General features: G+C 71.7%; 53 protein-coding genes (2 of these 53 running past the window's edge). 31 read left to right on the top strand and 22 right to left on the bottom strand.

What is annotated here, in order from left to right; translation table 11 throughout:
• From IE97_RS0107710 to sucD, 5 genes are all read left to right on the top strand, one after another.
• Positions 1-137, top strand: the end of a protein-coding gene (locus IE97_RS0107710; protein WP_037834785.1) for a DUF5682 family protein. 2,284 nt of this gene lie to the left of the window's left edge; only the last 137 of its 2,421 coding nucleotides appear in the window; its start codon lies off the left edge, out of view; its stop codon occupies positions 135-137.
• 139 nt (positions 138-276) lie between these two features.
• The gene (locus IE97_RS0107705) at positions 277-1,455 is read left to right on the top strand and encodes a VWA domain-containing protein (RefSeq protein ID WP_030233505.1); all 1,179 of its coding nucleotides are present in this window, start codon (positions 277-279) and stop codon (positions 1,453-1,455) included.
• Between the two features lie 176 nt (positions 1,456-1,631).
• Positions 1,632-2,801, top strand: coding sequence for a hypothetical protein (locus IE97_RS0107700; protein WP_158708254.1), 1,170 nt, complete (start codon positions 1,632-1,634; stop codon positions 2,799-2,801).
• Between the two features lie 507 nt (positions 2,802-3,308).
• Positions 3,309-4,490: an ADP-forming succinate--CoA ligase subunit beta gene (gene sucC, locus IE97_RS0107695; protein ID WP_030233496.1), complete on the top strand. Its 1,182-nt coding sequence runs from the start codon at positions 3,309-3,311 to the stop codon at positions 4,488-4,490.
• 21 nt (positions 4,491-4,511) lie between these two features.
• Entirely contained in the window at positions 4,512-5,396 is an 885-nt protein-coding gene (gene sucD / locus IE97_RS0107690; protein ID WP_030233492.1) for a succinate--CoA ligase subunit alpha, read from the top strand.
• 94 nt (positions 5,397-5,490) lie between these two features.
• On the opposite strand, the gene IE97_RS0107685 is transcribed toward sucD, so the two are convergent.
• A complete protein-coding gene (locus IE97_RS0107685) occupies positions 5,491-6,618 on the bottom strand; it encodes a helix-turn-helix domain-containing protein (protein WP_030233489.1) in 1,128 nt (375 codons plus the stop codon).
• Positions 6,619-6,714: 96 nt separating this feature from the next.
• On the opposite strand from IE97_RS0107685, the gene IE97_RS38270 reads away from it, so the two are divergent.
• Complete coding sequence (locus IE97_RS38270; protein WP_030233484.1) at positions 6,715-8,484, top strand: DUF6350 family protein; 1,770 nt, start codon at positions 6,715-6,717, stop codon at positions 8,482-8,484.
• Between the two features lie 17 nt (positions 8,485-8,501).
• Here IE97_RS38270 and IE97_RS0107675 read toward each other — a convergent pair whose 3' ends face one another.
• Complete coding sequence (locus IE97_RS0107675) at positions 8,502-9,269, bottom strand: hypothetical protein (protein WP_030233480.1); 768 nt, start codon at positions 9,267-9,269, stop codon at positions 8,502-8,504.
• A 321-nt stretch (positions 9,270-9,590) separates the two neighbouring features.
• Here IE97_RS0107675 and purN point away from each other — a divergent pair, with 321 nt between their 5' ends.
• Together purN and purH are read left to right on the top strand one after the other, a co-directional pair.
• Complete coding sequence (gene purN / locus IE97_RS0107670) at positions 9,591-10,229, top strand: phosphoribosylglycinamide formyltransferase (RefSeq protein ID WP_030233476.1); 639 nt, start codon at positions 9,591-9,593, stop codon at positions 10,227-10,229.
• Positions 10,226-11,812: a bifunctional phosphoribosylaminoimidazolecarboxamide formyltransferase/IMP cyclohydrolase gene (gene purH / locus IE97_RS0107665; protein ID WP_030233473.1), complete on the top strand. Its 1,587-nt coding sequence runs from the start codon at positions 10,226-10,228 to the stop codon at positions 11,810-11,812. The genes purN and purH overlap by 4 nt, the downstream gene beginning before the upstream one ends.
• Before the next feature lie 148 nt (positions 11,813-11,960).
• On the opposite strand, the gene IE97_RS0107660 is transcribed toward purH, so the two are convergent.
• Positions 11,961-12,686, bottom strand: a complete 726-nt coding sequence (locus tag IE97_RS0107660; protein ID WP_030233470.1) for an RDD family protein — start codon at positions 12,684-12,686, stop codon at positions 11,961-11,963.
• 263 nt (positions 12,687-12,949) lie between these two features.
• Between IE97_RS0107660 and IE97_RS0107655 the strand changes: the two genes are divergently transcribed.
• The 9 genes from IE97_RS0107655 (at position 12,950) to IE97_RS0107615 (ending at position 24,951) form a co-directional block, all read left to right on the top strand.
• Positions 12,950-13,804 (top strand): bifunctional methylenetetrahydrofolate dehydrogenase/methenyltetrahydrofolate cyclohydrolase, encoded by an 855-nt coding sequence (locus IE97_RS0107655; protein WP_030233466.1) that lies wholly within the window; start codon positions 12,950-12,952, stop codon positions 13,802-13,804.
• Positions 13,794-14,528 carry a DUF3017 domain-containing protein gene (locus IE97_RS42815; RefSeq protein ID WP_078603124.1) on the top strand — a complete coding sequence of 245 codons (735 nt, stop codon included), beginning with the start codon at positions 13,794-13,796 and terminating at the stop codon, positions 14,526-14,528. The genes IE97_RS0107655 and IE97_RS42815 overlap by 11 nt, the downstream gene beginning before the upstream one ends.
• A gap of 386 nt (positions 14,529-14,914) precedes the next feature.
• On the top strand, positions 14,915-16,195 hold the full coding sequence (locus IE97_RS0107645) for a helix-turn-helix domain-containing protein (protein WP_234310447.1): 1,281 nt from the start codon (positions 14,915-14,917) through the stop codon (positions 16,193-16,195).
• 339 nt (positions 16,196-16,534) lie between these two features.
• Positions 16,535-17,524 (top strand): malate dehydrogenase, encoded by a 990-nt coding sequence (locus IE97_RS0107640; RefSeq protein ID WP_030233453.1) that lies wholly within the window; start codon positions 16,535-16,537, stop codon positions 17,522-17,524.
• A gap of 265 nt (positions 17,525-17,789) precedes the next feature.
• Positions 17,790-19,310: an aldehyde dehydrogenase family protein gene (locus tag IE97_RS0107635; protein WP_030233449.1), complete on the top strand. Its 1,521-nt coding sequence runs from the start codon at positions 17,790-17,792 to the stop codon at positions 19,308-19,310.
• 95 nt (positions 19,311-19,405) lie between these two features.
• On the top strand, positions 19,406-20,938 hold the full coding sequence (locus IE97_RS0107630; RefSeq protein ID WP_030233446.1) for a GMC family oxidoreductase: 1,533 nt from the start codon (positions 19,406-19,408) through the stop codon (positions 20,936-20,938).
• Between the two features lie 32 nt (positions 20,939-20,970).
• On the top strand, positions 20,971-22,044 hold the full coding sequence (locus IE97_RS0107625; RefSeq protein ID WP_051704894.1) for a quaternary amine ABC transporter ATP-binding protein: 1,074 nt from the start codon (positions 20,971-20,973) through the stop codon (positions 22,042-22,044).
• Positions 22,044-23,993: an ABC transporter permease gene (locus IE97_RS0107620; protein WP_030233440.1), complete on the top strand. Its 1,950-nt coding sequence runs from the start codon at positions 22,044-22,046 to the stop codon at positions 23,991-23,993. Before IE97_RS0107625 ends, IE97_RS0107620 begins: the two co-directional genes overlap by 1 nt.
• A gap of 1 nt (position 23,994) precedes the next feature.
• Entirely contained in the window at positions 23,995-24,951 is a 957-nt protein-coding gene (locus IE97_RS0107615) for an ABC transporter substrate-binding protein (protein WP_030233437.1), read from the top strand.
• Positions 24,952-24,957: 6 nt separating this feature from the next.
• On the opposite strand, the gene IE97_RS0107610 is transcribed toward IE97_RS0107615, so the two are convergent.
• Genes IE97_RS0107610 through IE97_RS0107600 form a run of 3 tightly spaced genes read right to left on the bottom strand, consistent with a single transcriptional unit; the run spans position 24,958 to position 26,635 of the window.
• Complete coding sequence (locus tag IE97_RS0107610) at positions 24,958-25,677, bottom strand: isocitrate lyase/PEP mutase family protein (RefSeq protein ID WP_030233433.1); 720 nt, start codon at positions 25,675-25,677, stop codon at positions 24,958-24,960.
• Complete coding sequence (locus IE97_RS0107605; RefSeq protein ID WP_030233430.1) at positions 25,674-26,120, bottom strand: carboxymuconolactone decarboxylase family protein; 447 nt, start codon at positions 26,118-26,120, stop codon at positions 25,674-25,676. Before IE97_RS0107605 ends, IE97_RS0107610 begins: the two co-directional genes overlap by 4 nt.
• Positions 26,117-26,635 carry a carboxymuconolactone decarboxylase family protein gene (locus tag IE97_RS0107600; protein WP_030233428.1) on the bottom strand — a complete coding sequence of 173 codons (519 nt, stop codon included), beginning with the start codon at positions 26,633-26,635 and terminating at the stop codon, positions 26,117-26,119. Before IE97_RS0107600 ends, IE97_RS0107605 begins: the two co-directional genes overlap by 4 nt.
• 47 nt (positions 26,636-26,682) lie before the next feature.
• Here IE97_RS0107600 and IE97_RS0107595 point away from each other — a divergent pair, with 47 nt between their 5' ends.
• Together IE97_RS0107595 and IE97_RS0107590 are read left to right on the top strand one after the other, a co-directional pair.
• A complete protein-coding gene (locus tag IE97_RS0107595; protein WP_030233426.1) occupies positions 26,683-28,071 on the top strand; it encodes a PLP-dependent aminotransferase family protein in 1,389 nt (462 codons plus the stop codon).
• A gap of 48 nt (positions 28,072-28,119) precedes the next feature.
• Positions 28,120-28,587, top strand: coding sequence for a carboxymuconolactone decarboxylase family protein (locus IE97_RS0107590; protein ID WP_030233424.1), 468 nt, complete (start codon positions 28,120-28,122; stop codon positions 28,585-28,587).
• Positions 28,588-28,642: 55 nt separating this feature from the next.
• Here the strand turns inward: IE97_RS0107590 and IE97_RS0107585 are convergent, their stop codons facing one another.
• Genes IE97_RS0107585 through IE97_RS0107565 form a run of 5 tightly spaced genes read right to left on the bottom strand, consistent with a single transcriptional unit; the run spans position 28,643 to position 36,169 of the window.
• Complete coding sequence (locus IE97_RS0107585) at positions 28,643-29,821, bottom strand: FAD-dependent monooxygenase (protein WP_030233421.1); 1,179 nt, start codon at positions 29,819-29,821, stop codon at positions 28,643-28,645.
• Positions 29,818-31,395, bottom strand: coding sequence for a class I adenylate-forming enzyme family protein (locus IE97_RS0107580; protein WP_030894725.1), 1,578 nt, complete (start codon positions 31,393-31,395; stop codon positions 29,818-29,820). Before IE97_RS0107580 ends, IE97_RS0107585 begins: the two co-directional genes overlap by 4 nt.
• A gap of 23 nt (positions 31,396-31,418) precedes the next feature.
• Positions 31,419-32,942 carry an AMP-binding protein gene (locus tag IE97_RS0107575; RefSeq protein WP_030233416.1) on the bottom strand — a complete coding sequence of 508 codons (1,524 nt, stop codon included), beginning with the start codon at positions 32,940-32,942 and terminating at the stop codon, positions 31,419-31,421.
• Positions 32,939-35,560, bottom strand: a complete 2,622-nt coding sequence (gene pabB, locus IE97_RS42810; protein WP_234310448.1) for an aminodeoxychorismate synthase component I — start codon at positions 35,558-35,560, stop codon at positions 32,939-32,941. Before pabB ends, IE97_RS0107575 begins: the two co-directional genes overlap by 4 nt.
• A gap of 30 nt (positions 35,561-35,590) precedes the next feature.
• Positions 35,591-36,169: an antibiotic biosynthesis monooxygenase gene (locus tag IE97_RS0107565; protein ID WP_030233411.1), complete on the bottom strand. Its 579-nt coding sequence runs from the start codon at positions 36,167-36,169 to the stop codon at positions 35,591-35,593.
• 329 nt (positions 36,170-36,498) lie between these two features.
• Here IE97_RS0107565 and IE97_RS0107560 point away from each other — a divergent pair, with 329 nt between their 5' ends.
• The 3 genes from IE97_RS0107560 (at position 36,499) to IE97_RS0107550 (ending at position 39,721) form a co-directional block, all read left to right on the top strand.
• Positions 36,499-36,849, top strand: coding sequence for a hypothetical protein (locus IE97_RS0107560; protein WP_030233408.1), 351 nt, complete (start codon positions 36,499-36,501; stop codon positions 36,847-36,849).
• Between the two features lie 15 nt (positions 36,850-36,864).
• Positions 36,865-38,040, top strand: coding sequence for a glutathionylspermidine synthase family protein (locus tag IE97_RS0107555; protein ID WP_030233406.1), 1,176 nt, complete (start codon positions 36,865-36,867; stop codon positions 38,038-38,040).
• Between the two features lie 232 nt (positions 38,041-38,272).
• The gene (locus IE97_RS0107550; RefSeq protein WP_030233403.1) at positions 38,273-39,721 is read left to right on the top strand and encodes a glycine hydroxymethyltransferase; all 1,449 of its coding nucleotides are present in this window, start codon (positions 38,273-38,275) and stop codon (positions 39,719-39,721) included.
• Positions 39,722-39,956: 235 nt separating this feature from the next.
• On the opposite strand, the gene IE97_RS0107545 is transcribed toward IE97_RS0107550, so the two are convergent.
• Both IE97_RS0107545 and IE97_RS0107540 read right to left on the bottom strand, forming a co-directional pair.
• Positions 39,957-40,316: a hypothetical protein gene (locus IE97_RS0107545; RefSeq protein ID WP_051704872.1), complete on the bottom strand. Its 360-nt coding sequence runs from the start codon at positions 40,314-40,316 to the stop codon at positions 39,957-39,959.
• Complete coding sequence (locus IE97_RS0107540) at positions 40,313-40,999, bottom strand: RNA polymerase sigma factor (RefSeq protein ID WP_234310450.1); 687 nt, start codon at positions 40,997-40,999, stop codon at positions 40,313-40,315. Before IE97_RS0107540 ends, IE97_RS0107545 begins: the two co-directional genes overlap by 4 nt.
• 89 nt (positions 41,000-41,088) lie before the next feature.
• Between IE97_RS0107540 and trpS the strand changes: the two genes are divergently transcribed.
• On the top strand, positions 41,089-42,102 hold the full coding sequence (gene trpS / locus IE97_RS0107535) for a tryptophan--tRNA ligase (RefSeq protein ID WP_030233386.1): 1,014 nt from the start codon (positions 41,089-41,091) through the stop codon (positions 42,100-42,102).
• Positions 42,103-42,244: 142 nt separating this feature from the next.
• The gene (locus IE97_RS0107530; protein WP_030233382.1) at positions 42,245-42,823 is read left to right on the top strand and encodes a 2'-5' RNA ligase family protein; all 579 of its coding nucleotides are present in this window, start codon (positions 42,245-42,247) and stop codon (positions 42,821-42,823) included.
• Positions 42,824-43,313: 490 nt separating this feature from the next.
• Here the strand turns inward: IE97_RS0107530 and IE97_RS0107525 are convergent, their stop codons facing one another.
• Entirely contained in the window at positions 43,314-44,069 is a 756-nt protein-coding gene (locus IE97_RS0107525; protein WP_030233379.1) for a decaprenylphospho-beta-D-erythro-pentofuranosid-2-ulose 2-reductase, read from the bottom strand.
• Between the two features lie 19 nt (positions 44,070-44,088).
• Positions 44,089-45,471 (bottom strand): FAD-binding oxidoreductase, encoded by a 1,383-nt coding sequence (locus tag IE97_RS0107520; RefSeq protein WP_030233376.1) that lies wholly within the window; start codon positions 45,469-45,471, stop codon positions 44,089-44,091.
• Between the two features lie 133 nt (positions 45,472-45,604).
• Here IE97_RS0107520 and IE97_RS0107515 point away from each other — a divergent pair, with 133 nt between their 5' ends.
• Genes IE97_RS0107515 through IE97_RS0107500 form a run of 4 tightly spaced genes read left to right on the top strand, consistent with a single transcriptional unit; the run spans position 45,605 to position 48,420 of the window.
• On the top strand, positions 45,605-46,126 hold the full coding sequence (locus IE97_RS0107515) for a phosphatase PAP2 family protein (RefSeq protein WP_030233371.1): 522 nt from the start codon (positions 45,605-45,607) through the stop codon (positions 46,124-46,126).
• Complete coding sequence (locus tag IE97_RS0107510; RefSeq protein ID WP_030233368.1) at positions 46,119-47,063, top strand: decaprenyl-phosphate phosphoribosyltransferase; 945 nt, start codon at positions 46,119-46,121, stop codon at positions 47,061-47,063. Before IE97_RS0107515 ends, IE97_RS0107510 begins: the two co-directional genes overlap by 8 nt.
• Positions 47,060-47,515, top strand: a complete 456-nt coding sequence (locus IE97_RS0107505; protein WP_051704871.1) for a GtrA family protein — start codon at positions 47,060-47,062, stop codon at positions 47,513-47,515. The genes IE97_RS0107510 and IE97_RS0107505 overlap by 4 nt, the downstream gene beginning before the upstream one ends.
• A complete protein-coding gene (locus tag IE97_RS0107500) occupies positions 47,503-48,420 on the top strand; it encodes a YihY/virulence factor BrkB family protein (RefSeq protein WP_030233359.1) in 918 nt (305 codons plus the stop codon). Before IE97_RS0107505 ends, IE97_RS0107500 begins: the two co-directional genes overlap by 13 nt.
• Here the strand turns inward: IE97_RS0107500 and IE97_RS0107495 are convergent.
• Positions 48,368-49,669 carry a D-alanyl-D-alanine carboxypeptidase family protein gene (locus IE97_RS0107495; RefSeq protein ID WP_030233355.1) on the bottom strand — a complete coding sequence of 434 codons (1,302 nt, stop codon included), beginning with the start codon at positions 49,667-49,669 and terminating at the stop codon, positions 48,368-48,370. The two genes, IE97_RS0107500 and IE97_RS0107495, sit on opposite strands and share 53 nt — an antisense overlap.
• Before the next feature lie 91 nt (positions 49,670-49,760).
• On the opposite strand from IE97_RS0107495, the gene IE97_RS0107490 reads away from it, so the two are divergent.
• Complete coding sequence (locus IE97_RS0107490) at positions 49,761-50,000, top strand: SCO4848 family membrane protein (protein WP_030233351.1); 240 nt, start codon at positions 49,761-49,763, stop codon at positions 49,998-50,000.
• Between the two features lie 24 nt (positions 50,001-50,024).
• A complete protein-coding gene (locus IE97_RS0107485; RefSeq protein ID WP_030233347.1) occupies positions 50,025-51,542 on the top strand; it encodes a metallophosphoesterase in 1,518 nt (505 codons plus the stop codon).
• 19 nt (positions 51,543-51,561) lie between these two features.
• Here the strand turns inward: IE97_RS0107485 and IE97_RS0107480 are convergent, their stop codons facing one another.
• Genes IE97_RS0107480 through IE97_RS0107470 form a run of 3 tightly spaced genes read right to left on the bottom strand, consistent with a single transcriptional unit; the run spans position 51,562 to position 53,252 of the window.
• Complete coding sequence (locus IE97_RS0107480) at positions 51,562-52,305, bottom strand: TetR/AcrR family transcriptional regulator (protein ID WP_030233343.1); 744 nt, start codon at positions 52,303-52,305, stop codon at positions 51,562-51,564.
• Positions 52,306-52,337: 32 nt separating this feature from the next.
• A complete protein-coding gene (locus tag IE97_RS0107475) occupies positions 52,338-52,832 on the bottom strand; it encodes a thiol-disulfide oxidoreductase DCC family protein (protein ID WP_030233339.1) in 495 nt (164 codons plus the stop codon).
• Between the two features lie 12 nt (positions 52,833-52,844).
• Complete coding sequence (locus IE97_RS0107470; RefSeq protein WP_030233336.1) at positions 52,845-53,252, bottom strand: hypothetical protein; 408 nt, start codon at positions 53,250-53,252, stop codon at positions 52,845-52,847.
• Between the two features lie 88 nt (positions 53,253-53,340).
• On the opposite strand from IE97_RS0107470, the gene IE97_RS0107465 reads away from it, so the two are divergent.
• Positions 53,341-53,778 (top strand): hypothetical protein, encoded by a 438-nt coding sequence (locus IE97_RS0107465; RefSeq protein ID WP_030233333.1) that lies wholly within the window; start codon positions 53,341-53,343, stop codon positions 53,776-53,778.
• Positions 53,779-53,810: 32 nt separating this feature from the next.
• On the opposite strand, the gene IE97_RS0107460 is transcribed toward IE97_RS0107465, so the two are convergent.
• The 3 genes from IE97_RS0107460 to sdhA form a co-directional block, all read right to left on the bottom strand.
• Complete coding sequence (locus tag IE97_RS0107460) at positions 53,811-54,398, bottom strand: Uma2 family endonuclease (RefSeq protein WP_030233330.1); 588 nt, start codon at positions 54,396-54,398, stop codon at positions 53,811-53,813.
• Between the two features lie 157 nt (positions 54,399-54,555).
• Positions 54,556-55,335, bottom strand: coding sequence for a succinate dehydrogenase iron-sulfur subunit (locus IE97_RS0107455; protein ID WP_030233329.1), 780 nt, complete (start codon positions 55,333-55,335; stop codon positions 54,556-54,558).
• A protein-coding gene (gene sdhA, locus IE97_RS0107450) for a succinate dehydrogenase flavoprotein subunit (protein ID WP_030233327.1) crosses the window boundary here: on the bottom strand, positions 55,335-56,699 show its 3' portion. The gene runs 390 nt beyond the window's last position; 1,365 of the gene's 1,755 nt are visible here — the last part of the coding sequence; its start codon lies off the right edge, out of view; its stop codon occupies positions 55,335-55,337. Before sdhA ends, IE97_RS0107455 begins: the two co-directional genes overlap by 1 nt.

Genomic DNA, 56,699 nt, shown 5'->3' with positions numbered 1-56,699 from the left:
CCGGCATACCCGGCTTCGCGGCCGAGCTCGACCCGGTGCGCGCGGACGCCGTGCTGCCGGTCGTCCGGCTGCTGCTCGGGCTGGACGAAGTGGACCAAGGAAGCGGCGACAACAACCTGGTGGGGGTGACGGGGTGACGACCGAGGGACAGAGGAAACCGGCGGCCGGAGCGGAAGCGGGGAGCACCGTCAGGAACGGACCGCGGGCCGCAGGCCGGCCGAGGACGACCGTGCCGGTGATCCCGCTGTGGGAACGACCGAGCAGGGGAGGACACCGATGACGGCCGAGACGGCCGAGACGGCGGAGACGGACCCGGCACGGGAGCGGTTGCGGCGGTGGCGGCTGGTGCTCGGGGGCGACACGGCGGACGGCACCGGGTGCGCGCTGTCCGGGCAGGACGCGGCCATGGACGGGGCCCTCACGGCGCTCTACGGAAAAGGGGAGAAGCCGCGGACGGGCCGGGAGCGTTCGGCGGGGCTCGGGGCCTCGGCCCCGTCCGTGGCGCGCTGGCTCGGGGACATCCGGAGGTACTTCCCGTCCTCCGTCGTGCAGGTCATGCAGCGCGACGCCATCGACCGGCTCGGTCTCGCCACGCTGCTGCTGGAGCCGGAGATGCTGGAGGCGGTGGAGGCCGACGTGCACCTCGTCGGCACCCTGCTGTCGCTCAACAAGGCCATGCCCGAAACGACGAAGGAGACGGCACGGGCCGTGGTGCGCAAGGTCGTCGAGGACCTCGAGAAGCGGCTCGCCACCCGCACCCGGGCCACCCTCACCGGCGCGCTGGACCGCAGCGCCCGTATCAACCGGCCCCGCCACCACGACATCGACTGGAACCGCACCATCGCGGCCAACCTCAAGCACTACCTGCCCGAATACCGAACGATCGTGCCGGAGCGGCTCATCGGATACGGGCGGGCGTCCCAGTCCACGAAGAAGGAGGTCATCCTCTGTATCGACCAGTCGGGATCCATGGCGGCATCGGTCGTGTACGCCTCGGTGTTCGGAGCGGTACTCGCCTCGATGCGGACGATCTCCACGCGACTCGTCGTCTTCGACACGGCGGTCGTCGACCTCACCGACCAGCTCGACGACCCCGTCGACGTCCTCTTCGGAACGCAGTTGGGCGGTGGCACGGACATCAACCGGGCACTCGCCTACTGCCAGTCGCAGATCACCCGGCCGGCGGAGACGGTGGTCGTGCTGATCAGCGACCTCTATGAAGGGGGCATACGGAACGAGATGCTCAAGCGGGTCTCGGCGATGAAGACCTCGGGGGTGCAGTTCGTGACGCTGCTGGCGCTCTCGGACGAAGGGGCGCCGGCGTACGACAGGGAGCACGCTGCCGCGCTGGCCGCGCTGGGGGCACCCGCCTTCGCCTGTACGCCCGACCTCTTCCCGGAGGTGATGGCGGCGGCGATCGAGAAGCGTCCGCTGCCGATACCTGATGCCGCGTGACGTGACGTGACGTGACGTGGCGTTGCGAGGTAACGGATGTGACGGTCCATCGGTTGGCAAGGGCTTGCACAACCTCCGCACTCCCGTGGAGGATCGGCGCCTGATCGCCGACTCGTTGCTCGTGACGTGTGGAGTGTTCCGCAGTTGTTCCGTCGCACGGGAGGAATCTCCCGCTCTTGATGTGGTCAGCAGCCCTGTCCGGTGCCGCCGTGCGCATGCTGCGCACGGCGGCCGGGCGGCGTGCGCTCCAAGGAGCGCTGCTGATGGGCGGGGTGCTCGTCATCGGGCTGCTGTGCGGAGGGCGGGCCTTCGCGGCGGATGACGTGCGGGGGCTCACGGACAGCAGGGTGGCGCGGACCGTCGGCGATGAGCGGCCCCTGGTCCGGCCCGACGCGCGCATCCCTGCCATCCGGACTGAACCGGCAGATCCTCCTTCCGCGTCCGTGGGCAACCGCGGTCACATTGCGGGAGCCATGGGGAAACGGCTTATGCGGGTGGCCGGTGATGCCCACGGTGCCCATGATGGCCACGGTGAGGCCGGTGAGGCCGTGAGCAAGTGGCTGGAGGGTGCGCGGGCGAACGAGCCGTCGCCGGCTTCGCCGCCGCTGCCCAAGCAGCCCACGCATCCAGCCTCTCCCGGATCGCTGACGGGACTGCCGGAGCCGGCAGTCCCGTCAGGATCGCCGGCGTTGCCGAAGCCGCCGGTGCTGGCCGAGTCGCCGGCGTTGCCCAAGCTCCCGGTTCCGTCCACCCTGCCGACGTCGCCCAAGCTCCCGGTTCTCCCCGAACTCCCCCCGCTGTCCGGCGTTCTGCCCCCGCTCACCGAGGTCGTCGGCGGCCGGTCGGGAACGCCCGCGCTTCCCGGTCTGCCCAGCCGCCCCGCCCTCCCGGACCATCCGCTCCCCGCCCCGGTCACGGACGAGCCCGCGGCCCCGGGCGAGGTGACGACACCGTCGGCCGACGCGTCTGCCACGGCTGTCCGGACCGAGCGCACTGCCGCCGCGACGGCCGCGGTGGCACACGGCGGCGACGAGTACCGTCGTCCCGCCCGCGCCGACCACGTACTCCCCTCGAGCCGCCCGGACGGCGACAGACGTGCACAGCACGCCGCCCGATCCGCCGCCCGCGCCGGATCCATCCCGGGCGCCCCCGCGCACCCCGGTCGCCCCGACGGCACGCTCGGCCACCGCGCCACGGCCGACAACGGCACCCCACGCCACGGCGACGCGCACGCGGTCACTGGGAGCCTTCGGATGCCGCTGAGGCTCGTGCCCGACGCCGCGGCCCGTTCCCACGCGGCCGGAGCCCGGGAACGTCACCGGGACATCCCCCTCCTCCCCGGCTAGTCCAGGCGGCGCCGCGCCCGGCAACGGCAGAACCACTGGTTCACCAGCGCAGGGCGCCCTCACCCCCACCGACTCCGCGAGGCATCGGCCCCGGGCGGTCGAAAGCCGTCGGTCGTCCGAGGTTCGGAAGCCCCGTGGACGGGTCGGTTGGTCCCCATTGGGGTGGGGACCCACCGACTCACACCCCGGAGAGCCAGACGCTGAACAGGGCCACCGCGCCCCTCCGCGGGTGTCAGGCGGGCCTCACCGGGTCAACCCCAGCCCGGTGAGGCCCCTCACCCCAGGCACGCCGTGCCGGAGAGCGCGGCATCATGTGACAGGTATCACCGCTCAGGTGTGACCCTCGATTTAGAGCGGCTCCGCAAGCGGGGATAACCTGCGAGACGGACATGCCGCGCGCTCGGACACCGTGTGCGCCTCCCTTGTGACACATGCGGACGTCACGTTGCCCTTCGCGGCACGCCCACGCATCCAACGAACCGCGATCACTGATAGGGACGGAAGCGCGTGGACCTGTTCGAGTACCAGGCGAGGGACCTCTTCGCCAAGCACGATGTACCGGTGCTGGCCGGTGAAGTCATCGACACGCCTGAGGCGGCCCGCGCAGCCACCGAGCGCCTCGGTGGCAAGTCCGTCGTCAAGGCCCAGGTGAAGGTCGGCGGCCGTGGCAAGGCCGGTGGCGTGAAGCTCGCCGCCACCCCGGACGAGGCAGTCGCCCGGGCGACGGACATCCTCGGCATGGACATCAAGGGCCACACGGTCCACAAGGTGATGATCGCCGAGACGGCTCCGGAGATCCTGGAGGAGTACTACGTCTCCTTCCTGCTGGACCGCGCCAACCGCACCTTCCTCTCCATCGCCTCCGTCGAGGGCGGCATGGAGATCGAGGAGGTGGCCGCCACCCGCCCGGAGGCCGTCGCCAAGATCGCCATCGACGCCATCGACGGTGTCGACAAGGCCAAGGCCGAGGAGATCGTCGCCGCCGCCAAGTTCCCGGCCGAGGTCGCGGACAAGGTCGCCGACGTCCTGGTGAAGCTGTGGGAGGTCTTCGTCAAGGAGGACGCCCTCCTGGTCGAGGTGAACCCGCTGGCCAAGGTCGCCTCCGGTGACGTCATCGCCCTCGACGGCAAGGTGTCGCTCGACGAGAACGCCGAGTTCCGCCACCCGGACTTCGAGGAGCTCCACGACAAGGCCGCCGCCAACCCGCTCGAGGCGGCCGCCAAGGCCAAGGGCCTGAACTACGTGAAGCTCGAGGGCGAGGTCGGCATCATCGGCAACGGCGCGGGTCTCGTGATGAGCACCCTGGACGTCGTCGCGTACGCCGGTGAGGCCCACAAGGGCGTCAAGCCCGCCAACTTCCTCGACATCGGCGGCGGCGCCTCCGCCGAGGTCATGGCGAACGGCCTGGAGATCATCCTCGGCGACCCGGACGTCAAGTCCGTCTTCGTCAACGTCTTCGGCGGCATCACCGCCTGCGACGCCGTCGCCAACGGCATCGTGCAGGCCCTGGAGCTCCTCGAGAGCAAGGGCGAGGAGGTCACCAAGCCGCTGGTCGTCCGTCTCGACGGCAACAACGCCGAGCTCGGCCGCCAGATCCTGGACGACCGCAACCACCCGCTCGTGCAGCGCGTGGACACCATGGACGGCGCGGCCGACAAGGCCGCCGAGCTGGCTGCTGCCGCGAAGTAAGGGACGAGGTCACAGAACACCATGGCTATCTTCCTCACCAAGGAATCCAAGGTCATCGTCCAGGGCATGACCGGCTCCGAGGGCCAGAAGCACACCAAGCGCATGCTGGCTTCCGGCACCAACATCGTCGGTGGCGTGAACCCCCGCAAGGCGGGCACCAGCGTCGACTTCGACGGCACCGAGGTACCCGTCTTCGGCTCCGTCAAGGAGGCCATCGAGAAGACCGGCGCCGACGTCTCGGTCATCTTCGTCCCGGAGAAGTTCACCAAGGACGCGGTCGTCGAGGCCATCGACGCCGAGATCCCGCTGGCGGTCGTCATCACCGAGGGCATCGCGGTGCACGACACGGCGTCCTTCTGGGCCTACGCCGGCAAGAAGGGCAACAAGACCCGCATCATCGGCCCGAACTGCCCCGGCCTGATCACCCCCGGCCAGTCGAACGCCGGCATCATCCCGGCCGACATCACCAAGCCGGGCCGTATCGGCCTGGTCTCGAAGTCCGGCACGCTGACGTACCAGATGATGTACGAGCTGCGTGACATCGGCTTCTCGACCTGCGTCGGCATCGGCGGTGACCCGATCATCGGCACCACCCACATCGACGCCCTGAAGGCCTTCCAGGACGACCCCGACACCGACCTGATCGTCATGATCGGCGAGATCGGCGGCGACGCCGAGGAGCGGGCCGCGGCCTTCATCAAGGAGAACGTGACCAAGCCGGTCGTCGGCTACGTCGCGGGCTTCACCGCCCCCGAGGGCAAGACCATGGGCCACGCCGGCGCCATCGTCTCCGGCTCCTCCGGCACCGCCCAGGCCAAGAAGGAGGCCCTCGAGGCCGCCGGCGTCAAGGTCGGCAAGACGCCGACCGAGACGGCCAAGCTGGCGCGCGCCGTTCTCGGCAGCTGAGCACGGCGTCGCCGGCTCGGCGACTCCTGGCTGACAGTGGGCCCGCCCCCGGCGAGGGGGCGGGCCCACCGCCGTTTCGTGACGTCCGACGTCGTCAGCGAGGCTGCGGCAGCAAGCGGTCCGGCCCGCGCTGCTGCTCCTTGCGCAGCTTCTTCCGCAGCCTCAGCTCCGACTCCGACAGTGGTCCGGGCGCGACCCGCGGGGGCACGCCCCGGACGGTCTCGCCCTCGGGCACCGGGGGCTCGTAGCGGGTCGGGGCGGAGCGCATGGTGAGCGCCGTCGTCCCGATCAGAACGACCGTGAACGCGATGGCGGCCCGGGTCCACAAGCGGGCCCGGCGTTCCCCGCCGCGCCGCACGACCAGCGGGTTGGCGGCCCGTAGCCGTGTGGCGGAGGCCAGTTCGACCAGCCTCCAGTGGAGCACCTCCGGGTCCGCCAGCTCCGGCAGCCGCTCGGCGACCGCCTCACGGGCGTGCATCAGCCGGTTGGCGGCCGCGCGGGTGCTCGCCTCCGTCTCCGCCGCGGTCTCCGGCAGCCCGAGACCGACTCCGTCGTACAGCAGCAGGGTGCGGCGGTACGAGGGCGGGAGCGTCAGCAGGGCGTCCATCAGCGCACGGTCGGACGCGTCGGAGGGCGGCGGTTCGGGGTGCCGGTAGCGGGGGCGGAGCCGGTGCCACGGAGAGAGGGCGCAGTCGTACGCCACCGCGCGCACCCACCCCGCCGGGTCGGGGTCGCAAGCCACCTCGGGCCACCGCTGCCAGGCGGTGTGGAAGGCCCGTTCGACCGACTCCCGGGCCAGCTCACGACGGCCCGTCAGCAGGTAGGTCTGGCGGACGAGGGCGGGGGCGCAGAAGGAGTACAACGCGTCGAAGGCCTGATCAGGCGTCAGGGCACCGGTGATGTGGTCCCGTTCGGCGAGCGCGGTGCGGCCGGCTCCGCGCCTGGTGCGCCATCGTGCCACTTCGTCGGAGGCGGCGCCCCACTCCTGGTGGGGCGTCATCTCTGCGGGACTTTCTGCGGGCCTCGACAGAGAGTCCAGCAGCTTCGCGTACTTCTCCGCTCTCCGGCCGCGTGGGGTGGAGCGGCCGGTCTCCCACCCGCGCACCGTCTCGCTGCTGACGCCCACCCGGGAAGCCAGCTGAGCCCGCGTCAGCGAGGCGGCCTCGCGCAGGCGTCGGCGTTCCTCGGGCGGGGGAAGCGGTACGGCGGGGCTCTGCGTCACAGGGCGCCCCTCGGTACGGAAAAGTACATAAACGTATATTGAGCGACACAGCGGTGGTTCGGCTGTTACGACGGGAAAGCGCGTGTCGTTGGGAGCATGGTGGTCGTGATCGAGATGACCGCTCGCCGTCGTTCGCCGTCGCCCCTCCTCAACCGGCTGCGCGACCGTTCGCCCGGACTGGCCGACGCCCTCGTGGGTGGCGCGGTCGCGGCGGGCCTGGGGCTCGCGTCGTTCGCCGTACCGGTGATGATGCTGTGGATCACCTCGCCGTATCCCGACAGCGGACCCGGCGGGGCCCTGCACGTGGCGGCGGCGCTGTGGCTCCTGGCGCACGGAGCCGAGCTGGTCCGCACCGACACGCTCTCCGGCGTGCCCGCCCCCGTGGGCGTACCGCCCCTGCTGCTCCTGGCACTGCCGGTCTGGCTGCTGCACCGGGCGGCCCGGGACACGGCGGACGGCGGGCCGGGGGACGGCGACAAGGGCTTCGAAGAGGAGGTCGAGGTCGTCGACGTGGTCGCGGGGCCGGCACCGGCCTCCGCCCGTACGGCGTGGGCGGGCGTCGTCCTCGGCTATCTCGCCGTCGCCGCGCCCGCCGCCCTGTACGCCGCCGGCGGCCCGCTGCGGCCGTCGTGGGTGTGGGTGGGGGTGTGGGTGCCGCTGGTCGCCGTCGTGGCGGCGGGGGCGGGTGTGTGGGCGGCGTACGGCCGTCCGGGCGGGCCGCTGCGGCGACTGCTGGACGTGCTGCCGGTGGGTGTACGGCCGCTGCTCCTCGGCCCGGACGGACGCCCCGGTGTCGCCACCCGGGCCGCGGCGGCCGGGCTCGCCGTGTTCCTCGGGGGCGGCGCTCTGCTGGTGGCCGTGTCGCTGGTGGGCCACGGTGCGACGGCCCACGAGGCTTTGCTCCGGCTGACGGAGGGCTGGTCGGGGCGGTTCGCGGTACTGCTGTTGTGTGCGGCCCTGGTGCCGAACGCGGCGGTGTGGGGCGCCGCCTACGCCCTCGGGCCCGGATTCGCCCTCGGTGCCGGGCACGTCGTCAGCCCTCTGTCCTCCGCACCGGCCCTGTTCCTGCCACCGTTTCCGCTGCTGGCGGCGGTGCCGGAGGCGGGTGAGGGGCGGCCGGTGCACTGGATGGCCGGAGTCGTGCCGGTGATCGCCGGGGTGGTGGTCGGCCGGGTCGTGGCGCGGGGAGCGGTCCTGGGGGAGCGCGGTGGGACGAGCCCGGGCCGCGGGCGGGGCGTCGTCTGGTCGGCGGGGCGCACCGCCCGTGCGGCCGCAGTGGCCGCGGTCCTGTGCGCGGCCCTGCTCACCGGTCTCGCCGCACTCTCGGGCGGCCCGCTCGGGGGCGCCGCACTGGCCCGCTTCGGACCGGTGTGGTGGCAGGTGGGGGCGGCGGCGCTGGCCTGGCTGCTGCTGGTGGCCGTCCCGACCGCGGTGGCCGTACGGGCCTGGCGGTGCCGGACGCCCGGGGTGGAGGGGTCGGCGGCCGGCAGGCAGCGGGAGCAGACGCCAGAAAAGAGGGCCCACCAGGGCCGGCGGCCGCGGAAGGGCTCAGGACTCGGCCACGGCTGGTTCACGCGCACCGGGCTCGCCCGGGCCGGCGAGACCGGCGCCTCGCGTACCGGGCGGGGTGCGAAAACGACGACCTCGAACGCCGCGCCGGACGAACCCTACGTCCCCTTCGCCCCCCTCGACCACGACGTCCTGTACGGCCACCGGGACCGGGACGACACCGGGTACGAACCGTACGACTTCCTGCCGACCGTCCCGCCCGGCGAGCCCCATGACGTCCCGCCGGACACCGAGGAACACCGGTGGAACGACTCAACAATCCGCCCGGACAGCACCCTGAATCCGGACGGCCCGTGAGGCAGCAGCGGGAACCGTCAGCCGTTCTTCCCCAGGAACCCCCGCAGCTCCTTCGGCAGAAGATCCGTGCAGGACTGCTTGGCCTGGTTGGTGAGGGCGTCGTTCATGCACGTGTAGTAGTCGCGGTAGACCAGCTGCGCCGTGAAGGTCGCGGCGACCAGGGTGATCGCCAGGGACGCCGTGACCAGGCCGCTCACCGCAGCCGTCGTCGGAGGGCGGCCCGGCTGCTCGGGGGCCGGGGAGTCGGGGTCGGCCCTGCGGGGCTTGGCGCGCAGGGAGCTGATGCCCCAGTAGAGGGCGAGCGCGCCGAGCAGCAGTGCCACGTAGGGCCAGCTGAAGAGGGCGAAGAAGAAGGCCCACATGCCCGACAGCAGGGCGTAGCGCGCGCGGCGCTGCGCGGGGTCCGCGGGGTCCCAGCGCGGGTTCTGGCCGCCCTTGGGGCCGCCCTGTCCCTGGGGGCCGCCGCGGGGGCGCTCGCCGAAGCCGCCGGGGGAGCGGCCGGGCTGCCGGTCGCTCCACTGACTGCCCCACGGAGAGCGGTCGCGCTCGTCGTCGTTCTGGGAGTCGTCGCCCGACGGGTGCCGTGGTTGCCAGGGCCGGTCCGGGGTGCCCTCGGGCGGCGGGGCGAAGGGGTTGTCGTCCTGGGATCCGCCAGTCCGCCCGTCACCGCCCGAAGGCGCGTCGGGCGGTGAGCTGGGGCGCTCCCGCAGCAGCACGCTGCCGCGCTCCCCTCCCTGTGCCGACAGCGGGGGGAACGTGAGGAGTCGCAGGCTGCGGTCCGGCATCAAGTGAGCGTCTTCCCGTTGGTGAGTAGGACTGAGCTGAGTGGGACTGAGTGGACAGGACTGCACGGTGTCGGATTCCGGGTCCGTCATCTCCTGAACGCACCACGTCCGGACGGCGTTCCCGAACCGGCACCGCCCAGACGCTACCTTCCGGCCACGCCCCCGTCCCGTGGGGGCCGCCCGGTGTGCCGGTATCGTTGCTGACGGTCGACCGGTTCGTAGGCTTCCCCGTATCCGGGGGCGCGAAGCATTCGTATGAATGCACAAAACGCCAGGGGTCGGCCGCCTGGACACAAGCTTCCCCGAGAAAGGCCCACCACCGTGGCCGCCAAGCCCGTGGCCCCGCGCGCCAAGCGCCTCGTCGTGCTGGTCTCCGGATCCGGCACCAACCTGCAGGCGCTGCTCGACGAGATCGCCGCCGTCGGCGCGCAGGCGTACGGGGCCGAGGTCGTGGCCGTCGGCGCCGACCGCGAGGGCATCGAGGGACTGGCCCGCGCCGAGCGCGCCGGACTGCCGACCTTCGTCTGCAAGGTCAAGGACCACGGCAGCCGCGAGGAGTGGGACGCCGCGCTCGCCGAGGCCGTCGCCGCGTTCGAGCCCGACCTCGTGGTCTCCGCCGGGTTCATGAAGATCGTCGGCAAGGAGTTCCTCGCGCGGTTCGGCGGACGGTTCGTCAACACCCACCCCGCCCTGCTGCCCAGTTTCCCGGGGGCCCACGGCGTGCGGGACGCGCTCGCGTACGGCGCCAAGGTCACCGGCTGCACCGTCCACTTCGTCGACGACGGCGTCGACACCGGACCGATCATCGCGCAGGGCGTGGTGGAGGTCCGGGACGAGGACGACGAGAGCGCTCTGCACGAGCGCATCAAGGAAGTCGAGCGAAGGCTGCTCGTCGAGGTCGTGGGGCGGCTCGCCCGCAACGGCTATCGCATTGAGGGACGAAAGGTAGTTATCCAGTGACCGCCGAGAGCAACAAGCGGCCCCTTCGCCGGGCGCTCGTCAGCGTCTACGACAAGACCGGGCTCGAGGAGCTCGCGCGCGGGCTCCACGAGGCCGGGGTCGAGCTCGTCTCCACCGGTTCCACGGCCGCGAAGATCGCCGCTGCCGGCGTCCCCGTCACCAAGGTCGAGGAGCTCACCGGCTTCCCCGAGTGCCTGGACGGCCGCGTCAAGACCCTGCACCCCCGGGTCCACGCCGGCATCCTCGCCGACCTGCGCCTGGAGGACCACCAGCGGCAGCTCGCCGAGCTGGGTGTCGAGCCGTTCGACCTCGTCGTGGTCAACCTCTACCCGTTCCGCGAGACCGTCGCCTCCGGCGCCTCGCCCGACGAGTGCGTGGAGCAGATCGACATCGGCGGGCCGTCGATGGTCCGGGCGGCCGCCAAGAACCACCCTTCGGTCGCGGTCGTCACCAGCCCGGCCCGGTACGCCGACGTCCTCAAGGCCGTGCAGAGCGGCGGCTTCGACCTCGCCACCCGCAAGCGGCTCGCCGCCGAGGCCTTCCAGCACACGGCCGCCTACGACGTCGCCGTCGCCTCCTGGTTCGCCTCCTCCTACGCGCCGGTCGACGAGTCGCCGTTCCCCGACTTCCTCGGCGCCACCTGGGAGCGCGAGCACACCCTGCGCTACGGCGAGAACCCGCACCAGCCGGCCGCCCTCTACGTCTCGACAGCATCGATGAGCGGCTCCGCCGCGGGCGGCGGCCTCGCCGAGGCCGAGCAGCTGCACGGCAAGGAGATGTCGTACAACAACTACACGGACACGGACGCCGCCCGCCGTGCCGCGTACGACCACGCCGAGCCGGCCGTCGCGATCATCAAGCACGCCAACCCCTGCGGTATCGCGATCGGCGCGGACGTCGCCGAGGCGCACCGCAAGGCGCACGCCTGTGACCCGCTGTCGGCGTTCGGCGGTGTGATCGCCGTCAACCGGCCGGTCAGCAAGGAGATGGCCGAGCAGGTCGCGGAGATCTTCACCGAGGTCATCGTCGCGCCGGACTACGAGGACGGCGCCCTGGAGGCCCTCACCAAGAAGAAGAACATCCGGGTGCTGCGCTGCCCCGACGGGCCCTCCGCCCCGGTCGAGGTCAAGCCGATCGACGGCGGCGCGCTGCTTCAGGTCACCGACCGGCTGCAGGCCGACGGCGACGACCCGGCCAACTGGACGCTGGCGACCGGTGAGGCGCTGAGCGCCGAGGAGCTGGCGGAACTCGCCTTCGCGTGGAAGGCCTGCCGGGCGGTGAAGTCCAACGCGATCCTGCTCGCCAAGGACGGCGCCTCGGTCGGCGTCGGCATGGGCCAGGTCAACCGCGTCGACTCCTGCAAGCTGGCGGTGGAGCGGGCCGGGGAGGAGCGGGCCCGGGGCTCGTACGTCGCGTCCGACGCGTTCTTCCCGTTCCCCGACAACATCGACGTCCTGGGGGCCGCGGGCGTCAAGGCCATCGTGCAGCCCGGCGGTTCGGTCCGTGACGAACTGGTCGTGGAGGCCGCGCAGAAGGCCGGTATCACCATGTACTTCACCGGCACGCGCCACTTCTTCCACTGACGCCGGTGCCGCACGCCGATGCCGTACCGGGGGCGCTCCTGGCGCTTCCGGTACGGCATCACGTCGTCACCGCTTGAGCCGACAAGGTGTCGTTCCCGAACCGGCCGGCGGGCGGGGCGGGTTTCGTAGGGGTCCTGGTGGGTCAGCGTCAGTTCTTGATGACCATCGTGCTCGCGGCCTTGTCGTGCCAGCCCTGCTGGCGGCCCGACTTGTCCCAGAACGGGGACAGATAGACCAGGAGCTGGCCGATGCCGCAGAGGAAGCTGCCGACCATCGGGATGATCCAGCGGATGAACGAGGAGCCCAGGCCGGGCTTCTGGCCGGTGTCCACCTTCACGACGCGCAGGCCGACGGCGAGCTTGCCGAGGGTGGCGCCCACCAGACCGGTCATCAGCCACTCGTAGAGCAGGCCCACGAGCGCGAGGACACCGATCACGGCGCCGAACGAGGCCGCGATGCTCGAGCTGGCGTCGTTGATGCAGGTGTTGTAGTCGGCGGCGGACGGGTCGCAGTCCTGCGCCGCGCCGATGGAACCGGCGACGCCGATGGCGGCCAGGATGAAGTAGATGACGCCGAAGACCACGCCGTCGATCAGGCGGGCGCCCAAGCGTCGGCCCATCGAGGCCACGTTGGGGACGCCGGGCCCGCCCGGGTAGCCGCCCGGCCCCTGGGGGTAGCCGTAGCCCTGCTGCGGCGGCACGCCCTGCGGGGCCTGGGGGTAGCCGTAGCCGGGCTGCCCCTGCGGGGCGCCCTGCTGGGGGTAGCCGTAACCGGGCTGCGGTGCCTGGGGGTAGCCGGGCTGCTGGCCCTGGGGATAACCGGGCTGCTGGCCCTGCGGGGGGCCGTACGGGTTGTTGGGATCGCCGAAACTCATGGCGGTGTTTCCTCCGTTGACGGGGACGACGCGCGGCACGTTCGGAGGAAAGGTTCACTTATGCGGTTCGTCCCCCCGGCACTGCCCGCGGCACTGCGCCGTTCATCGTTCTTTAGGTCCGGCTTATTTGTCCAGCGGCGCTCACTATGTGTTGTGCAAGTGCAACATCGTCGATCATGGATGGATACGGGCCGACTGATGTCCCGGATGCCGCCGGGGCCCCGGATTGGATCCACGGGCAGGTCTCCGCGAGGATGGGTCCCATGACCGCCCAGATTCTCGATGGCAAGGCCACCGCAGCCGCGATCAAGTCCGATCTGACCGCCCGCGTGGCGGCGCTGAAGGAGAAGGGCGTCACGCCCGGCCTCGGCACGATCCTGGTCGGGGACGACCCCGGCAGTCAGAAGTACGTCGCCGGCAAGCACCGCGACTGCGCGCAGGTCGGCATCGCCTCCATCCAGCGCGAGCTGCCCGCCACCGCCACGCAGGAGGAGATCGAGGCGGTCGTGCGCGAGCTGAACGAGGACCCGGCCTGCACGGGTTACATCGTCCAACTGCCGTTGCCCCGGGGCATCGACGAGAACCGCATCCTCGAGCTGATGGACCCGGACAAGGACGCGGACGGACTGCACCCGATGAACCTCGGGCGCCTGGTCCTCAACGAGCCGGCCCCGCTCCCCTGCACCCCCAACGGCGTCCTCACCCTCCTCCGCCAGTACGGCGTGGAGATCAAGGGCGCCGAAGTCGTGGTCGTCGGACGTGGCGTGACCATCGGCCGCCCGATGCCGCTGCTGCTCACGCGCCGCAGCGAGAACGCGACCGTGACCCAGTGCCACACTGGCACGCGCGACCTGTCGGCGCACCTGAAGCGCGCGGACATCATCGTCGCCGCGGCCGGTTCCGCCCATCTGATCCGCGCCGAGGACGTCAAGCCGGGCGCGGCCGTCCTCGACGTCGGTGTCTCCCGCAGTGCCGAGGGCAAGATCGTGGGCGACGTCCATCCCGACGTGGCCGAGGTCGCCGGCTTCATCTCCCCGAACCCCGGCGGGGTCGGCCCGATGACCCGCGCCCAGCTGCTCGTCAACGTGGTCGAGGCGGCGGAGCGCAGTGTCGGCTGAGCGGAACGCCGCGGGCGCCGGGAGCACCCCGGGCGGCCGGAGCACTCCGAGCGCGGCGCAGGGCGCGCAGAGCACGGAGGCCGCCCGGAGCGCCGGGGCCGCGCAGGGAACTCCGAGCACCAGAACCGCGCACGCCGGGACCGCGCAGAGCACCCAGAGCCTCCGGAGCGCTGCCGGTCGCGGGGGCGCTCAGGACGGGCAGGCCGCCTCGGATCCCTCGGATGCCCCCGACGCCCCGGATGGCCCGGACGTCCCGGAGGCCCAGGAGGCCCCCGAGGATCTCACCGTCCGGGATCCCGTCAGCGCTCCCGATGCCGAGGGGCGGCCGCGGCGGGTCACTCGGCGGTTTCCGCTGTTCACCAAGGACACCGCGCGACCCGAGGGCGGTGGCCGGGCGGCGTCCGAGCACGCGCCCGCACCGGCCCGGCAGTGGCCCGTGCTCGCCGTGCTGGGGCTGGTCGGACTCGGGCTGCTGGTGACCGCGTTCGGGCAGTTCCGGATCGGGACGCTGATGATCGGTGTCGCACTGCTGGGCGGTGGCGCGCTGCGCTGGCTGCTTCCGGACGTCGGCATGCTCGCCGTCCGCTCCCGCTTCACGGACATCGTCACGTACGCCGTGCTGGGCCTGGTGATCGTCATGCTGGCGCTGATGGCACAGCCCGAGCCCTGGCTACGGCTCCCGTTCCTGAAGGACACGCTGCACTTCACCGTCACGAACGAATGAGCTAACGGTGGTCCGTCCCCTCCCCCGAGGGAGGACGGACCACCGTCACGCCCCACCCTCGTGGACCGCGAACGTCCTGCTCAACGCCTGTCAGTACGCTGTGGCACGGAAGTGACAGTTCCGGAACGTCCCCTGCCTGATTCCGCACAAAGTGGTGCGACAAGGGGAGTGGCGTGGACAATCGGGACGGTCCAGGGTGTATCGCGCGCGGTCACCACGCTTCTGTGCGCCCCTCGTCAGGGAACTGAGATCCTGAGTGTGCGCATCCCTGTGGGTAGCCAGAACGGGGACTCGGCCAAGGCCGCCGGCGCGCGGGGCGAACAGCGCGGGAAATAACAGCACGAACCGGGGGGAAGAGGGGGGAAGCAATGCCTCGTTGGAAGGCCTTGCCGGATGAGCTCGATCCGCAGATCAGGGAGTTCACCAGCCAGTTGCGCAGGCTCGTGGACCGCAGCGGTCTGAGCATCGCGTCGGTGGCGGACCGCACGGGATACAGCAAGACGTCCTGGGAGCGCTATCTGAACGGCCGGCTGCTCGCGCCCAAGGGCGCGATCGTCGCCCTGGCCGAGGTCACCGGGACCAACCCGGTGCACCTGACCACCATGTGGGAGCTCGCCGAGCGCGCCTGGAGCCGCTCGGAGATGCGGCACGACATGACGATGGAGGCCATACGGATCTCCCAGGCGCGTGCCGCGCTCGGGGAGTTCGGCGGGCAGGACTTCGGCGGCGGCTCGTCCGGCTCCCAGGGAGAGGGCAGATCGGCCTCCGCGGGCGGCGGCAAGCCGGCCCGCCGGATCGGCAGTGCCACGGTCACGCCGGGCATCGCGGGCCCGGCCGGCGTCTCCCCGACGGTGCCACCGCAGCCGACCGCCCCCGAGGTGCAGGACTCCACCACGGGCGGTGCGCGGGAGGACGGCGGCCGGGCCGGCGCGACCGAGGTCAACTCGTGGGGGCTGGCCGGGTACAAGGGCCCGTCGCCCACAGGCCGACGGGATACGGGGTCCGGCAGCGGCTCCGGCAGCGGCACGGGCACCGAGACCGGTTCGGGGCCCAAGACCTCCGCCGGGGCGCCCGGCGGTCCTGCCCCGGCGCGAGGTGCCGGGGCGGGCTCCTACGGCGCTCCGCCGCAGGACGCCGTTCCGGCCGGGGCCTCCGGGGCCTCCGGCGGCTCGGGCGCGCAGCGGCGGACCACGACGTTCCTCGCGGGTGTCGTGGGCGTGCTCGTCGTGATCGCCGGTGCGTTCTACCTCACCGGCGGCGGAGGGGACGACGAGGCCAAGGGCCCCGCCAAGTCCCCGTCGCCGAGCGCCACCACCGACCCGAACCTGCCGCCCGGCGTGAAGTGCAGCGGAGACAGCTGCACCGGCAAGGACGCGGAGGCCATGGGGTGCAGCGGTGACCTGGTGACCACGGCGCGGACGGCGACGGTCGGCGCCACGACGGTCGAAGTCCGCTACAGCGAGACCTGTAAGGCGGCCTGGGGACGCATCACCCAGGCGGCACAGGGCGACGAGGTCCGGATCAGCGCGGGCAAGGCGAAGCAGACCGGCAGCATCACCGAGGCCGGGGACGCGATCGCGTACACCCCGATGGTGGCCGTGAAGAACGCCGCCGACGCCAAGGCCTGCGCGACGCTCGCGGCCGGCGGGCAGGGCTGCACAGGGTAGCCGGAGGAACCCGGCCCGTCCGGTCGGGTGACGAAATCCGGAAGGGGGAGGCATGCCCCCCGGAATCTGGGGCAGGCGGACGGTACCCCCACGGGAGTCCGGCACGGTCGGTATCCCCTCAGGCGGCCGCCTCGTCCCCCTCTCCCGGACGGGCGGCCGCCTCTTGTGCGCACGGGACGCGAGGGGGAACAGGTTGTGGGCTGGGCCACACCGACCTGGCCGTACGGAATCCCGGATGCGCGATAGCCTGACCGCCGGGTCGATCTCTTGATGCCAAGAGATCGATCAAATGTCCGGGGCAGGGACGCCCCTACCGCCAGCTGTCATACGGAGAACGCCATGACCCGCACTCCCGTGAACGTCACCGTCACCGGCGCGGCCGGCCAGATCGGTTACGCCCTGCTCTTCCGCATCGCCTCCGGTCAGCTGCTCGGCGCGGACGTGCCGGTGAAGCTGCGCCTGCTGGAGATCACGCCCGCCCTGAAGGCGGCCGAGGGTACGGCCATGGAGCTGGACGACTGCGCGTTCCCGCTCCTGCAGGGCATCGACATCACGGACGACCCGAACGTCGCCTTCGACGGCACGAACGTGGGCCTGCTCGTCGGCGCCCGGCCCCGCACCAAGGGCATGGAGCGCGGTGACCTGCTGGAGGCCAACGGCGGCATCTTCAAGCCGCAGGGCAAGGCCATCAACGACCACGCCGCGGACGACGTCCGGGTCCTGGTCGTCGGCAACCCGGCCAACACCAACGCCCTCATCGCGCAGGCCGCCGCGCCCGACGTACCGGCCGAGCGGTTCACCGCGATGACCCGCCTGGACCACAACCGCGCCCTGACCCAGCTCGCCAAGAAGACCGGCTCCACGGTCTCCGACATCAAGCGGCTCACCATCTGGGGCAACCACTCCGCCACCCAGTACCCGGACATCTTCCACGCCACGGTCGCCGGCAAGAACGCCGCCGAGGTCGTGAACGACGAGAAGTGGCTGGCCGAGGACTTCATCCCGACCGTCGCCAAGCGCGGCGCCGCCATCATCGAGGCCCGCGGCGCCTCGTCGGCCGCCTCCGCCGCCAACGCCGCCATCGACCACGTCCACACCTGGGTCAACGGCACCGCCGAGGGCGACTGGGTCTCCATGGGCATCCCGTCGGACGGCTCCTACGGCGTCCCGGAGGGCCTGATCTCCTCCTTCCCGGTCACCTGCAAGGACGGCAAGTACGAGATCGTCCAGGGCCTGGAGATCAACGAGTTCTCCCGCGCCCGGATCGACGCGTCCGTCAAGGAGCTCGAGGAGGAGCGCGAGGCGGTCCGCGGTCTCGGCCTGATCTGAGAGTCGTCCGACCGGAGACTCTCCGCGTTCCCGCGCAGGCTCCGTACCGGCCCCGGCCGGTACGGAGCCTGCGGCTTTACCGGGCGCGGACCCTCCGTTTTGCGGGCGGTTTGTCCATGTTTGCCCGCATGTTCAGTGACGCTGCGCACTTTCAGCCATGGATTGCGCATGCAACCGGGCGCCCCGGGCAGGCGAACTCGGTCTCCTGGGTGACACGTCTGTGACACGGGGGCGCTGAACAGGAACGGAAGGGCAATTACCGATCATGGCGGAAAGTACCGAACTTCAGGCGCGTAAAACCATCCACGCGGGAGGAGAATGGCGCGCGGCCGTCTCCGGCGCCACGCGTGAGATTCTCGACCCCGCGGACGCCCTGCCCTTCGCCGTGATCGCGGAGGGTGACGAGAAGGACACCGACCTGGCGGTCGCCGCCGCCCGGCAGGCCTTCGACGAGGGCGAGTGGCCGCGCACCCCCGTCGCCGAGCGGGCCGCGCTGCTGCGCCGCGTCGCCGACCTGCTGGTCCGTGACCGCGAGCGGCTCGGCCGGCTGGAGGCCCAGGACGCGGGCAAGACCGTCGAGGAGGGCCGTGTCGACATCGACTGTGTCGCCGACGCCTTCCGCTACTTCGCCGACCTGGTCGCGGGCGAGGCTCCCGGCCGCGTCGTGGACGCGGGCTCGACCGACATCCACAGCGTCGTCGTGCACGAGCCCGTCGGCGTCTGCGCGATGATCACGCCCTGGAACTACCCGCTGCTCCAGGCCAGCTGGAAGGTGGCCCCGGCCCTCGCGGCCGGCAACACCTTCGTCATCAAGCCGAGCGAGATCACCCCGATGACGACCATCGCGCTGATCGAGCTGCTCGTCGAGGCCGGGCTGCCCGCCGGTGTAGCCAACATCGTCACCGGCCCCGGACACTCGGTCGGCGCCCGGCTCTCCGAGCACCCCGATGTCGACCTGATCTCCTTCACCGGCGGCCTGGTCAGCGGCACCAAGGTGGCCCAGGCCGCCGCGCCCGGCGTCAAGAAGGTCGCCCTCGAACTCGGCGGCAAGAACCCCAACGTCGTCTTCGCCGACGCCTGCGCCACCGAGGAGGGCTTCGACACCGCCGTCGACCAGGCCCTCAACGCCGCCTTCATCCACAGCGGCCAGGTCTGCTCGGCCGGCGCCCGCCTCATCATCGAGGAGTCGGTCCGGGACCGCTTCGTCGCCGAACTGGCCCGCCGTGCCGAGAAGATCCGGCTCGGCCGCGGCACCGAGGACGGCGTCGAGTGCGGCCCGCTGGTCTCCGAGCAGCAGCGCGCCAAGGTCGAGATGTACGTCGAGTCCGCCCTCAAGGAGGGCGCGGTGCTGCGCTCCGGCGGCAAGCGCCCCGAGCCGTCCCCGCAGCGTCCGGAGAACGGCTACTTCTACGAGCCGACCGTCCTCGACCACTGCCACCGCGAGATGCGCGTCGTGCGGGAGGAGGTCTTCGGGCCGGTCGTCACCGTCGAGACCTTCCGCACCGAGGACGAGGCCGTCGCCCTCGCCAACGACACCGAGTACGGGCTCGCGGGCGGTGTCTGGACCGCCGACGCGGGCCGCGCCCGCCGCGTGGCCGGCCGGCTGCGTCACGGCACCATCTGGATCAACGACTTCCACCCCTATCTGCCGCAGGCGGAGTGGGGCGGCTTCGGCAAGAGCGGAGTGGGCCGGGAGCTCGGCCCGGCCGGACTCGCCGAGTACCGGGAGACCAAGCACGTCTACCAGAACCTCGCCCCGAAGCCGGTGCGCTGGTTCGCGGGCTGAGCCCCCCGGCCCGGGCTGACCTCCCCCCGGCCCGGGCCGTTCCCCGCCCTCCCTTTCGAGCTCGACCACTTCATCCCCACGGGAGCAAGCAAGTCATGTCCCACACCAGCCACGAGTACGACTATGTCGTGATAGGCGGCGGAACCGCAGGTTCCGTGATCGCCTCCCGCCTGACCGAGAACCCCGACGTCACCGTCGCCGTCATCGAGGGCGGCCCCAGCGACGTCGGCCGTGACGACGTGCTGACCCTGCGCCGCTGGATGGGCCTGCTCGGCGGCGAACTCGACTACGACTACCCCACCACCGAGCAGCCACGCGGAAATTCGCATATCCGGCACAGCCGGGCCCGTGTGCTGGGCGGCTGCTCCTCGCACAACACCCTGATCGCCTTCAAGCCCCTGCCCGCCGACTGGGACGAGTGGGAGGCCGCCGGAGCCAAGGGCTGGGGCGCGGTCCAGATGGAGGCGTACTTCGCGCGCCTGCTCAACAACATCGTCCCCGTCGACGAGCAGGACCGGAACGCCATCGCCCGCGACTTCGTCGACGCGGCCCAGGCGGCGCTCAACGTGCCTCGCGTGGAGGGCTTCAACCAGAAGCCGTTCACCGAGGGCGTCGGCTTCTTCGACCTCGCCTACCACCCCGAGAACAACAAGCGGTCCTCGGCGTCGGTGGCGTACCTGCACCCCGTGATGGACGAGCGCCCCAACCTGACGATCCTGCTGGAGACCTGGGCGTACAAGCTCCAGCTCGACGGCGACCGCGCCGAGGGCGTCCACGTGCGCACCAAGGACGGCGAGGAGATCCTCGTCAAGGCACGCAACGAGGTCCTGCTGTGCGCCGGCGCCGTCGACTCGCCCCGGCTGCTGATGCACTCCGGCATCGGCCCCAAGGCGGACCTGGAGCAGCTCGGCATCCCCGTCACGCACGACCTGCCCGGCGTCGGCGAGAACCTGCTCGACCACCCCGAGTCGGTCATCGTGTGGGAGACCAACGGCCCCATCCCGGAGAACTCGGCGATGGACTCGGACGCGGGTCTGTTCGTGCGCCGCGACCCCGAACTGCCGCACCCCGACCTGATGTTCCACTTCTACCAGATCCCGTTCACGGACAACCCGGAGCGACTGGGCTACCAGCGGCCGGAGTTCGGCGTCTCCATGACCCCGAACATCCCCAAGCCGAAGAGCCGCGGCCGGCTCTACCTGACCAGCGCCGACCCCGAGGCCAAGCCCGCCCTGGACTTCCGCTACTTCACCGACGAGGACGACTACGACGGCCGCACCCTCGTCGACGGCATCAAGATCGCCCGCGAGATCGCCAAGACCGAGCCGCTGGCCGGCTGGCTCAAGCGCGAGGTGGCCCCCGGCCCGGACGTCACCGGCGACGAGGAGCTCAGCGAGTACGCCCGCAAGGTCGCGCACACCGTCTACCACCCGGCCGGCACCTGCAAGATGGGCGCCGCCGACGACCAGCTGGCCGTCGTCGACCCCGAGCTGCGCATCCGCGGCCTGGAGGGCATCCGCATCGCCGACGCCTCCGTGTTCCCGACCATGACCACCGTCAATCCGATGATCGGCGTGCTCATGGTCGGGGAGAAGGCCGCCGAGCTGATCGGTGGTGCTGCCAAGTGACCGCGACCCTCGAACCTCCCACGGAGCAGACCATGGACGACACCACACCCGTCTTCTCGGTGGAGGGCCTGTGGAAGGTGTTCGGCCCCAAGGCCGACCGCGTCCCCGCCGACCCCGAGCTGACCTCCCTCGACCAGGCCGAGCTGCGCTCCCGCACCGGCTGCACCGCCGCCGTCCGGGACGTCACCTTCGACGTCCGCAAGGGCGAGGTCTTCGTCGTCATGGGCCTGTCCGGCTCCGGCAAGTCCACGCTGGTGCGCTGTCTGACCCGGCTGATCGAGCCGACGGCCGGCACCATCGCCATCGACGGCGAGGACGTCCGCGCCATGGACCGTTCCCGGCTGCGCGAACTGCGCCGCCACCGCGCCGCGATGGTCTTCCAGCACTTCGGCCTGCTGCCGCACCGCACGGTCCTCGACAACGTCGCCTACGGCCTGGAGATCCAGGGCATGGGCAAGGCCGAGCGGCGTGAGAAGGCCGCCGAGGTCGTCACCAAGGTCGGCCTGGAAGGCATGGAGCACCGCCGACCCGGCCAGCTCTCCGGCGGTCAGCGCCAGCGCGTGGGCCTCGCCCGCGCCCTCGCCGTCGACCCCGAGGTCCTGCTCTTCGACGAGCCGTTCAGCGCGCTCGACCCGCTCATCCGGCGCGAGATGCAGGAGGAAGTGATCCGGCTGCACCGCGACGAGGGCCGCACGATGGTCTTCATCACCCACGACCTCCAGGAGGCCCTGAAGCTGGGCGACCGCATCGCCCTGATGCGTGACGGCCGGGTCGTGCAGCTCGGCACACCCGAGGAGATCGTCGGCTCGCCCGCCGACGACTACGTCCGCGAGTTCGTCCGGGACGTCCCGCGCGAGCAGGTCATGACCGTCCGCACGGCCATGCGCAGCCCCTCCGCCGACCAGAACGGCAGCGGACCGGCGGTCGCGCCCGACGCGACGGTCTCCGAGGCCATCGAGGCGGTCGCCCGCGCCGGCGCGCCGGCCCGTGTCGTGGACAAGGGCCGCTGCGTCGGCGTGGTCGACTCCGACACCCTCCTCGGAGTCGTCGCCGGAACGGAGCAGCCCGCCCCGCCGGGGACGGAGCAGCCCAAGGAGGCGGTGTGATGGCGACCATCACCGCGAACCCGCCGCGCGTCGGCCTGCCCGGACTGCTGAAGAACCGGGCCGTCCAGAAGCTTCTCCTGCTGGCCGTCGCGGCGGCGATCCTCGTCCCGCTGGCCAGTGCCCGCTGGGCCAGCGGCAGCTGGCCGGGCGCGCTGACCGTCGACCTCTCCGAGCCGCTCGCCAAGACCAGCGACTGGATCATCGACAACCGCGACAGCCACCCGCTGTTCCTCTACTTCTTCGGCCACGTCAGCAATGTCGTCGTCATCGCCGTACGGGCCGTCTACCTCACCCTCCTCGCCCTCGGCTGGGCGGGCGTCACCGCACTCGGCGCCCTGGTCGCCTGGCGCGTGGCGGGCGTGAAGCTGGCGCTCGGCACGGCCGTCGCGTTCCTCGCCTGCGGCGTGCTCGGCATGTGGGTGCCGACCATGCAGACCCTCGCCCTGATGGTCGTCGCGGTCCTCGCGTCGGTCGTGGTCGGCCTGCTGCTCGGACTGGCCGCCGGGCTGTCCGACCGGATGGACCGCGTCCTGCGCCCGGTGCTGGACACCATGCAGGTGCTGCCCGCCTTCGCCTACCTGCTGCCGGTCGTGCTGGTCTTCGGCATCGGCGTCCCGGCGGCCGTCCTGGCCACCGTCATCTACGCCGCCCCGCCGATGGCCCGCCTGACCTCGCTGGGCCTGCGCGGCGCCGACAAGGAGGTGCTGGAGGCCGTCGAGTCGCTCGGCGCCACCGCACGCCAGCGCCTGCTGACCGCCCGGATCCCGCTGGCCCGCAAGGAACTGCTGCTCGGCGTCAACCAGACGATCATGATGGCGCTGTCCATGGCCGTCATCGCGGCCGTCATCGGCGCGGGCGGTCTCGGTGACCGCGTCTACCAGGCGCTGGCCTCGGTCGACGTCGGTGCCGCGCTCGCCGCCGGTATCCCGATCGTGCTGCTGGCCGTCGTCCTCGACCGCGTCACGGGCGCGGCGGGAGAGCGGCTCGGCGCCGAACCGGAACCCCGCAGCGGCCTCGGCTGGCTGTTCGCGCTCGTCGGCGTCGTCGCCGTGGCGGTCGCCGGGCGGCTCGCGGGCCGGCTCGACTGGCCCGAGGCCTGGGTCGTCGGCATCGCCGAGCCGGTCAACCGCGCGGTCGACTGGATGACCGCGCACCTGTACTCGGGCGTCCCCGTCGTGGGCGGCACCGCCGACTGGGCGGGCCACTTCACCACCTGGGTCCTCGACCCGGTGCGCGACGGCCTGCAGGGGCTGCCCTGGTGGTCGGTGCTGCTGATCGTCGCCGCCCTGGCCTGGGTCATCGGCACCTGGCGCACCGCGCTCACCGCCGTCCTCGCCATGGCCGCGATCGGCGTTCTCGGCGTCTGGAAGCCGTCCCTGGACACCCTCTCCCAGGTCCTGGCGGCCGTTGCCGTCACCCTGGTCGTCGGCTTCGCCGTCGGCATCGCCGCGGCCCGCAGCGACCGCCTGGAGCGGGCGCTGCGACCCGTCCTGGACGTCTTCCAGACGATGCCGCAGTTCGTGTACCTGATCCCGGTCGTCGCCCTGTTCGGCGTCGGCCGCGCCCCGGCCGTCGCGGCCGCGATCGTCTACGCCCTGCCGGCCGTCGTCCGGATCACCACCCAGGGCCTGCGCCAGGTCGACCCGGCCGCGCTGGAATCCTCCAGTTCGCTCGGCGCGACCAGCTGGCAGCAGCTGAGGCAGGTACAGCTCCCGCTGGCCCGCCCGGCGCTGCTGCTCGCCGTCAACCAGGGCCTCGTGCTGGTCCTCGCCGTCGTCGTCATCGGCGGCCTGGTCGGCGGTGGCGCACTCGGCTACGACGTCGTCTTCGGCCTCGCCCAGGGCGACCTGGCGACCGGTCTGGTGGCCGGCGGCGCGATCGTCTGCCTCGGCCTGATGCTCGACCGGGTGACCCAGCCCACCGAACGCCGCGCGAAGAAGGGAGCGTGACATGCGAGTCCGCAAGACGGCCGTGATCGCCGCGGCGAGCTCCCTGGCGCTGCTCACCGGCTGCGGCGCCGCCGACATGACCAAGCAGGCCTCGCCCTTCGCCAACGCGCAGGGGGCCAAGACGGTGACGCTGTCCGTGCAGTCCTGGGTGGGCGCCCAGTCCAACGTGGCCGTCGCCCAGTACATCCTGGAGCACGAGCTCGGCTACCGCGTCGACACCGTCCAGGTGGACGAGGTGCCCGCCTGGGACGCCCTCAGCCAGGGCCGCGTCGACGCGCTCCTGGAGGACTGGGGCCACCCCGAGCAGGAACAGCGGTACGTCAAGGACAAGAAGACGATCGCGCGCGGCGGCGAACTCGGCGTCACCGGCCACATCGGCTGGTTCGTCCCGACGTACCTCGCCAAGAAGCACCCGGACATCACCAACTGGAAGAACCTCAACAAGTACTCCCACCTGTTCCGCACCCCGGAGAGCGGCAGCAAGGGCCAGCTGATGGACGGTTCGCCGTCCTACGTCACCAACGACAAGGCGCTGGTGAAGAACCTGAAGCTGGACTACCAGGTGGTGTTCGCCGGCTCCGAGGCTGCGCAGATCACCCAGATCAGGCAGTTCGCCAAGGAGAAGAAGCCCTTCCTCACCTACTGGTACTCGCCGCAGTGGCTCTTCAAGAAGGTCCCCATGACCGAGGTGAAGCTGCCGCCGTACAAGGAGGGCTGCGACGCCGACCCGGAGAAGGTCGCCTGCGCCTACCCGCACACGCCGCTGCAGAAGTACCTCAACGCGGACTTCGCGAAGAAGGGCGGCGAGGCGGCGGCCTTCCTGAAGCAGTTCAAGTGGACGACCGAGGACCAGAACGAGGTCTCCCTGATGATCGCCGAGCAGAAGATGACGCCGGAGGAGGCGGCGAAGAAGTGGGTGGACAGCCACAAGTCCACGTGGAAGAAGTGGCTGTCCTGAGCGTCCCTACCGTCGCAGGCCGGCGGCGATCTCCCGCAGTGCGCGGGTGGCCCGCCGCTGGAGCCCCGGCCCGAAGGTGATCCGGGTGGCCCCTCGCACGCCGAGTTCGGCGGGCGAGGGGCCCTCGTCCGTCAGGGCCTCCACGTTGATCGGGCCCTCGATGGCGGCCCGCAGCAGCGGCAGCACGTCCGGCGGCGCGCCGATCGGGTACACGCAGTCGGCCCCGGCGGCGACGTACAACGCGGCCCGCTCGATGGCCCGTTCGGGATCGGCGACCCCGCGGGCGAAGGTGTCCACGCGCGCGTTGACGAAGAGCCGGTCACCCGCCGCCTGACGCACCTCGGCCAGCCAGTCGGCGTGCCTGTGCGGGTCCTTCAGCACCCCCTCCTCGGAGTCCTCCAGGTTGCATCCCACCGCCCCCGTCTCCAGCAGCCGCTCCACCAGTTCCTTCGGCGCCAGCCCGTAACCGCCCTCGACATCCGCCGACACCGGCACGTCGACGGCCCGGACGATCCGCGTGACCGCCGCGAACATCTCGTCGGCCGGGACCTGCCCGTCCTCGTACCCGAGGGAGGCGGCGACCCCGGCGCTGGGCGTCGCGAGCGCCGGGAACCCGGCCTCGGCGAACACCCGGGCACTGGCCGCGTCCCACGGGCCGGGCAGGACCAGCGGGTCGCCGGGCGCCCGGTGGTGGTGCAGAGCGCGGAAAACGTCGGCTTTGCTCATGGCGTGTACCCCCCTGGTGGAATGCGGCGGCTGACCATCACACGGTTCCAGTTGTTGATGGCGACGATCAGCCCTACAAGATGGGCGAGTTCGGCGTCACCGAAATGCTGGGCGGCCGTCTCGTAGACCTCGTCGGGCACGAGACACTCGGTCAGCACGGTCACGGCTTCCGTCAGGGCCAGCGCGGCCCGCTCCCGCTCGTCGAAGAGGTCCTCGGCCTCCTCCCACGCGGCCAGCAGGCCGAGCTTCCGCTCGCTCACCCCGTACTGGCGAGCGATCGTGAGATGCATGTCGAGGCAGAACGCGCAGTGGTTGAGTTGCGAGGCGCGGATCACCACGAGTTCGGCCAGGGCCGGATCACCGAGGCCCTTCGTCGCGACCGCGCTGAGGCTGGACATGGCCCGGCCGACCGCCGGATCCAGCAGCCGCGTCCGTCGCGTCACTTGTACTGGCCGGGCTGGTAGTGCCCCGGCGCCATGCGGCAGGTCACCCCGAACCGGTTCCACGCGTTGATCACGGTGATCGCGGCGATCAGCTGCGCCAGCTCGGCCTCCTCGAAGTGGTGCGCGGCCTTCGCGTACACCTCGTCCGGCACGAAACCGTCCGTCAGGACCGTCACGGCCTCCGTCAGTTCCAGCGCGGCGAGTTCCTTCTCGGTGTAGAAGTGCCGCGACTCGTCCCAGGCGCTGAGCTGCATGATCCGCTCGACGCTCTCGCCGTCCGCGAGGGCGTCCTTGGTGTGCATGTCGATACAGAAGGCGCAATGGTTGATCTGGGAGGCGCGGATCTTCACCAGCTCGTACAGCGTGTGGTCGAGGCCCTGCCGGGCGGCGGTCTCCAGCCGGATCATCGCCTTGTAGACCTCGGGCGCGTGCTTGGCCCACTCCAGGCGGGCGGGCTGCTCGGCGGCGTACTCCACGGTGGCCGTGGTCGTCGTGTCATCCGGAAGCGTCGTCATGTCCTCGACCCTAGAAGCGAAGCAGCCCAGGAGTATGGTCCATTTCCATGGCGGAACCTTGGGCCACTTTCGGGGTCGACCTGCACGTGGAGCCGACCGGGCCGGGCCTGCGCAGGGGGCTGACCGACGCCCTGCGCGAGGCGGTCCGATCCGGCCGGCTGGCCCCCGGCACCCGGCTGCCGTCCTCCCGAGCGCTCGCCGCCGACCTGGGCATCGCCCGCAACACGGTCGCCGACGCCTACGGCGACCTGGTCGCCGAGGGCTGGCTCACGGCCCGGCAGGGCTCCGGGACCCGGGTCGCCGGGAGGACGGTCGTCCCGCCGGCCGGCGCCGTACCCCACCCGCGAGAACCCGCCCGCCCCGCCTACGACCTGCGCCCCGGCAGCCCCGACCTCAGCTCCTTCCCGCGTGCGGAGTGGCTCAGGGCCGCCCGCCGCGCCCTCACCGCCGCCCCGTCCCACGCGCTGGACTACGGCGACCCCCGCGGGCGTCCCGAACTGCGGGCCGCGCTCGCCGGCTACCTCTCCCGGGCCCGGGGTGTACGCACCGACCCCGAACGGATCGTGGTGTGCGGTGGGTTCGCACACGGTCTGAAGCTGCTCGGCTCGGTTTTGCGATCGCGCGGCGCACGGACGGTCGCGGTCGAGTCGTACGGCCTCGACGTGCACTGGAGGATCCTGGCCGCGTCGGGCCTGCACATCACGCCGCTGCCCTTCGACCGACTGGGCACCGACCCGGGCGAGCCGGCCGGCGCCGACGCGGTTCTGCTCACCCCCGCCCACCAGTTCCCCATGGGCATGCCCCTGCACCGCGACCGCCGGGCCGCCGTCGTGGACTGGGCACGCCGCACCGGCGGGCTGGTGCTGGAGGACGACTACGACGGTGAGTTCCGCTACGGCCGTCAGCCCGTGGGCGCGCTCCAGGGCCTGGACCCCGACCGGGTGGTCCACCTGGGCACCGCCAGCAAGTCCCTCGCCCCCGGCCTGCGGCTGGCCTGGATGGTGCTGCCGCCGGGCCTCGCCCAGGAGGTCGCCGCGGCGAAGGGCGGCGTCGACACCTGCGGGGTGCTGGACCAGCTGACCCTGGCCGAGTTCCTCACCTCCGGGGCCTACGACCGGCATGTCCGCACGGCCCGGCTGCGCTACCGGCGCCGCCGGGACGCCCTGGTCGCCGCCGCGGCGGCCCGGGCCCCCGAGGTCCGCGTCACCGGCATCGCGGCCGGTCTGCACGTCCTGCTGCGGCTGCCGCCCGGCACGGAGCAGTCGGTGGTCCAGGCGGCCCACTGGCGGGGTCTCGCGCTCCACGGACTCACCCGCTACACCCACCCCTCCGCGCGGGCCACGCCGCTCGACGCCCTGGTCGTCGGATACGGGACACCACCGGACCACGCCTGGTCGGGAGCGCTGGACGCGCTGTGCGCGGTACTGCCCGGATAATCGCGCGAATTCCCTTCCGGAACGAGATCGGGCGGATAAAGTCACCGCATGAGCGAAAGCCCTTCCATATCCCGTGTCGCGTTGAAGAAAATCACCCCCGACGTCTCCGCCGCAATGGGCTCCCTGCACGCCTCCGCCGTTTCCGCGGCCCAGGAAGCCAAACTCGAACCAGAACTGCTGGAACTCGTCAGGATCCGCGCCTCGCAGATCAACGGCTGCGCGTTCTGCCTCGACACGCACACCAGGGACGCCCGCGCCCAGGGCGAGACGGAGCAGCGCATCTACACCCTGAACGCCTGGCGGGAGACACCCTTCTTCACCGCTCGCGAGCGCGCGGCACTGTCGTTGACCGAGGCGGTGACCCTCGTGCACGACGGTCACGTCCCCGACGCGGTCTACGCCGAGGCGGCCGAGGTCTTCGACGAGAACCAGATCGCGGCACTGATCTGGGCGGCCACCGTCATCAACGCGTACAACCGGATCGCGATAGCGACGCGAATGGTTCCGAAAAACTGAGAGAAAAACGGAAAGCGCGCCGGGTCGATTCCTTTCGGCCCGGCGCTTCCCTTTCTCAGTATGTGCGCCCCGCGACGGCCGGTGCCCCGTGCCGGGGGCCGTACGGCGCGTGCTCCAGCCACGATCCGCACCACGGCAGCACCGGTGCCAGGGCCGCCGCCGCACGCTGCCTGGCCTTCACGATCCGGCGATGCGGCCGCAGATGGTCCAGGGCGGCTCCGGCGGCGGCGCTGTTGAACAGGGCCGCCGCGCGCCGCACCGAGGCGAACCCGTCGACCGCCTCGCCGGTTCCCGCGGCGATCGCCTCGGCGGCGGCCGCCGCGTCCGCGATCCCGCTGTTCATCCCGCGCGCCCCGAACGGTGGGAAGAGATGCGCCGCCTCGCCCGCCAGCAGCACCCGCCGGTGCGGATCGGTGAACGAGGCCGCCACCTTGCGCAGGAAGCGGTATGTCGACACCCACAGGATCCGCTCGCCGTAGCCGTCCCCGACGACCGCGGGCAGCCAGCGGCGCACGGCTTCCTCGGTGCCGTACTCCTCCTGCCGGTCGTCGTCCCGGCACTGGAGGTCCACCTGGAAGCCCCCGGTGAACGGCACCCGCATCACACTGCGCCCGCCGACCCCGGGATGCTCGTAATGGAACACCCGTTCCAGCGGCAGTTCGGCGCCCGGCAGGTCGGCCACGTCCACGACGACGTGGAAACCCTCGCCGTGCGTGCCCTCCATGGCGATGCCCAGCTCCCGCCGGACCGCCGAGCGGGCCCCGTCGGCGGCGACCACGAACGCTCCCGTCCACACCCGCCCGTCCTCACTCGTCAGCCGGACTTCCGTCTCGGTGGCGCGTACGCCCGTCACGCGCGAACCCCACACGAACTCCACCCCGGCCCGATCGCAGGCCGCGCGCAGGAACCGCTCGGTGTCCGTCTGGCGCAGGCTGGTGAAGGGCGGTGGACCGGACGGCGGGGGGAAGGTGCGGGCGTACACCTCACGACCCCGGTAGAGGGTGCGCCTGGTGTGCCAGGTCCGTCCGTACGAGGTGATCTCGGCGGCCAGCCCGGGCCGCATGGCGTCGAGCAGGCCGAGGGTCTCGCGGTGCACGAACAGGGCCCGGCTGCCGGGCCGTTCCCGGTCGTCGGGGTCGGCCTCCAGCAGTACCACCGGCAGCGCGTGCGCCCGCAGCGCGAGGGCCGCCGACAGGCCCACCGGTCCGGCGCCCACGACCAGGACCGGGGTCATGCCCGCACACCCGCCCTGTCGCTCTCGGTGAGCATCCGGGCGATCTCCACCCGCTTCACCTTCCAGGTCGCGGTCATCGGCAGGTCCTCGAAGCGCCACTGCCGCGGCTCGGCCATCGCCGGCAGCCCGGCCGTGGCCCTCCGCCAGCGCTCCGGGTCCAGGGGCCGCTCGCCGCGCACGCACACCACCGGCACCGGCTCGCGGTCCGCGCCCGGCACGATGACGACCTCCCGCAGCTCCTCGAGACGGGACATCAACGCGTCCTCGACCTCCAGGTTGCTGTGCACCGCGTCGATCCGGTCGATCTCCCGGTCGATCAGGTACAGGGCGCCCAGGCGGCTCCGGTAGCCCAGGTCGCCCATCTCCCACCAGCCGTCGGTGAGCTGACGCTCGTAGCGCTCCGGCATGCCGAGGTAGGTGAGGATCCGGCCCCGGGTGCGGGCCTCGATCCGGCCCGGGGTGCCGGGCGGAACCCGTCGGCCCTCGGCGTCGGTGACCCGGACCCGGGTGAAGCCGGGTATCCCGAACCCGACCCGGCGGCCGTCCGCCCGGGAGGCGCTGCTCCGGGTCACCACCTGGAACGCCACCGGGCCGGTCTCGCTCTGCCCGTACAGCTGGAGCAGCCAGGGCGTGCGGCGCCGCGACGCGTCCAGCAGGCGCCGTACGGTGCGCGGATGGATCGCGTCGAACGTGGAGCCGTAGGACCGGACCCGGGAGAGCGGGGCCCCGGGCGCGTCGGCCAGCTCCTCCCACAGCACGAACGTGTTGGGGTGCGTCTCCACGATGCCGGGCCGGTGCCGGACCAGCAGTGGGCCCACGGCGGCCGGGTCCGGGTCGGTGATCAGCACGAGGGGGCTGCCGAAGTGCAGCAGGACGCCCAGCAGATGGTAAAAGCGCGAGTGCACGAACGACATGTGCAGTGCCGCGGGCTCACCCCGGGTGGGCCAGCCCATCGCCTGCTGCGGCACGAGCCGGTTCCACATGGTGCGCGGGCAGTGCACGGCCAGCTTGGGCACGCCGGTGGTGCCCGAGCTGTGGGTGATCAGCGCGGGTTCGCGGGGGTGGAGCCGCACGGGCGGGGGCGGTTCGGCGCCCGCGTACTTCGAAAGGGGCTCCGCACGGGGCGTGTCGTCCACGGACAGCGTCCGGCGCACCAGCCCGGACAGGGCGACCTCGCGCAGTCCCTCCAGTGTGGCGCGGTCGGTGACCAGCCACGGTCTGCGCAGCCGTCTCAGGAGCTGCCCGGCCACGTCCGGGGCCAGCGTCGGCGACAGCAGCACCGGCACGGCGCCGATCCGGGAGAGGGCACAGGTCAGCAGCATGATGTCGACGTTGTCCGCCTTGTGCACGACGACCTGCTCCGAGGGCCGCACCCCGGCCTCCCACAACCGGCCGGACAGGTCGTCGACCAGGTCGGCCAGCACGGTGTAGCTCAGGTCGACGCCGAGAGCGGGGGCGACGTCCAGCGGCCGGTCCAGGGTGACGAAGACGGCGCCGTGCCGGTCGGCAGCCCTCCGGAAGACGGGTCCCAGGTAGAAGCCGCGGTCGGCGAGCAGGGGCTGCGACTGTCGCATGTGGCCGTTCCTTTCCGTGGTGTTCACCAGGCGCCCCGGCGGAGCAGATGGCGGCGGAGCTTCCCGGTGGCGGTGCGCGGCAGCGAGGGGACGAAGCTGACGCTGCGGGGGACCTTGAACGCGGCGAGGCCCTCGCGCGCCAGGCCGAGGAGCTCGTCCGCCAGGCCGTCCCGCACCGGGACGCCCGGAACGACGAAGGCCCGCAGCCGGCTCGCGCCCCGCCCGTCGGGCACTGCGGCGACCGCCACCTCCCGCACCGCCGGATGGCCGCACAGCACGGCCTCCACCTCCAGCGGGGAAACGGTGATGCCGCCGACCATCTCCATGTCGTCGGCCCGGCCCAGATGCCGGTAGGTGCCGTCCGTCTCGCGGCACGCCCGGTCGCGGGTGGCCAGCCAGCCGCCCACCAGGGTGCGGGCGCTCTCCTCGGGCCGGTTCAGGTAGCCGGGCGTCACCGTCGGGCCGCGCACCCACATCTCGCCCTCCGCGCCGTCCGGCACCGGCCGCCCGTCCCGGTCCCGCAACTCCACCTCGAAGCCGGGGACGGGGCGGCCGACGGTGCCCGGGTGGTTGTGGGCGAAGCTGTTCGCGCAGAAGGCGTGACCGGCCTCGGTGGAGCCGATCTGCTCCAGCACGGGCGCCCCGAGCAACGCGCCCACCTGCCGCGCGAGCCCTTCCGGCAGGCCCTCACCGGCCGACACGGCGGCCCGCACCGAGGCGAAGCAGCCCTCGTGCCCGTGACCCCGCTCGGCCACCAGCGCGGCGTACGCGGACGGCACGGAGTAGAGCAGCGTCACCCGGTGCCGGGCGACGAGTTCGTCGATGACGGCGGGGCTGGGACGCCGGTCCACCAGGACGGCGGACGAGCCGGAGAACAGCGGGAAGACGAAGGCGTTGCCGAAGCCGTAGGCGAAGAACAGCTTCGACACCGACAGGGTGACGTCGTCCCCGGTGATCCGCAGAACCCGCCGCCCGACCAGGTCGTGGTACGTCCGCGGATCGCCGTGTGTGTGCACGACGCCCTTGGGGCGGCCGGTGGTGCCGGAGGTGTACTGGACGTAGAGCGGGGTGTGCGCGTCGACCTGGTGGGCGGGCGCGGGCTCGGCCGCCGGGGCGAGCGCCATCAGCTGGTCGGCGCCGATCCCCACCCGACCGGTGAAACGTTCCTCCAGGCCGGGCCCGGTCACACACAGCACCGCCGCGGTGTCCTCGGCCAGGAACGCGTGGTCGGCCGCGGGGAGTTCGGGATTGACCAGGACCGCGACGGCGCCGAGCCGGGCGGTGGCGAGGAAGGCCGTCACCCAGGCGACGGAGTCGGGCAGCGCCAGCAGCACGCGGTCGCCGGGGCGTACCCCGTGCCCGGCGAGCACGGTGGCCGCGCGGGCCGCGAGGTCGTGCACCTCGCCGTGGGTCCAGGCCCGGTGGCCCTGGTGGAAGGCGGTCCGCCCGGCCCACCCGCGCCGCCCGGCCTGACCCTCCAGCTGGGCCGCGAGATTCCCGGGCGCCTGGGCCTCGGCCGGACGCGGCGCGACCTGCGGACTGGTCATCGCCGGGCCTCCTCGGCCGCCCCGGCCCGGTGCCCCGGCGGATCCTGCCGCCGGATCCGGTCGGCCGTGTGCTGGTGCAGGGCCCGCATCGGGGCCGCGGTCTTCAGCAGCATCTCCTCGTACTCCGCGTCCGGGTCGGAGCCGAGGACGATCGCGCCGCCCGCGCCCAGGTGCATCGATCCGTCGGCGAACACGGCGGTGCGGATGACGATGCTGAGATCCGCGCCGCCACCGCACCCGAAGTAGCCGAGCGCGCCCGAGTAGACGCCACGTGCCTCGGTCTCCAGCGAGTCGATGATCTCCAGTGTGCGCAGCTTCGGCGCACCGGTCATCGACCCGCCGGGGAAGCAGGCCCGCACACAGTCCACCGCGTCCGTGTCCGCACGCAGCCGTCCCTCCACGGCCGAGACGAGCTGGTGCACCGTGGCGTACGTCTCCGTGGCCATGAGCTTGGAGACCCGCACCGTCCCCGTCCGGCACACCTGTCCCAGGTCGTTGCGGAGCAGGTCGACGATCATCAGGTTCTCGGCCCGGGTCTTCGCGTCCGACGCGAGCGCGTCCCGCAGCCGGGCGTCCTCCTCCGGCCCGTCGCCCCGTGGCGCGGTGCCCTTGATGGGCCTGGCCTCGGCGGTACCGTCCCGGCCGATCCGCAGGAACCGCTCGGGCGAGGAACCGGCCACCTCCAGCTCCCCGAACCTCAGGAACGCCGCGTACGGGGCCGGGTTGTCGCGGCGCAGCGTCCGGTAGTACTCGAACGCGTCGGGCGGTGCGGGTAACCGGGCGGCGTTCGTCAGGCAGATCTCGTAGCTGGTGCCGGCGCGCAACTCCCGCCGGCACGCCTCGATGTCCGCGAGGTACCGGGCCCGGTCGCGCACCAGCCAGGGCTCGGCGGCGCCGGGATCCGCGACGGCCGACGGCACGGGCGGGGCGGGCCGCTCCGGCGCCACACAGGTGAGGTCGGCGAGCGCGCCCTCCAGCCAGTCGGCGGCCTCCCGGGCGGCCTGCGGGGTGTCCTCCGCCAGGCAGACGGCGTAGGTGAAGCCCTCCTGGTGGTCCACCGCGATCACCCGGTCGGCGAACAGCCAGGCGGCGTCCGGAACCGGGGAGCGGTGGCGGTTCGGCGACCCGCAGTCGGCCTTCACCTCGTAGCCGAAGTAGCCGACGTAACCCCCGGCGAAGTCGAACGGCAACCCCGTGGCATCGACCCGGCGGGTCGTCAGCTGCCGCTTGAGGTAGTCGAAGACACTCGCCGCGACCCGGCGCACCGGCCGCCCCGCCCGCTCGATCGCACAGCGCCCGGTGGAGACGTCGTACCGCACGAACTCGGCCAGCGGCCCGCTGTCGTCCCCCAGGAACGAGAACCTCGACCGCCCCGGTTCGACCAGCGAACTGTCCAGCCAGAACGCGCGCGGCGACCCTGCGAACATCCGGGTGAAGACCGCCTCGGTGTCGACGGCACCCGCGATCCGGCGGGTGTGCAGGCGGTAGCCGGTACGGCCGGGTCGGCGGGGCCGGGGGATGGCGGCGGCGGGCGGGGCCGACGCGCCGGTGGAAGCGGCACCGGACACGGCGGCCTCCACGGCCGCGACGGCCTCCCGGGACGGGCTGGCGGAGCTGGACGGGGTGGCGTCACTGGAAGGGGCGGCCCCGCTGGGCGGGTTGGCCCCGGCGCGGGAGGTGACACCTCCGCCGGGCGGGTTCGCCGTGGTTCGGGGGAGGGTGGCTCCGCCGGGTGGGTTCGCCGTGGTCTGAGGGAGGGCCGCCGCGTTGGGCGGGGTGCTGTCGGCCTGGAAACCGGCGGCCCCGCCGGGCGGGTTGGCCCGGGCCTGGGAGACGGCGGCGACCTGGAAGACGGCTGCGGCGGCCGCAGTCCGACGACCGGCCGCCCACCGGGCGCTCGCCCCGGTCCCGGCGACAACCGCGTCCCGAGGCGCCGCCGTCGGCCGCCGTACTCCCGCGTCGCATTCCGGGACGACGGACCGGCGCCGGACCTCCTGGTGCGACGGCACCGCCGTGTTCTTCGTACGGAGCTTGCCGGTCCGTTCGGCGGTCAGGTTGCGGAAGTTCACGAGCATGCGGTGGCCGTACTCCGTGAGAACGGACTCCGGATGGAACTGCACCCCCCACAGCGGCCGGCTGCGGTGCCGCAGGCCCATCAGGACACCGTCCTCCGCCCAGGCCGTGGCCTGCAGTGTCTCCGGCAGCGGCTCGCGCACGGACAGCGAGTGGTAGCGGACGGCGGTGAAGTTCTGCGGCAGGCCCCGGAACAGGTCCCGTTCGTCGTGCCGGATCGTCGACAGATGCCCGTGGCGCGGCTCCGGAGCGGGCTCCACCAGCCCGCGTTCCCCGAGCGCGATGCCCTGATGGCCCAGACACACGCCGAGCACGGGCACCGTGGAGGTCGCGAGCAGCCTGGCCCCGATGCCGAAATCACGCGCGTCGCCCGGATGACCGGGGCCGGGGGACACCACGAGGTTGTCGAACGCCCGGAGGTCCGGCAGCTCGTCGGCGGGGGCGTCGTTGCGTACCACCACGGGCTCCTCGCCGTTCACCTCGGCGAGCAACTGGAAGAGGTTGTACGTGTACGAGTCGTAATTGTCGATGAGCAGGGTCTTCACCCGCCCACCTCCCTCTGTTCGTTCGCGGGCCTATGTGGCCCGGCGTTTGTGCCGACCGCGGAGTGCCTGGAGTGGCGGATACAGCCATTTCCTGAAGAAACGCTGGAGCCGAGGCATGAGAATCCAGGTCACAAGGGCCGTCACGCACAGACACAACAACAGCGTCCGAATCAGTGCATTGAGGTCACCCAGATAGGGAAGCACCGTCAGATTGAACAGGAGCACCGGCGGAAAGACCGCGCTCATATTCACGAACCACAATTTCCATTTCGACGGCGGAGCCGGCGGCGCCGGTGTCAGCGTCTGCGCGTCGAACCAGGCCCGGGCGCCCGGCACCCTCCTGCGTTCCGCTTCCCGGGCGATCCCCTCCAGCCGGGCGTCCCACTGTGCCCGGAAATGCGATTTCTCCCAAGCCAGGGCCGAACCCTCGCTGGAGAAGCGATAGACGACATGCCACTCCGCCCCTCCGTCGACAAGCACCCCACCCCCCAGAAACCCCGGTTGACGCGCGGTCGCGCCCAGCATGGCCCACCCCCAGGAATGGAAGTCGGCCGCGCGGCCCGGTGTCACGCGATAGGCCACGGTGACCGTGACGGGATTACTGGCCACGCCGTCCCTTACGGAAAGCGCTCGCCGCGCGTTCACGATTCAACAAACATTTTTCGGGTGGCCCGGAAGGTGAAGGCCTTCGCCGACCGGGAAAGCACTTCCACTCGCCATGGTGCGGCCGCGCTGTCCTGCGACGACTCCACCGGCGCCCACCGGCCGGCGGGTACGCCCGCCAGGCCCCGGCGCCAAGGGCGCATGCCCCACCAAAGAGCACAAAAAGACGGCATGGGATCGTTCATCGACGGGGGGCGGTGCGCGCGTTCTCACACCGGTCTCTAGGCTGGCCGCTCGGCAGTACATGACAGCAACCACCCGGGGGAGACACGGACATGGCGGAAACACGGCGACGGCTGCGCTCGAGCACGGTGGTGCTGGGCGGCATGGGCGTGCTCGCGGCGGCCCTCTCCGCGTGCGGCTCCGACCCTGACCGCCGTTGTGTGGACCGGGACAGCTACGACTACATCAACGGCTACAAGATCGTCGCCGACAAGAACTGCAAGCCGGGCACCTCCTCCGCCGGCAAGAACCGCAAGACCGGCAAGACCAAGGTCACGGACGCCGACTGGTACTACGACGCCGACGTCAGCGGGGGCTGGGCCGACGACGGCACCTTCAGCCGCAGCGAGGCCGTCGACCGGGGCGGCTTCGGCTGCTCGGGCTCCGGCAGCGGCGGCGGCTGACCGGGCCGGACGGACATGGAACGCCGCACCATGGAGCCCCGCCCCGGCTGGCAGCAGACCGTCGAGGAACAGGGCCTGATCTACCCCCTCACCCGCTATCCCGACGGCTCCCTGCGCCCCTACTGGGACGAGAGCGCGTACTACGTCTTCTCCCTTCCTGAGATCGAGGCGCTGGAAGAGGTCGTCGAGGAACTCCACCGCATGTGCCTGGCGGCGGCCGAGCACATCGTCTCGGAGGACCGTTTCGCGGACCTGGGCATCACCGACCCCCGCGTGGCCCGGGCGGTCGCCGAGTCCTGGCACCGGCGCGCCGAACTCCCCTCCGTCTACGGCCGCTTCGACCTCCGCTACGACGGCACCGGCCCCGCCAAACTCCTGGAGTACAACGCCGACACCCCCACCTCACTGGTGGAGGCCGCCTCTCCCCAGTGGTTCTGGATGGAGGAGCGCTTCCCCGGCGCCGACCAGTGGAACTCCCTCCACGAACGCCTCATGGACGCCTGGCGCAAACAGGCCGCCCTCCTCCCGCCCAGCAGCCCCCTGTACTTCGCGTACTCCTCCGCCGACGAACTCGGCGAGGACCTCATGACGGTCGCCTACCTGAAGGAGACCGCCGAGCAGGCAGGCCTGGCCACCGACTGGATCTCCATGGAGGAGATCGGCTGGGACCGCCTCTCCGGCCGCTTCGTCGACAACCGCCTCCGCTTCATCCGCAGCATCTTCAAGCTGTACCCGTGGGAATGGCTCACCACCGACCGCTTCGCCGACCACGTCCTCGACACCCTCGACAACGGCGGCGGCACCGGCTCCACCCTGTGGATAGAACCGGCCTGGAAGATGCTCCTCAGCAACAAGGCGCTGCTGGCGATCCTCTGGGAGCTGTACCCCGACCACCCGAACCTCCTCCCGGCCTACCTGGACGGCCCCCGTGACCTGCCGGCCTGGGTCGCCAAGCCCCTCCTCGGCCGAGAGGGGGCGGGCGTCACGATCCACGAGCCCGGATCCGCCCCGGCGGTGCGCGACGAGCCCTGCTGCTACCAGCAGCTGGCCCCGCTCCCCGACTTCGACGGCAACCGCGTGGTCCTCGGCGCATGGGTGGTGGAGAACGAGTCGGCGGGCCTGGGCATCCGGGAGAGCTCAGGCCTGATCACCGACGAGTACGCCCGTTTCCTGCCTCACGTGATCCTTTAGACGGGCCTGGGGCCGACGCCCTGGCAGGGGCGCGGGGAACTGCGCGATCAGCCACAACGAGACCCGCACACACAGTCCGGTAGGCTGCCCACGGGCCGTGACTGGCGCGCTGGGATGGACAAACCATCGGGGAGCGGCCCCCGGACCCGGTCGAACCCCCGGGGACCGGAACCGTGCCGTGCGCCTGGGCCGTACCGTGAACGCTGAACACAACGTCCGGAGGTCCACCATCATGTCAGCCGAGCCCCTCTCCACCGCTTCCACCGCCTACCGCGCCGCCCTCGACGTCATCCGCGCCGTGGAACCCCGCGTAGCGGACGCCATCGGCCAGGAGGTCGCCGACCAGCGCGAGATGCTCAAGCTGATCGCCTCCGAGAACTACGCCTCCCCGGCCACGCTCCTGGCGATGGGCAACTGGTTCAGCGACAAGTACGCCGAGGGCACCATCGGCCGCCGCTTCTACGCCGGCTGCCGCAACGTCGACACCGTCGAGTCCCTGGCCGCCGAGCACGCCAAGGAGCTCTTCGGCGCCCGCCACGCCTACGTCCAGCCGCACTCCGGCATCGACGCCAACCTCGTCGCCTTCTGGGCCGTCCTCGGTGCCCGCGTCGAGGTGCCCTTCCTGGAGAAGACCGGCGTCCGCCAGATCAACGACCTGACCGAGGCCGACTGGGCCGAGCTGCGCCAGGCCTTCGGCAACCAGCGCATGCTCGGCATGTCCCTGGACGCCGGCGGCCACCTCACCCACGGCTTCCGCCCGAACATCTCCGGCAAGATGTTCGACCAGCGCTCCTACGGCACCGACCCGGCCACCGGCCTCATCGACTACGAGGCCCTGCGCGCCCAGGCCCGCGAGTTCAAGCCGCTGATCATCGTCGCGGGCTACTCGGCCTACCCCCGGCTGGTGAACTTCCGGATCATGCGCGAGATCGCCGACGAGGTCGGCGCCACGCTCATGGTCGACATGGCGCACTTCGCCGGCCTCGTCGCGGGCAAGGTCCTCACCGGCGACTTCGACCCGGTCCCGCACGCCCAGATCGTGACGACGACCACCCACAAGTCGCTGCGCGGCCCCCGCGGCGGCATGGTCCTGTGCGACGACTCCCTCAAGGACCAGGTCGACCGCGGCTGCCCCATGGTCCTCGGCGGTCCGCTCCCGCACGTCATGGCAGCCAAGGCCGTCGCCCTCGCGGAGGCCCGGCAGGAGTCCTTCCGCGACTACGCCCAGCGCATCGTCGACAACTCCCGCGCCCTCGCCGAGGGCCTGATGCGCCGCGGCGCGACGCTGGTCACGGGCGGCACCGACAACCACCTGAACCTGATCGACGTCGCCTCCTCCTACGGCCTCACCGGCCGCCAGGCCGAGGCCGCCCTGCTCGAGTCGGGCATCGTCACCAACCGCAACGCCATCCCCGCCGACCCGAACGGCGCCTGGTACACGTCGGGCATCCGCATCGGCACGCCCGCCCTGACGACCCGCGGCCTGGGCACGGCCGAGATGGACGAGGTGGCCGGCCTGATCGACCGCGTCCTCACCACCACCGAGCCGGGCACGACCAAGTCGGGCGCCCCCTCCAAGGCGGCCCACGTCCTCGACGCGAAGATCGCCGACGAGATCTCCCGCAGGGCGACGGACCTGGTGGCGGGCTTCCCGCTCTACCCCGAGATCGACCTCGGCTGAGATCCACACGGCTCATCGCGGGTGACACCTCGACGCACTCACCGACGTCCTGGCACCCACATCGATCAGCTCGTGCCGTGTCTCCACTTCCCGTGACGGCGGTCCGGCTTCGCGCCGGGCCGCCGCGCGCCGTACGGCATGGCTGCCGCCGATCCCTCCGGACCCGCCTCAGCCGTGCCCCTACGCTCTTGCTGGTGGCAGCACCGTAGGTCATTCCCTTCACCCGCACCCCGCCTCACCCATCGAGCAGTTCCCTTTTCGGCTCCCCGGCCCGCTCCCGGCGGGGAACCGGGATCCGCACGGCGAACGGCCGCAACGCCAGCGCCAGCACCGCCCCGCCCGCCGCGCCCGGCAGCGCCCACCACCAGTCCGTGCCGTCGTCCCCCGTCGGCGCCTCGGCCCGAGCCGTGGCCGCCTCAGGCTCCGGGGAGGCCGCCTCCGGCCCTGCCGTGGACCACGGCGGCGACATGACGTCGACGATCCCCGTGCCGTCGGCCGGCCTGCCCTTCACGCCCAGCTCTTCCAACAGATCGACCAGTTCGTCGGAGCGCTCGGCACGGTGCCAGGAGCCATGCGTCGCCCGGGGCAGGTTCACCGCCGTGTGTATCCACGTATCCCCGCTCCCGCTCGTGGAGAAGACCTGGTCCACGCGCCACGGTGAGATGTCATGCACCATCCAGGTGACGGTGAATCGCCGCGCCGAGGCCAGATAGGCCTGTGGCGGCTCGACGCCAGAGCCCCTCCCCGGACCGAGCAGCCGCTCCCCGTCCCTCGCGGCCAGCCGAGGGCCTGGGCCGTCTCCTGCTCGTCCATCTCCAGCAGGTACCGGTAGGTGACGACCAGTCGGTGCTCCTCGCTCAGTTTCTCCAGAGCGGCCAGTAACGCCGTGCGGCGCTCCGCCTCCAGTGTCGCCACGGCGGGGTCCGCCGACTCCGGTATGAGCGGCTCGGCCTTGACGAGCGCCGCCTCCCGGTCCGCGAGCGTGCGCTGACGCGCTGCCCTCCGCACGGTGTTCCTCGTCTCATTGGCGACGATCGCCAGCAGCCATGGCTTGAACGCCATGCCGTCCCGGAACCTGCCCAGCGCGCAGTACGCCTTGACGAATGCCTGCTGCACCACGTCCTCGGCGTCCGCTCCCGCCCCGAGCGCCTTCGCCGCCCTGAGCGCGAGGCCCGTATGCGTCCGCACCAGCACCGCGTACGCCTCCGGCTCTCCGGCGCGCACGCGTGCGATCACCGCGGCCTCATCGACGATGCGGCCCCCCTCCCGCGTCCTCACACTCTTGTTACACCGGCGAACAGGTATCGGTTCCCACCTGTTTCGGACCAGTTCCGGATCGCCGCACGCGACCTGAGAGAATGGTGAACATGGCCTCTGACCGACCTCGCGTGCTCTCCGGGATCCAGCCCACCGCCGGCTCGTTCCACCTCGGCAACTACCTCGGCGCCGTCCGCCAGTGGGTGGCCCTGCAGGAGACCCACGACGCGTTCTACATGGTCGTCGACCTGCACGCGATCACCATCCCGCAGGACCCGAAGGACCTGCGCGCGAACACCCGCCTGGCCGCCGCGCAGCTGCTCGCCGCGGGTCTGGACCCGGACCGCTGCACCCTCTTCGTGCAGAGCCACGTCCCCGAGCACGCCCAGCTCGCCTGGGTCATGAACTGCCTCACCGGCTTCGGCGAGGCGAGCCGGATGACCCAGTTCAAGGACAAGGCCGCCAAGCAGGGCGCCGAGCGCGCCTCCGTCGGCCTGTTCACGTACCCGATCCTCCAGGTCGCGGACATCCTGCTCTACCAGGCCCACGAGGTTCCGGTCGGCGAGGACCAGCGCCAGCACGTCGAGCTCACCCGTGACCTCGCCGAGCGCTTCAACGGCCGTTTCGGCCCGACCTTCACCGTCCCGAAGCCGTACATCCTCAAGGAGACGGCGAAGATCTACGACCTCCAGGACCCGTCGGTCAAGATGAGCAAGTCGGCGTCCACGCCGAAGGGCCTCATCAACCTCCTCGACGATCCGAAGGCCACCGCGAAGAAGGTCAAGAGCGCGGTCACGGACACCGACACGGTCATCCGTTTCGACGCGGCTGAGAAGCCGGGCATCAGCAACCTCCTCGGTATCTACTCGACCCTCACCGGGGAGAGCATCGCCGAGCTCGAGGAGAAGTACGCCGGCAAGGGGTACGGGGCGCTGAAGACGGACCTCGCGGAGATCATGGTCGACTTCGTGACGCCTTTCCGGGAGCGCACCCAGCAGTACCTGGACGACCCGGAGACGCTCGACTCGATCCTGGCCAAGGGCGCCGAGAAGGCACGTGCCGTCGCCGCGGAGACCCTCTCCCAGGCGTACGACAGGGTCGGCTTCCTGCCCGCCAAGCACTGAACCCGCTCCCGCGCACAGCCGTACCACCGGACAGCGCTGTACATCACTTCGGTTGCGCCTGCCTGTAACGGGGTCGTGGTCGTACAGTCGATAACCGGGTGGTCGTATCAGCGGCCCGCTAACTGAACCGACAGGAGACGATGTGGGGACCGTAACGATCGGTGTCTCGATCGCGGTCCCGGAGCCTCACGGCAGCCGGCTTCAGCAGCTGCGCGCGGGCTTCGGCGACGCCGCGGCTCACGGTATTCCCACGCATGTCACCCTGCTGCCACCGACGGAGATCGACGAGGCCGCCCTGCCGGCCGTCGAGGCGCATCTGACCGAGGTCGCCGCGGCAGCCCGGCCGTTCCCGATGCGGCTGTCCGGCACCGGTACGTTCCGGCCCGTGTCGCCGGTCGTCTTCGTCCGGGTCGTCGCCGGGGCGGAGGCCTGCACCACGCTGCAGGAACAGGTCCGCGACCCCGCCGGGCCGGTCGTACGGGAACTGCAGTTCCCATACCACCCGCACGTCACCGTCGCCCACGGCATCGACGAGGCGGCGCTGGACCGCGCCTTCGAGGAGCTCGCCGGTTACGAGGCCCAGTGGCCCTGCACCGGCTTCGCCCTCTACGAACAGGGCGCCGACGGCGTGTGGCGCAAACTGCGCGAGTTCCCCTTCGGCGGCTCGGTCGTCCCGCCCCAGGCCGGTCACGTGGAGCGCGGCTCGGTCCCCACGCGCTGACCCGCGCAGCCCGGGCCACCGCGCAGCGGACCGTCGCCCAGTCCGGACCGCCGGCCACCGGCCCATCCGCGCGGGCCAGGGCCGCCAGTTGCCGGACCACGGTCGCTGGTCCACTGCGCGGGCCGGTGCCGCCAGTTGCCGGACCACGGTCGCTGGTCCACTGCGCGGGCCAGGGCCGCCAGTTGCCGGACCACGGTCGCTGAACCACCGCGTTGTCCGGGCCGTCGGCCATCGGCTCACTGCGCGGGCGGGACCGCGAGTTGCCGGACCGCCGGTGCTGGTCCATCGCGCTGTCCGGACCGCCGGCCATCGGCTCACTGGGCGGGTCGGACCGCGGGCCCTGGACCACCGCGTGGGCCGGACCGCCGGCCCTGGCCCACCGCGCGAGCCGGACCACCGGCGCCGGCCCACCGCGCGAGCCGGACCACCGGCGCCGGCCCACCGCGCGGGCCGGACCAGGCATCCCCGCCGGCACGACGCCACACGCGGCTCAGACCGGCAACCGCCGGAACACCGCACGCGGCAGGTGCCGCAGCGCCGACATCACGACGCGGAGAGCACCCGGCACCCACACCGTCTCCGAGCGGCGCCGCAGCCCCAGTTCCACGGCCGCCGCGACCGCCTCGGGCGTGGTCGCCAGCGGCGACTCGGGCAGGCCCGCGGTCATCCGGGTCCGGACGAAGCCGGGGCGTACGACCATGACGTGCACGCCGGTGCCGTGCAGCGCGTCGCCCAGGCCCTGCGCGAAGGCGTCGAGGCCGGCCTTGCTGGAGCCGTAGATGAAGTTGGCGCGGCGGGCCCGCTCGCCCGCGACGGAGGACATGACGACCAGGGAGCCGTGTCCCTGGGCCTGGAGCGCGCGGGCGCACACCAGGCCCGCCGAGACCGCGCCGGTGTAGTTGGTCTGCGCGACCCGCACCGCCGCCTCCGGGTCCCTCTCGTCGTGGGCCTGGTCGCCCAGAAGCCCGAACGCGAGCAGCACCATGTCGATGTCGCCCTCGGCGAACACCTTGCCCAGCACGGCCTCGTGGGAGGTGGGATCGAGCGCGTCGAAGGCGACGGTGTGCACGTCGGCCCCGAGCCGGCGCAGCTGCCCGGCGGCCTCTTCCAGGGCGGGCGAGGGACGGCCCGCCAGCCAGATGGTGCGGGTGCGGCGGGCGATCAGCCGACGGGCGGTCGCCAGCGCGATCTCCGAGGTACCGCCGAGGACGAGCAGGGACTGGGGGAGGCCGAAGGCGTCCTTCATGACAGCTCCTAGATGTTGCCTAGAGATGGAGGCGGCGGGCCAGGTCGGACACGAACACCCCGCGCGGGTCCAGCTCGGCGCGCAGCGCGCGGAAGTCGTCCAGCCGCGGGTACATCGCCGCGAGCAGCTCCGGGCGCAGCCGGGCGTCCTTGGCGAGGTAGACGCGTCCGCCCGCGGCGGCGACCTCCTCGTCGAGTTCGTCGAGGAACGCGCCGAGCCCGGGCAGGCCCGCCGGGATGTCCAGCGCCAGCGTCCAGCCGGGCACGGGGAAGGACAGCCAGCCAGGGTCCGACTCCCCGAAGCGCTTGAGGACGGCCAGGAAGGACGGGCAGCGGCGTCGGGAGATGCGGCGCACGACGCGGCGCAGGGCCTCCTCCTGGCCGTGGCCGACGACGAACTGGTACTGCACGAAGCCGCCGCGGCCGTACACCCGGTTCCAGTGGGGCACGCCGTCCAGGGGGTGGAAGAAGGCGGAGATCCGCTGGAGTTGGCCGGACCGCGCGCGGGGTGCCTTGCGGTACCAGAGTTCGTTGAAGAGGCTCACGGTCGTCCGGCTGAGCAGGCCCTCGGGCAGGACGGCGGGGGCGGAGGGGAGGCGCGAGGTGCGGAAGGACAGCGGGTCCCGCCGCATGCGCGCGGGGAGCGCGTCCAGGGGAGCGTGGTCACCCCTGGTGAGGACCGCCCGGCCGGTGGCGGCGCCCCGGGCCAGCAGGTCGATCCAGGCGACCGAGTAGCGGTAGTGGTGGTCGGTGGCCGCCAGCCGGGCCATCAGATCGTCGAGGCCCGCCACCCGTTCGGTGTCGACCGACATCATCGCGGTCCCGACCGGCTGGAGCCGGATCGTCGCGGTGAGGATCACTCCGGTGAGCCCCATGCCGCCCGCCGTCGCGTCGAAGAGCGGCGTGCCGGGGACCACTGTGCGGATCTCGCCGTCGGCGGTGAGGAGTTCGAGGGAGAGCACGTGCCGCGAGAACGCGCCCGAGACGTGGTGGTTCTTGCCGTGGATGTCGGCGCCGATCGCCCCGCCGACGGTGACGTAGCGCGTGCCGGGGGTGACCGGCACGAACCAGCCGAGCGGCAGCAGCACCTCCATCAGCCGGTGCAGTGAGACGCCCGCGTCGCACAGCACGATGCCCCCGTCGGCGTCGATCGCGTGGACACGGTCCAGGCCCGTCATGTCGAGCACGGCCCCGCCCGCGTTCTGCGCCGCGTCCCCGTACGCCCGTCCCAGACCCCGGGGGATGCCGCCGCGCGCCCCGCACTCGCGGACGGCCGCCGCGGCCTCCTCGTACGTCCGCGGGCGGATCAGCCGGGCCGCGCTGGGGGCGGTGCGGCCCCAGCCGGTGACGGTGGTGTGGTCCAGGCCCGTGATGTGCGGGGCGGAGTCGGTGTCGGCAGACATGTCTGTGACCGTATCGCCCTGCTAGGGGCGATCAGTCAGGGAACATGGCACTCCTCCCCGAAATGGGTGATTAATGGGATGTCGCCCAATATTGCCGGAATTCGGGGCGGTCGGGCGTGAACAGTGAGTCCACATGGACGACCTCGACGACCTGCACGACATGGACCACCGGATCGTTTCGGCGCTGAGGGAGTGCGGCACCGACCCGCGTGTGGCCGGCGCCGCGCGCGCCCTGTCCCGGGCGGGGGAGCACGCCGCGCTGTGGCTGGCGGCGGGACTCGCCGGAGCCGCATTGGACGGCCGGCGGCGCGGCGCCTGGCTGCGCGGCACGGCCCTCACCGCGGGGGCGCACCTCGTCAGCATGGGGGTGAAGCGGGTCGTGCGCCGCCCACGCCCCGCGCACATCGAGCCCCTGGTGCGCACCGTCGGCCGGCACTCCTTCCCCAGCTCGCACGCCAGCTCCGCCGCGGCCGCCGCCGTCGCCTTCGGCGCCCTGGGGGCCCGCACCGTCCCCCCGTTGGCCGCCCTGGTGTGCGTCTCACGGCTGGTGGCCGGCGTCCACTACCCCTCGGACGTCGCGGCCGGTGCCGCCCTCGGCGCGCTCACGGCCCGGCTCGGCGCCCGCTGGATGAGGGGAGGCGCCCACCATGACTGAGACGGCCGTCCTGCGGCAGCGCACCCCCGAGGAGCGGCCCGCGCCACCCCGCAGGGGCGGTCTCCTGGCCGGTCTCCTCAGGACCGCCCGCCCCAGACAGTGGATCAAGAACGTCCTCGTGGTCGCCGCCCCGGCCGCCGCCGGCGAGCTGTTCTCGCGGCACGCCCTCGCCCAACTCGGCCTCGTGTTCCTCCTCTTCACCGCCTGCGCCGCCGCCGTCTACCTCGTCAACGACGCCCGCGACGCCGACGCCGACCGCGCCCACCCCACCAAGCGGCACCGTCCCGTCGCCGCCGGGCAGGTCCCCGTGCCCCTCGCCTACGCCGTCGGCTGCTGCCTCGCAGTCCTCGCGCCCGCCGCCGCGGCCTGGCTGTGCTCCCCGGTCGTCGCCGCGCTGCTGACGGCGTACGTCGGGATGCAACTGGCCTACTGCGTCAGCCTCAAGCACGTCCTCGTCGTCGACCTCGCCGTCGTCACGACCGGATTCCTGATGCGAGCCATGGTCGGCGGGCTCGCCCTCGGCATCCCGCTCTCGCGCTGGTTCCTGATCACGACCGGCTTCGGCGCGCTGTTCATGGTCTCGGCCAAGCGCTACTCGGAGGCCGTGCAGATGGGCGGGGAGGCGGGCGCCACCCGCGCGTTGCTGACCGAGTACACCACCGGCTACCTCCGCTTCGTCTGGCAGCTCGCGGCCGGCGTCGCCGTCCTCGGCTACTGCCTGTGGGCCCTGGAGGAGGGCGGCGTCCCGCACACCAGCGTGCTGCCCTGGCGGCAGCTGTCCATGGTCGCCTTCATCCTCGCCGTCCTGAGGTACGCGGTCTTCGCCGACCGCGGCACCGCCGGCGAACCCGAGGACGTCGTGCTGCGCGACCGGGCACTCGCCCTCATCGGCCTGGCGTGGATGGCCATGTACGGCCTGGCGGTGGCCAATTGGTGACCAGGCGCGCGTGGGAGAACCGATCGGCTCTCCCAGGGCGCCGCGAACTGGCCGGCTTCGCCGCCGTCGGTCTCCTCGCCTACGCCGTCGACCTGGCCCTGTTCACCTGCCTGCGCGGCCCCGCCCGACTCGACCCGCTCACCGCCAAGGCCCTGTCCTTCCTGGCCGCCTGCTCGGTCGCCTACGCGGGCAACGCCCTCGGCACCTACCGGAACACCCGGGCCAAGGGCCTGCGTCCGTACGCCGTGTTCTTCGCGGTGAACCTCGCCGGTGCCGCCGTCCAGCTGCTGTGCCTGGCCGTCAGCCACTACGGCCTCGGGCTCACCTCGCAGCGCGCCGACACCGTCTCCGGCGCGGTCGTCGGCATGGCGCTGGCCACAGTCCTGCGGTTCTGGGGTACCCGTACATGGGTGTTCCGGGCGGAGGGCAGAGTCGGATCATGGACTGGCTGAAAAAGCTCCCCATCGTCGGGCCGTGGGCGGGGCGGTTGATGATCACCCACGCCTGGCGGTCGTACGAGCGGCTGGACCGCGTGAAGTGGACGCGGCTGGCCGCCGCGATGACCTTCACGAGCTTCGTCGCGCTGTTCCCCCTGCTGACGGTGTCCGCCACCATCGCCGCCGCCACACTCAGCACGGAGCAGCAGCACCAGCTCCAGGACAAGCTCGCCGAGCAGGTGCCCGGCATCTCCGACCAGCTGGACATCGCCAATCTGGTGGACAACGCCGGCACGATCGGCCTCATCGCCGGCGCGCTGCTGTTCTTCACCGGTGTGAGCTGGGCCGGCTCGATGCGCGAGTGTCTGCGGGCGGTGTGGGAGCTGCCCGACGAGGAGGAGAACCCCGCCCTGCGCTACGGCAAGGACGCGGGCGTCCTGCTCGGCCTCGGCGGCGCCCTCCTCGTCACCATCGCCGCCTCCGCCGTCGCCTCCGCGATGATCGGCTGGATCACACGGCAGTTGGGCATCGACGAGGGCGGCTGGAGCGGGCTCCTGCTGCACATCGCCGCGTTCCTGATAGCCGTGCTCGCGAACTTCCTGCTCCTGCTCTACGTCCTCACACTGCTCCCCGGCGTCGAGCCGACGCGCCACCGCCTGGTCGTGGCCGCGTTGACCGGCGCGATCGGCTTCGAACTGCTGAAGCTGCTGCTCAGCGGCTATCTCCAGGGCGTGGCCGCGAAGAGCATGTACGGCGCCTTCGGCGTGCCCGTCGCCCTGCTGCTGTGGATCAACTTCACCTCGAAACTGGTGCTGTTCTGCGCCTCCTGGACGGCGACGCGGAGCAAGCAGGACGAAGTCCCGGAGATCACGGACGACTCCGGCGACGCACCAGATCCGGCAGCGGCCAGCGGCGGTTGACCAGGAACGCTGCGCCCGCGAGCAGCACCAGCACCCCACCGGCGATGCCGAGCGCCGTCCCCATGCCGCCGGCGCCGTCCGCGCCCGGGGCGCCGGCCACCGGCTTCGCACCGGCCGCCGTGCCGCTCCCGCCGTCGCCGGAGCCACCGGCCTCGCCGGAGGGATTCGCACCGGGCCGCTCACCGGCCTGTGCGCTCTTCGGCGGCACCAGCTCGCCCACCGGCTGCACCTTCCCGGCCGCCTTGAAGCCCCAGTCGAGCAGCCGGGCGGTCTCCTTGTAGACCCCGTTGTACTCGCTCTTCTCCGGGTTCATCACCGTGACCAGCAGCACCTTGCCGTTCCGCTCGGCGACGCCGGTGAAGGTGGAACCCGCGTTGGTGGTGTTGCCGTTCTTGACACCGGCGATGCCCTGGTAGGCGGGCAGGCCCACATCGCCGCTCAGCAGCCGGTTGGTGTTCTGGATCTCGAAGGGCTTGCGGACCGTCTTTCCCTTCTTGTCCTTCTTCGTCTCGCCGGGGAACTTCGCGCTGACCGTCGAGCAGTACTCCCGGAAGTCCTTCTTCTGCAGCCCCGACCGGGCGATCAGCGTCAGGTCGTAGGCCGACGACACCTGTCCCTCGGCGTCGTAGCCGTCGGGGCTGACGACGTGCGTGTCGAGGGCCTGGAGCTCCTCGGCGTGCTCGTTCATCTCCCTGACGGTGTTCTCCACGCCGTTGTTCATCGCGGACAGCACGCGCACGGCGTCGTTGCCCGAGCGCAGGAAGACCCCGAGCCACAGGTCGTGGACGGTGTAGGTCTCCTCCTCCTTTATCCCGACCATGCTGGAGCCCGGGCCGATGCCGGCCAGGTCGGAGGGGACGACCTTGTGCTTGGCCGTCCTCGGGAACTTCGGCAGCAGCGTGTCCGCGAACAGCATCTTCAGCGTGCTCGCCGGGGCGAGTCGCCAGTGCGCGTTGTGCGCGGCCAGCACGTCACCGGTCTCGGCGTCGGCCACGACCCAGGAGCGGGCGCTGACGTCCTTCGGCAGCACCGGCACGCCGCTCGCCAGGTTCACCTGCGTCCCCGGCCGCCCGAGCCGGGCCCCGCCCACCGTCGACATCGACGCCGGGGGAGTGGCCGACGGGCTCGACGACGGACTGCCCGAGGGCTTCGGGGCGGCGACGGCGGCGGGTACGGCCAGGGCCAGGGACGACAGGACGGCGGAGGTGACCAGCAGGGATCGCCTGGCGGTCTTCTTGGGAGCGGGCACGGTCGGAAACGTACATGCCGTCCGGGGGTAAGTCCCGCCTCCGCCCCCACCCCGCGAACGGAACCGGACACGCTCTGGCGATACTGGACTCATGAAGCTCAGCCGCCCCGTCTCCTGGTTCCTGCTCGCCTTCGGGGTGTGGAGCTGGGTCATCTGGATCACTTTCGTCAAGAATCTCGTCAAGGACGGCAGCGGGCTCGCCTTCGACGATGGTCATCCCACGGCGTACTTCTGGGTGCACCTGCTGCTCGCAGTCGTCTCCTTCGTATTGGGGACGGCCATCGGGGCCATCGGGTTGCGTGGTCTGCGCGCACTGCGCCGGACGTCATAAACGGCAATCGGGAGACACCACACCGTGGTTATCGCCTTCGTGCTCGTCGCAGCGCTGGTCCTGGCCGTCCTCGTGACGGCCAACTGGTACGTGTGGCGCCGCCTGTTCCGCGACACGACCCGCGGCCCCGGGCTCGCCCGCCGCGCGGGCGCCGTCCTCATCGCCGGCGGCTGGGCCCTCGCGATCACGGCCCTGGTCGCCGAACGCACCGGCGCCCCCTTCTGGCTCCAGCAGACCCTGGCCTGGCCGGGCTTCCTGTGGCTGGCCCTGTCGATCTACCTGCTGCTGGGAGTGGTGGCGGGGGAGTTCGTACGGCCGTTGCTGCGGTGGTTCCTGGAACGGCGGGCGAGGGCGACGGGCGTGGCTGAGCCGGGACCAGGGCCGGCGGCGACGCCCGGCGCACCGGCGGAATCCGGGGCAGCGGCCGACGCCGGGCCCGGCTCCCGCACTCCCGACGCACCCGGCGGACCGGCTCTGCCCGCGCCGCAGGCGGAACACACCGGCGCGCCCGGCGCAGTGGCCGCTCCCGTGACGGCCGCCGCCGCACAGGCCGCCCAAGGCGGCGGAGCGACCGCTTCCGCGACGGCTGCCGGTACTGCCGCCCCCGACCCGCAGGCGGGCCTCACGCCCGACGCCCCCGGGGGTGCCGCGCAGTCGCTCACCACCACTAGCCCCACAAACGCCACAAGCACCACGAACAACGCGACCGCATCCGGCCCGTCCCGGCGTCTCTTCGTGTCCCGCGTCGTCGCCGGCGCGGCCGCGGCCGCCGCTGTCGGGACCGTCGGGTACGGCACCTACGGCGTGCTGAGGGGGCCCAGGGTCAAGCGCGTCACCGTGCCGCTGGCCAAGCTGCCGCGCGCCGCGCACGGGTACCGCATCGCCGTGGTCAGCGATGTGCACCTCGGCCCGGTCCTCGGCCGCGGCTTCGCCCAGAAGGTCGTCGACACGATCAACGGGACCCAGCCCGACCTGATCGCGGTCGTCGGCGACCTGGTCGACGGCAGCGTGAAGGACCTGGGCCCCGCCGCGGCGCCCCTGGCCCAGCTGAGGGCCCGTCACGGCTCCTACTTCGTCACCGGGAACCACGAGTACTTCTCCGGCGCCGAGCAGTGGGTCGAGGAGGTCCGGCGTCTGGGCCTCAACCCGCTGGAGAACGCCCGCAGGGAGATGCCGTACTTCGACCTGGCCGGAGTCAACGACGTGGCGGGCGAGGAGGAAGGCCAGGGGCCCGACTTCGCCCGGGCACTCGGCGACCGGGACACCGCACGCGCCTGCGTCCTGCTCGCGCACCAGCCCGTCCAGATCCACGAGGCCGTCGAGCACAACGTCGACCTCCAGCTCTCCGGCCACACCCACGGCGGCCAGCTCTGGCCCGGCAACCTCATCGCGGCCGGCGCCAACCCCACGCTCGCGGGCCTGGAGCGCTACGGGGACACCCAGCTCTACGTCTCCCGCGGCGCGGGCGCCTGGGGCCCGCCCACCCGGGTGGGCGCACCGTCGGACATCACGCTGATCGAGCTGGCGTCGAAGCAGGCCTGACCTGCGAGAACGCTGCGGTCTAGGAGCCGGTGCCGCGCGCGGCCGGATCCGGGACCGCGTTCGTCATGCCCGGCAGGAAGTCCGTGAACAGCTCGTGCACCTCCCGCACGAGCGGCCGCAGTACCCGGAAGCGGGCCAGGGCGACGCCCCGCGCGGTGAGCCGGGCCCCGCGCTCGGCGAGCCGGTAACTGCGCTCCCGGCCCTCGGTCCGGTCGAAGACCCAGTACAGGACGAGTCCCATCTGCGACAGCCACATCAACTCGGGCAGGATGTCCCGCAGTTCCTCCGGAACCTTCGTCTTCGTCGCCCCGGCCAGCACCTCCCGGTGGATGCTGATCGCCTCCGCGCGCGCGTGCTCCGACTCGGGCGAGAAGGGGCTGAGCGGGCTGTCCGGGTCGGCGGCGTTCTTGAAGAACTGCACCGCGAACTCGTGGTACGGCCTGGCGATGTCCAGCCAGACCCGCAGCACACCCGCGAGCCGCGCCTCCAGGTCGGTCTCCCGCGCCAGGACCTCCCGCACCGCCACCTGGTGCTCGGTGGCGATCCGGTCGTAGAAGCCCTGGATCAGGTGCTCCTTGCCCGCGAAGTAGTAGTACGCGTTGCCGACGGAGACCCCGGCCTCCTGGGCGATGGCCCGCATCGTCGTCTTGTCGTAGCCGCGTTCCTGGAACAGCCGCATGGCCGTCTCCAGGATCAGGGCGCGGGTCTGCTCGGACTTGCTGGGGGCGGCGCCGTCACCGGGGCCGTCGTTCTTCGCGGACACGGGAAGAGAGCCTATCGCCGGTACCGGTGCCGCTACCGGGGGGCGCAGGTGCCGTCGGCGCAGCCAGGCGCGGTGTGCGTCCAGCCGCCGTCCGGGTCGTACGTCCACCCGTCCGCCCGCCGGTACCCCCGGCCGCCCCACTGTGTTGCGGCCCGTCGGTCCTTGTTCTGCTGCGCGCCGCGCCACTTGGCGGCGGCGAGCACCGCGCCTCTCGCGAGCCAGGCCCCGGACGGGGTGCTGAGCCGGTGGGCGAGCGGCCGGTGCTCGCGCAGCGCCCACAGGGTGACGACCCAGGCGGCGGGCCCCCGGTAGACCTGCCCGGCGTCGGCGACCACGGTGATCTCCTCGAGGGTGGCGCCGTGGTCGAGGCCGGGGAACCGCCGCCGGGCCTCCTCGGAGCCGGCCGGAACCGGCTCCAGCGGCACCAGCTGGGGCTGCCGCTGGAGCCAGTCGCGCAGGAACGCGCACAGGGAGCACTCGGCGTCGTAGAGGACGGTGAGCCGGCGGACCGGTGCGGTGGCGTCCATGCCGCTCTCCACTCAGGCCTGGGCCTGCGGGGCCACCCAGCCCTGCGGCGGCACCGGCGGCATCTGCTCCCGCTCCATCGCGCCCCGCCGCCGGATCCGGTTGAGCACGTAGACGTTGCCCAGGTGCATCACGCCCAGCACCAGCAGCACGACGCCGAGCTTCGTCGACAGCGCCTCGAAGACGCCACGGACGTCCGTGATGGTCTCGTCGCCGCTCAGGTACAGCGCGACGAACCCGAGGTTGACGAGGTAGAAGCCGACCACGAGGAGGTGGTTGACGGCATCGGCGAGCTTCTCGTTGCCGTGCAGCACGTCGGCGAGGAACACCCTCCCGTTACGGCTCAGTGTGCGGGCCACCCAGATGGTCAGCCCGATGCTGACCAGCAGGTAGATGACGTAGGCGACGACCGTGCGGTCCATTGCCCCACCCTTCTTGAACACGTTCAAAACGCTGTCGCGGATGACTCTAGACCTGTTTTTGAACGTGTTCAACACCTAAGAAGGATCTGTGGATCAGAGCGAAGATCGGATTTTGGCCGAGGAGCTTGCCGCTCTTGGCTCGTCGAGCGGGGGGAGCGGTTACCTGGTCCGCCTGGTGGCCGGGCTGATGAGGAAGAACGTCCATGAGATCGACCTGCTCGTCCCCTTGCCGTTCGACGAGGTGGCGCGGCGCGTCACCAGCGTGCTCGGGAGGGCGGGCCACGCGGTCGGGCCGGTGCCGATCGGCTCCGGGGAGGACGAGGAGACGATCCGCGTCGTGACCGGCGGCGGTGCGGGCGGTGTGAATCCCGTAGTGGTGACCGCGCGAGTGCTGAAGGTCGATGAGGCCAGCTCGGAGGTCCGGCTTCGTGCAGCCGCCAAAGAGGGTCTGATCAGGCAGCGAGCCGGGGAGAAGACCGCTGTCCGTCTCGCCGCCCTGTTGAGCAGCGCGACCGGAGCGGGATAGGGCCGGAGCCGGCCGGTTCTGAGCGTCGCGGATCAGTCGGCCGTTTTCGGCCGGCCGGCCTTGAGGATCTCGGCCACGTCAAGGGTCACCTTCGCGCCGATGGAGTCGGGGAGCGTGACGAGCTCGCCGGGGACGTGGACCTGGTGGGTCGCGTAGCCGTCCCGGGCCGGGTCAGTGAGGACGTGGAGTCGTTGGTGCGTCCTGTCGACGATGACGTACGCCGGAATTCCCGCCGCCGCGTACGCGGGCACCTTGACGTGGAGATCCAGGTGGGGATTTTCCGCGGTGACCTCCATGACCATGCGGAAGCAGGAGGGCTCGTAGCAGTTGTCCTCGACCATACGAGAGGAGATGTCCGCGTCGACGACTGAGAGGTCCGGGATGGCGTAATCCTCCGGGCCTGTGGGGAGCCGGACGGCGACCTTCTGGAGGACGGTGGTCTCGTCGCCGTCGATTCCGGCGTTCAGACACGCCAGGGTGACGTCCGTGAGGACTCCGGCATGCCGGCGGTCGGGGATCGGTGTCACCAGCAGCAGGCCGTCGATGATCTCGAAACGAGCCCCCGGGGTGCGCTCCGTGAGCCAGTCGGCCCACTTGGTGAGCGAACGGTTTGCCGGCATGCGCGATCCTCCACCTGGTCCGGGTGCGGACATCCTCTCCGGGGTGATGCGTGGCTTCCTCCCCGGCCGCGTGCAGCTCACTCGAGTGAGGCCTTGCACAAGGTGAGGGCCCCGCTTCCACCGGAAACGGGGCCCTCACGGACGTACGAAGACGACCTCAGTAGCGGCGCGTGATCAGCGCCCTCTTCACCTCGGCGATCGCCTTCGTGACCTCGATACCGCGCGGGCAGGCGTCCGTGCAGTTGAAGGTCGTGCGGCAGCGCCACACGCCGTCGCGGTCGTTGAGGATCTCCAGGCGCTGTTCGCCCGCCTCGTCACGCGAGTCGAAGATGAAGCGGTGCGCGTTGACGATGGCGGCCGGACCGAAGTACTGGCCGTCGTTCCAGAAGACCGGGCACGACGTGGTGCAGGCCGCGCAGAGGATGCACTTCGTGGTGTCGTCGAAGCGCTCGCGGTCCTCGGCGGACTGCAGACGCTCACGCGTGGGCTCGTTCGTGTCCTTCGTGATGAGGAAGGGCATGACGTCCCGGTACGCCTGGAAGAACGGCTCCATGTCGACCACGAGGTCCTTCAGGACCGTGAGGCCCTTTATGGCCTCGACCGTGATCGGCTTCTCGGGGTTGATGTCCTTGATCAGGGTCTTGCAGGCGAGACGGTTCTTGCCGTTGATCCGCATGGCGTCGGAACCGCAGATGCCGTGCGCGCAGGAGCGGCGGAACGTCAGCGTGCCGTCGAGCTCCCACTTGATCTTGTGGAGGGCGTCGAGGACACGCTCCTTGGGGTCGATCTCCACCTGGAAGTCTTCCCACATCGCTTCCGCCGCGACCTCGGGGTTGAAGCGGCGGATGCGGAACGTGACCGTGATGTAGGGGGAGTCGGCGAAACCGGGCTCGGGCTTGCCGGCCGCGTCTTCCTTGTCCAGAACGGGGGTAGCCATCAGTACTTACGCTCCATCGGCTGGTAGCGGGTCTGGACGACCGGCTTGTAGTCGAGACGGACGGTTTCGGAGCCGTCGGCGCCGACCTCGCGGTACGCCATGGTGTGCCGCATGAAGTTGACGTCGTCACGGTTCGGGTAGTCCTCGCGGTAGTGACCGCCGCGGGACTCCTTGCGGGCGAGCGCGGAGACCGCCATGACCTCGGCGAGGTCAAGCAGGTTGCCCAGCTCGATGGCCTCCAGCAGGTCCGTGTTGAACCGCTTGCCCTTGTCCTGGATCGAGACGTTCTTGTAGCGCTCGCGCAGCTCCGCGATCTTCTCGACCGCCGTCTTGATCGTCTGCTCGGTGCGGAACACCATGACGTTGGCGTCCATGGTCTCCTGCAGCTCGCGCCGCAGCTCCGTCACGCGCTCGGTGCCGGTGGCGTCGCGGAGCCTTTCCACCTGCGCGATGACGAACTCCGCCGGGTTCTCCGGCAGCTCCACGAACTCCGCCTTCTGCGCGTACTCCGCGGCCGCGATGCCGGCGCGCTTGCCGAACACGTTGATGTCCAGCAGGGAGTTGGTGCCCAGACGGTTCGCGCCGTGCACGGACACGCAGGCGACCTCACCGGCCGCGTACAGGCCCGGGACGACCGTGGTGTTGTCCGCCAGGACCTCACCCTCGACGTTGGTCGGGATGCCGCCCATCGCGTAGTGCGCGGTGGGCTGGATCGGGATCGGGTCCGTGTAGGGCTCGATGCCGAGGTAGGTGCGGGCGAACTCGGTGATGTCGGGCAGCTTGGCGTCCAGCTGCTCCGGCGGGAGGTGCGTGAGGTCGAGGTAGACGTGGTCGCCCTCGGGACCGCAGCCGCGGCCCTCACGGATCTCCGTGTAGATGGAGCGGGACACCACGTCACGGGAGGCGAGGTCCTTCATGACCGGCGCGTACTTCTCCATGAAGCGCTCGCCGTCCTTGTTGCGGAGGATGCCGCCCTCACCGCGGGCGCCCTCCGTCAGCAGGATGCCCATGCGCCAGATGCCGGTCGGGTGGAACTGGAAGAACTCCATGTCCTCCAGCGGCAGACCGCGGCGGTAGACCGCCGCCTGGCCGTCACCGGTCAGCGTGTGCGCGTTGGACGTCACCTTGAAGAACTTGCCGCAGCCGCCGGAGGCGTAGATCACGGACTTCGCGTGGAAGACGTGGATCTCACCGGTGGCCAGCTCGTACGCCACCACACCGGAGGACTTCTTGACGCCGTCGACCTCGGTGATCAGCTGGTCCAGGACGTAGAACTCGTTGAAGAACTCCACGCCCTCCTTGACGCAGTTCTGGTACAGCGTCTGGAGGATCATGTGGCCGGTGCGGTCGGCCGCGTAGCAGGA

Source organism: Streptomyces sp. NRRL S-455 (assembly GCF_000717875.1).
Taxonomy (GTDB): domain Bacteria; phylum Actinomycetota; class Actinomycetes; order Streptomycetales; family Streptomycetaceae; genus Streptomyces.
This window is presented reverse-complemented; position numbering and strand designations above follow the sequence as displayed.

Coding starts and splice junctions, on each gene's coding strand:
- sucD (WP_030233492.1), top strand. CDS start 4,512: ATGGCTATCTTCCTCACCAAGGAATCCAAGGTCATCGTCCAGGGCATG.
- IE97_RS0107475 (WP_030233339.1), bottom strand. CDS start 52,832: ATGGACGCCACCGCACCGGTCCGCCGGCTCACCGTCCTCTACGACGCC.
- IE97_RS0107620 (WP_030233440.1), top strand. CDS start 22,044: ATGGCGACCATCACCGCGAACCCGCCGCGCGTCGGCCTGCCCGGACTG.
- IE97_RS0107635 (WP_030233449.1), top strand. CDS start 17,790: ATGGCGGAAAGTACCGAACTTCAGGCGCGTAAAACCATCCACGCGGGA.
- trpS (WP_030233386.1), top strand. CDS start 41,089: ATGGCCTCTGACCGACCTCGCGTGCTCTCCGGGATCCAGCCCACCGCC.
- IE97_RS0107595 (WP_030233426.1), top strand. CDS start 26,683: ATGGCGGAACCTTGGGCCACTTTCGGGGTCGACCTGCACGTGGAGCCG.
- IE97_RS0107470 (WP_030233336.1), bottom strand. CDS start 53,252: ATGGACCGCACGGTCGTCGCCTACGTCATCTACCTGCTGGTCAGCATC.
- IE97_RS0107590 (WP_030233424.1), top strand. CDS start 28,120: ATGAGCGAAAGCCCTTCCATATCCCGTGTCGCGTTGAAGAAAATCACC.
- IE97_RS0107655 (WP_030233466.1), top strand. CDS start 12,950: ATGACCGCCCAGATTCTCGATGGCAAGGCCACCGCAGCCGCGATCAAG.
- IE97_RS0107610 (WP_030233433.1), bottom strand. CDS start 25,677: ATGAGCAAAGCCGACGTTTTCCGCGCTCTGCACCACCACCGGGCGCCC.
- IE97_RS0107640 (WP_030233453.1), top strand. CDS start 16,535: ATGACCCGCACTCCCGTGAACGTCACCGTCACCGGCGCGGCCGGCCAG.
- IE97_RS0107600 (WP_030233428.1), bottom strand. CDS start 26,635: ATGACGACGCTTCCGGATGACACGACGACCACGGCCACCGTGGAGTAC.
- IE97_RS0107660 (WP_030233470.1), bottom strand. CDS start 12,686: ATGAGTTTCGGCGATCCCAACAACCCGTACGGCCCCCCGCAGGGCCAG.
- IE97_RS0107625 (WP_051704894.1), top strand. CDS start 20,971: ATGGACGACACCACACCCGTCTTCTCGGTGGAGGGCCTGTGGAAGGTG.
- IE97_RS0107615 (WP_030233437.1), top strand. CDS start 23,995: ATGCGAGTCCGCAAGACGGCCGTGATCGCCGCGGCGAGCTCCCTGGCG.
- IE97_RS0107460 (WP_030233330.1), bottom strand. CDS start 54,398: ATGCCGGCAAACCGTTCGCTCACCAAGTGGGCCGACTGGCTCACGGAG.
- IE97_RS38270 (WP_030233484.1), top strand. CDS start 6,715: ATGGTGGTCGTGATCGAGATGACCGCTCGCCGTCGTTCGCCGTCGCCC.
- IE97_RS0107555 (WP_030233406.1), top strand. CDS start 36,865: ATGGAACGCCGCACCATGGAGCCCCGCCCCGGCTGGCAGCAGACCGTC.
- IE97_RS0107520 (WP_030233376.1), bottom strand. CDS start 45,471: ATGTCTGCCGACACCGACTCCGCCCCGCACATCACGGGCCTGGACCAC.
- IE97_RS0107455 (WP_030233329.1), bottom strand. CDS start 55,335: ATGGCTACCCCCGTTCTGGACAAGGAAGACGCGGCCGGCAAGCCCGAG.
- IE97_RS0107580 (WP_030894725.1), bottom strand. CDS start 31,395: ATGCGACAGTCGCAGCCCCTGCTCGCCGACCGCGGCTTCTACCTGGGA.
- IE97_RS0107630 (WP_030233446.1), top strand. CDS start 19,406: ATGTCCCACACCAGCCACGAGTACGACTATGTCGTGATAGGCGGCGGA.
- IE97_RS0107575 (WP_030233416.1), bottom strand. CDS start 32,942: ATGACCAGTCCGCAGGTCGCGCCGCGTCCGGCCGAGGCCCAGGCGCCC.
- IE97_RS0107675 (WP_030233480.1), bottom strand. CDS start 9,269: ATGCCGGACCGCAGCCTGCGACTCCTCACGTTCCCCCCGCTGTCGGCA.
- IE97_RS0107550 (WP_030233403.1), top strand. CDS start 38,273: ATGTCAGCCGAGCCCCTCTCCACCGCTTCCACCGCCTACCGCGCCGCC.
- IE97_RS0107490 (WP_030233351.1), top strand. CDS start 49,761: ATGAAGCTCAGCCGCCCCGTCTCCTGGTTCCTGCTCGCCTTCGGGGTG.
- IE97_RS0107560 (WP_030233408.1), top strand. CDS start 36,499: ATGGCGGAAACACGGCGACGGCTGCGCTCGAGCACGGTGGTGCTGGGC.
- IE97_RS0107510 (WP_030233368.1), top strand. CDS start 46,119: ATGACTGAGACGGCCGTCCTGCGGCAGCGCACCCCCGAGGAGCGGCCC.
- IE97_RS0107515 (WP_030233371.1), top strand. CDS start 45,605: ATGGACGACCTCGACGACCTGCACGACATGGACCACCGGATCGTTTCG.
- IE97_RS0107705 (WP_030233505.1), top strand. CDS start 277: ATGACGGCCGAGACGGCCGAGACGGCGGAGACGGACCCGGCACGGGAG.
- IE97_RS0107500 (WP_030233359.1), top strand. CDS start 47,503: ATGGACTGGCTGAAAAAGCTCCCCATCGTCGGGCCGTGGGCGGGGCGG.
- IE97_RS0107585 (WP_030233421.1), bottom strand. CDS start 29,821: ATGACCCCGGTCCTGGTCGTGGGCGCCGGACCGGTGGGCCTGTCGGCG.
- IE97_RS0107525 (WP_030233379.1), bottom strand. CDS start 44,069: ATGAAGGACGCCTTCGGCCTCCCCCAGTCCCTGCTCGTCCTCGGCGGT.